Genomic DNA, 54,647 nt, shown 5'->3' with positions numbered 1-54,647 from the left:
GGAGACGCTCCCGGCGTAGCAGACCCCTTCCGGCATCAGGGCGCGCAGCGCGGGAACGGGCGCGCGGTCGTAGCGGTGTTCGGCGTCGTAGTCGTCCTCGATGACCAGGCCTCCCCCGGCCGCCCAGGCGAGCAGGTCCCGGCGGCGTTCGCCGTCGAGGACGACCCCGGTGGGGAACTGGTGCGCCGGGGTGAGCAGGACGGCCCCGGCCCCGCTCGCCCGCAGCCCCGCCACGTCCAGCCCGGACCCGTCCACGGCGACCGGGACCGTCTCCATCCGGCCGTACTCCAGCTGCTGGCGGGCGCCGAGCGAGCCGGGGTCCTCGACCGCGATGCGGTGCACGCCCTGCTCGCGCAGCACCTGCGCGAGCAGCCCCAGGGCCTGGGCGACGCCGGCGACGACCACGACCTCGTCCGGGTCGGCGCGGATCCCGCGGTTGCGGGCGAGCCAGCCGGCGACGGCCTCCCGCAGCGCGGGCGCGCCCTGCGGGTTGCCGTATCCGAAGTCGGCCGGGGTCAGCGCGGCGAGCACCCGGCGCTCGGCCTGGATCCAGGCCGTACGCGGAAAGGCGGTCAGGTCGGGGACGCCGGGCGAGAGGTCGATCCGGCAGGGCACCGCGCGCAGGGCGTCGACGAGGCCGCCGCGGTCCGGTGCGGGGGCCGCGGCGGCGGGGATGGACGAGGGCGGCGGGGCGGCGACGACCACGGTCCCGCCGCGGCCCCGGCCGGCCACCTGGCCGGTCTCCGCCAGCCGCTGGTAGGCCTCGGTGACCAGCCCGCGGGAGACGCGCAGCTCGGCGGCGAGGATCCGGCTGGCGGGGAGGCGGCTGCCGACGGGCAGGGTGCCGTCGGCGATGGCGGCGCGGAGCCGGCCGGCCAGCCACTCGGTGCGCCCGCCGGGCGGCGCCTGACCGATGTCGAGCTGGAGGAAGTCCGAGCCGCTCGGACTTTTGGACCCCTCCTCGGCACCTGCTTTGGACCTGCTCATGGGTCCATTGTGCGGACAGGCTGGACCCCATGCAGACCACCACCCCCGCCTCCCCTTCCGGCAGCCTGCGGGACCTGGCCCCCGGTGTCGCCGGGATGGCGCTCGTCGGCAGCAGCGTCTCCGTCTCCCACGCGCTCGTCGACGCCCCGCTGTTCGCCGTCCAGTCGGTGCGGTACGCGGCCGCCGCGCTGCTGCTGTTCGCGCTGGCCCGGGCCGCCCGGGTGCCGGTGCTGCGGCCGCGCGGCCGGGAGTGGCTGTGGCTGGGCGGGATCGCGGCGAGCGGCCTGGTGCTGTTCAACGTGGCGGTCGTCCGCGGGGTGGCGCACGCCGAACCGGCCGTCATCGCCGTGGCGGTGGCCTCCGTACCGGTGCTGCTGGGCGTGCTCGGGCCCTTCCTGGAGGGCCGGCGGCCCAGCCGCCGGGTGCTGCTCGCGGCTCCGGTGGTGGTGGCGGGCGCGGTGCTGGTCCAGGGCACGGGCCGGACCGATGCCGCGGGTGTGGCCTGGGCGGCGCTCGCGCTGGCCTGCGAGGCCGGCTTCACGCTGCTGGCCGTACCGGTGCTGCGCCGGCACGGGGCGTGGGGGGTGTCCGTCCACGCGGTGTGGCTGGGGGCGTTGATGCTGGCCGGGCTCACGGTGCTGTTCGAGCGGCCTTCGCAGCTGGGGTCCCTGCGGGCGGGCCAGTGGGTGGCGGCCGGATACCTCGCCGTGCTGGTCACGGCGGTGGCGTTCCTCCTCTGGTACCGGACGGTGGCCGCGGTGGGTGCGGGCCGGGCGGGGCTGCTGACCGGGGTCGCACCGCTGGCCGCGGCGGGCGCGGGGGTCCTCACGGGCGGGCCGGTCCCCGGCCCCGCGGTGTGGCTGGGCATGGCGGTGGTAGTCGCCGGCCTCGCGGCGGGGCTGCGTCCGGCCCGCGCCGCGGCGGTGCCCGCGCGGGCGCCGGCCACCGGCCGCGTGGCCGGCGACGACCGGGCACCCACGGCCCCGTGAGGGCTCTGCCGGCCCGCCCGCAGGTCCCTTCAGGGCCTGCGGGCGGGCCCGTTGAGGACCTGCGCCGGGCCTGTTCAGGGCCTGCGGCGGGCGTAGCAGAACAGGTGCTCCTCGGGGCCCGCCAGGTCGTCGGCGGGCTGGAACGTCGCGGTGTGGTGGTGCAGTACCTCCAGGCCCCGGTCGGCGAGCCTGGCCAGGTGGTCCTCCGTGGAGAGGCTGCTGACGGTGACCTCGTGGCCCATCCACTCGATGTCCAGGCCCCGGATGTCCCCCGGCACCGTGGCCATCACGAAGTACCCGCCGGGCGCGGTCCACGAGGCCATCCGGTCCAGGGCCGCCGCGACCTCCGGCTGGTCCATGACCAGCAGCGGGAAGAAGGAGCACACGGCGTCGAAGCCGCCGGCCGGCGGCGCGTAGGTGCGCACGTCGGCCTGCTCGAAGCGGGCTCCGGGGACCCGGGTGCGGGCGAGGTCGACCATGGCCGGCGAGACGTCGATGCCCGTGACGTCGCAGCCGGCGCGGACCAGTGTCTCGGCCGTGGGCCGTCCCGTGCCGCTGCCCACGTCCAGGACACGGGCTCCCGCCGGCAGCCGGGCGGTGAGCCAGTCGAGGGCCTCGATCTGGCCCGGTACCTGCCCGAACAGTTCCTCGTAACGCTCCCCCAGAGCGTCGAACACCTCTGCCGCTGACTTGCGCCGACTCATCGGGCCGCCCCCTTCGCCTCAAGGAGCAACCACCGTACAGGGACGGTCAGGTGGAGGCGGGGACGAGGACGACGGCCGTTCCGTAGGCGCAGACCTCCGTCCCGACGTCGGCGGCGTCGGTGACGTCGAAGCGCATCATCAGCACGGCGTTCGCGCCGCGCGCCTTCGCCTGCTCGACGAGCCGGTCCATGGCCTGGTTGCGGGTCTGCACCAGGGTCTTGGTGAGGCCCTTCAGCTCGCCGCCGATCATGGACTTGAGTCCGGCGCCGATCTGGCTGCCCAGGTGGCGGGAGCGCACGGTGAGGCCGAAGACCTCGCCGATGACGCGCTCGACCCGGTAGCCGGGGACGTCGTTGGTCGTCACGACGAGGACGCCGCTCTCGTGCGCGCCGGCTCCGCCGCCGTAGTCATCGATACCCATGGGACCCACTCTTGCGCCGCCGGCCCGCGACCGCAACGGGGCGGACACGGCTGCCGCACTCCAGTGGACAGATTGGTCATATCGGGCTAAAAGCCGGTGAGTCACCGGGGCTGCCGGTCCCCGCCTCGTCATAGTCGTCCGTGGCAACCGCCTGTTGCCATCCCGCGCCGCGTGCAGCGGCCGGTCGGACGTCTTCACAGAGGAGTCGGCTCATGCTGAAGCCCACCAGAACCATCCTCGCTCTCGCCGCAGGAAGCCTGGTTCTCGGTCTGGTCGGGGTGGGCGCCGCCGTCGCGGACGACGGCCCGCAGGAGATCATCGTCGGCGAGGTGCCCGCGTCCGCGCAGCCGGGCGAGTACCCGTACGACAAGTACGCGTTCGGCAAGGTCGTCTCCAAGGGACCGCTGAAGGTCCGCAGCAAGCCGACCACCGATTCCCGTGCGATCGGCTACGTCAAGCCGAACAGCAAGGTCGAGATCGAGTGCAAGAAGTACGGCCAGAAGGTCGACGGCAACCGCATCTGGTACCGCCTGCACGTCGAGCGCGAGGACTGGGAGAACGGCTCCGGCCGCGAGGACCGCGAGGAGCGCCAGGAGCCGAACCGCGCGAAGGCCTACGAGAAGGAGCAGTGGGTCTCCGCCCGCTACGTCAAGAACCTCTCCGAGGTGAAGTACTGCCGCTGACCCCTGGTCGGCACGGTCAGCCCGCCGGGCGTACGGAACGCGGCCCCACGCACCGCGCACCGTGCGCCCGGACCCGTTCGCGCAGTTCCCGGTCGGCGGTGACCACGACCACGGAGCATCCCTCCCGCGCACCGGCCGCGGCCAGCTCCACGATCAGGTCGTCACCGCTGCCCGGCGCCGCCTCGACCCGTACCCCGGGTACGGAGGCGACGCCGCGGGCGGCGCCCTCGACGACGAGCACGATCTCCTCGCCGTCGTCCCGGGCGGCCAGCCGGTCGCGCAGCCGCTCGGCCGCGCCGCGCCGGTCGCGCCACCAGCCGTCCGGCACCGAGCCGACGACGTTCGCGGCATCGACGATCAGGACGTTCCTCACCCGGGGAGTCTAGAAGTCGCCGTAGTTGACCTGCCACGTCGGCAGGCCCATGCGGCGCCAGATCGCGACGACCCGGTCGCGGTCGTCGAGCGAGACCCGCACCGCGTAGCGGTGGCGCACGTGTGCGTCGAACAGCTCCGCCTTGACCACGTCGTCGCGGCGCGTGTCGCCCTTCGCCCGCATCCACAGCTCGTCGTACGGCACGCGGTGCCGGCGCAGCCAGGACTCGGTCTGCTGCCGGAACTCCTCGCTGCGGCCCGACAGCAGCACGATGACGTCGCCGTCCGCGCGCCGGAAGGCGTCCAGGGCGTGCCGCACCGGCTCGTTGAGCAGGTCGAGCTCGCAGCGCGTGAAGTCGTACGGCCCCCGGTCGCCGGTGAGCGCGAGCGTGCCGTCGATGTCGCACATCACCGCCGCCGGCAGCGCCGGGTCGGGGACGTACGCCGTCACGGGCGGCGCGGCCACCGCGCCGGAGGCCCCGTTCATCCATTCCGTCGTCAGCCGCCAGCCGCCCTTGCGGGCGTTGCGGTGCTTCTCGTCCAGGATGCGGATGATCTCCTCGCCGACCTGGCGTTCGCGGGCGGCGTCGCGGCGCAGGCACTCCTCCAGCGGGACGTCGGTGAAGTCGTGCACGACGAAGGTCGCCAGACCGCCGACGGCCGCCTTCAGCCGCTTCGGGATGTTCTTGGTCAGGTGGGTGTTGTCGACGACCACGTCGAACCCGCCGTCCACGGCCGCGCGGACGGCCGCGTCCTGGACCGCCAGGACCGTCTGCTCGTGGGCGTAGCCGCGGCTGCGCCCGGGGTCCGGCAGGTCGAGCATGGCCCGCAGGTCGTCGAGGTTGACGCGGCGCATGCGGCCGCCGGACTCGGCCTGGAGGGCGCGCGCGGCCGTCGTCTTGCCGGAGGCGGGCAGACCCGTCATGACGTGGACGACGGGCAGCGGTGCCTCCCGCTCCGCGGGGCGGCCGGGCCGGTCCGCGGCGGGAACCGGCGCCGGGATCCGCGGCGCCGCCTGCGGGGCGCGGGCGGGCGCCGCGGCCGGCGACCGCTCGTCCGCCGGCGTCCGCTCGTCCGCGGGCGACCGCTCCTGCGCGGGCGCGGTGCGGTCCTCCTCCTGGGACACGGTCCTGTTCTCCTCGTCGGTGATGTACGGGTCGGCGGCGTCCGGCCGCACCTGGCGCCAGGTCGTGAGCTCGGTGGGCCGGCCGTCGAGCCGCATGAACATCGCGGGCCGAACGGCACGGTCGGGCAGCTGCGCGACCGCCCGGGCGAATGCGCCCCGGTCGGCGGCCAGGTGGACGAGGCCCGCGTAGGCCTCGTCGATCGCGCGCTCGTGGCGGGCCGCGGCCTCCTCCAGGCCGGCGATGACCCCGCGCACCCAGTGGTCGAACTCGTCCGGCACCTGCTCCAGCAGCGCGTCCAGGGGCTTCCCGCCCCAGGCCTCGACGTCGGCGACGGTGCAGTTCAGTCCCTGGGCGAGCTGCTTGGCGGGCAGGCCTCCGAAACGCTGGATGCCGTGGCCGCGCCAGATGTCCCGCGCCGTCACGCCGGTGAGCACCTTGTGGAGCCGTACGTACTCGGACAGCTTGGCCTTGGCGCGCACGCCGGAGGCGAAGCGCAGGACGAAGCCCTCCGCGTCCATGCCGCTCGCGGGGGACCCGCCGGGCAGGGTGTTGGACTCGGTGAGCGCGAGGAGTTCGTCGAGGGGCATGGCGGGCCACACCGTGACCACGGAACCGATGCCCTCCCAGTGGGTCGCGGCCTCGGCGAGCGGGACCTCGGTGCCGTCCGTGCGGAAGGCCGCGAGGAGGACGAGGTCGCGCCGGTCCCCGTAGTCGACGACGATGCGGTTCTGCGGGTACAGGATCTCCGCGAGGTAGGTGGTGCCCGGGTGCAGGGCCGCGGTGTCCGCGCCGTCGAGCCGGCCCTGCGCCCAGGTGGCCTGGGCGCTGGTGAAGGACCCCTTGGAGGCGACCCGCCAGCGGCCCGCGTAGTGGAAGACGATCGCGAGGCTGCCGTCGACCTTGTCGTACACCTCGAACGGCTCGTCGGGGAGGGCCGGGGCGTACGGCTGGCCGGACTCGTGCTCGCCGACGTTGAAGAACTTCGGCAGCGGCAGGGCGACGATCGCTCCGGTCTCGTCGTCGGCGACGAGACCGCGGCAGCGCGTGGTGACCTCGTCCCAGACGCGCTCGTACTGGGCCGTCCGCGTGTAGGTGTAGATGGACAGCGGCAGCTCGGGGTGCGCCTTGCGGGTCACGTACCCGGCGTCGATCGAGTCCGCCAGCGCCTGGGCGGGCAGCAGGTCATGCAGAGTCAGGGTCTCCTGGCTCATGGGGTCCTCCCGGTTTGAGATGGCTCATTCTCGCTTGCGGGAGGGTGTGCCCGGTACTCAATTACGCCTGGTCGGAGCGGTTCCCAGGCGGTTGATGTCCGCGGGCCGCAGGATGTGGCCGGGCACTTCGGTGCCGGGAGTGGCCACGGCGATCATGGCGCGGCCGAAGGCCTCGGAGGTGATGACGAGGTCCGGCGCGAACCGCCGCAGCAGCGGGACCAGCGGCGCGGTGACGGCGTAGAGGACGCGGTAGAGCCGGGTCCGGGACGGGACGCCGCGCGCCGGCTGGACGATGCCGGGGCGGAACATGTAGGCGCGGAAGGGGAGTTCCAGCAGGTCGTTCTCGGTCCTGCCCTTGACGCGGGCCCACATGGAGCGGGCCCGCCCGGTGCTGTCCGTGCCCTGCCCGGAGACGTACGCGAAGGTCATGCCCGGGTTGGCCGCGGCGAGCGGCCGGGCCACGGCGAGGGTCAGGTCGTGGGTGACGCGCCGGTAGTCCTCCTCCTTCATGCCGACGGAGGAGACGCCCAGGCAGAAGAAGCAGGCGTCGAGGGCGGCCGGGTCGACCCCGGCGGCGGACAGGTCGGACGGGTCGTCCTGCACCCGCTCGCGCAGCTTGGGATGGGTGACGCCGAGCGGGGACCGTCCGACGGCCAGGACGCTGTCGACCGAGTCGTCGCGCAGGCACTCGCGCAGGACGGCGCGGCCGAGCATCCCGGTCGCGCCGAAGAGGATGACGTTCACCCGTGGAAGCGTAGGCGCTGCCGGGCGGCGGCGCACGGGGGCGGGGCTTCGGGGGCCGGGTGCCTCGGGGGGGCGGCTGGGGGCGGCTCGGGGCGGCTCGGGGCGGCTGGGGGCGGATCAGTGGGAGACGCAGAACTCGTTGCCCTGGGGGTCGGCGAGGGTCGTCCACGTGCTGGGGCCCTGACGGCCCTCGTGGAGGTGCTTCGCCCCCTTGGCGACGAGGCGCTCGACCAGTTCCTTCGGGTCGTCGTCACCGGTGCGGACGTCGAGGTGCACCCGGTTCTTGACGGTCTTGGGCTCCGGGACGAACTGGAAGAGGATGCGCGGCGCGCCCTCCAGTCCCCCCGGGTGGCGAATCGCCGCGCCCGCCTTCCAGACGAGGACGCCGCGGTGGGTGGTGGTGTCGTCCTCGGTCGCGTGCCCCGCGGCGATCAGGCCGCGGATGAACGGCTCGTCGCTGGGCTCCACTTCCCAGCCGAGGGCGTCGGCCCACCAGTCGGCGAGCGGGTGCGGGTCGGGCGAGTCGATGGTCACCTGGAACGTGTACGCCATGCCGGGACCCTACTGACCGGGCGGGGGCGGCGCCACAGGAAGGGCGCCGTCACACCGGCGGGCCGCCCCGGCGGGGGGTGCGCCGAGCAGCGAGGTGGGAGGAGACGAGCACGCCGACGGTGACCAGCCAGGCCGCCACGGCGATCCAGAGCAGGACCTCCCCCAGCGGCAGCAGCAGGGCGACGCCGGCCGGTTCGGCGACGGAGAGGCAGGCGGTGGCCGTCATGCCGAGCGGGAAGACGGTGGCCCAGCGCCGGATGTCGTAGCGCGGCCGGGGGTGGCGCAGTTCGGCGGCGAGGAGGACGACGTACCAGACGAGGGACAGCGCGAGCGCCACGAGCGTGACGGTCCGCAGGGCCGTGTGCGCCGGACCCGACCACACGGGCGACGCGGTGAGCCTGGAGCCGGCCAGGGCGGAGATGGAGAGCGCCCCGCCCGCCACCCAGTGGTCGCCGGCGCCGCCCACCACCTCGCGCAGGTCGAACCGGACGAGGGTGGCCACGTAGAGCAGCAGCCCGAGGCAGAAGGCGGCCAGTGCCGCCCGGGCCAGCCAGTCCTGGTGGCCGGCGGCGGCGAGGACGGCCGCGAGGACGGCGAGCCCCTGCGTGGCCACGCAGCCGAGGAAGGCGTCTCCGGGCATGCGCCGGCGCCAGTGCCGCAGGACGTTGGACAGCAGAGCGGGCCAGAGCACGGCGGCCAGTGCGAGCAGGGCGGCGGCCACGGTCTGCCAGCCGAGGAGGGAGATGCGGGTACCGACGATGGTGGTCGCGGCGACGGCCGTCAGGGCGGCCGGGGTGTCGGCCTCGGCACGGAACCGCCCCCGGTCGCCGACGAGCCGGGCCGTGAAGTCGACGGCCAGTACGAGCCACAGGGCCACGGTGATGACCAGGGCGACCAGCGACGAGGTCTGGTGTCCCGTCATGTGCAGGGCGACGGAGATGATGCCCGTGGCCATGACGGCGGCTCCCGCCGCCGGCGGGAGCCCCGCCCACCAGCCGGGACCCGGGAGGATGCTCACGCCTCCAGCGGACCCCACGGGTCGGCGGGCCGCCAGCGGGCTGGGCCGACCGGCGCCCGGGCCGCGTCCGGCGCGGCTGGCCGGAACTCGCGCTTGTCACGCCGGTTAGGGCTACCTAACCTATGGCTCGCTTCGCTCGCTCGTTCTCGTCCCCATCCCGCTCGCCCGCTCTCGAGCACGTTCGGCACGACTTCGGGATCCGTCCCCGACCGAAGGAGCCTCCCCCCATGAACGCACGTCTCGACCACGCCCAGCCCTACGCCGTCGGCCTGTTCCGGATCGTCACGGGCCTGCTGTTCGCCTCGCACGGGGCCGCCTCCCTCTTCGGCGTCCTCGGCGGCGCCCACGGTGGCGGCACCGTCGCGGCCGGCACCTGGCCGGGCTGGTACGCCGCGGCCATCCAGCTGGTCGCCGGCGCCCTCGTCCTCCTGGGACTGGGCACCCGCACGGCCGCCTTCGCCGCCTCCGGATCCATGGCGTACGCGTACTTCACGGTGCATCAGCCCGACGCGCTCTGGCCGCTGCAGAACGGCGGCGAGGCCTCCGCGATGTTCTGCTGGGCCTTCCTGCTCCTGGTGTTCACCGGACCCGGCGCGCTCGCGCTGGACTCCCTGTTCGCGTCGCGCGCCTCGGCCTCCTCCGGGCACCGCGACGAGACCCGCCCCGAGACCGTCACCGCCTGAGGAATCGTTCCTGCGACCCCGATGGACGGCGGCTAGCCTGTCGCGCATGGACGAACTCAACGGGGTGGAGATCGTCGGCTTCGCGGACGCCGAGGCGTTCGAGAGCTGGCTCGCCGAGCACCACACGCGCCAGGAGGGGGTGTGGATCAAGCTCGCGAAGAAGAAGTCCGGCATCCCGTCGGTCACCGACGACGAGCTCGTCGACATCGGGCTCTGCTACGGCTGGGTCTCCGGGCAGCGGCGCTCCCTCGACGAGCTGCACTACCTGCAGAAGTACGTGCCGCGCCGGCCGAGGAGCCTGTGGTCCCAGGTGAACGTGGACAAGGTCGCGGCGCTGACCGCCGCGGGCCGGATGCGCGAGCCGGGGCTCGCCGAGGTGCGCAGGGCGCAGGCGGACGGCCGCTGGGTCGGCGCCTACGCCCCGCAGCGGACTGCGGGGGTGCCGGAGGACCTCGAAGCCGCACTCGACGCGCGCCCCGAGGCCCGCGCGGCCTTCGAGGCGCTGGACCGGACGGGGCGCTACCAGGTGGCCCTGCCCCTGCTCCAGGCGCTGACGCCGGAGACCAGGCGGGCCCGGCTGGAACGGGCCGTGCGCCTGCTGGCCGGTGACCCTCCGCGATAGACCGGCGCCCCGGTGGGTGCCCCGGGCGGTCCGGGCGGTCCCGCCGGTCCGGGCGCTCCCGGGCGGTCCGGGACAAGGCGTCGGGCCCCGGCCTCCCCTCGCGGGAGGGGGGAGGCCGGGGCCCGACGGGAATCCGGAGGATTCCGGGGACTGCGGACCGCTGCGGGTCAGGACTCCTGCTTGCGCGCCTTCTCGGCCCGCTCCGCGTTGCGCTCCTTGATCCGCACCGCTTCCTTGCGGACGTCGGCCTGGGTGGCCCGTTCCCGCTGGAGCCACTCGGGGGACTCCTGCTTCAGTGCTTCGATCTGTTCGGTGGTGAGGGGCTCGGTGACCCCGCCACGGGCGAGGCCCGCGATGGAGACGCCCAGCTTGGAGGCGACCACCGGGCGGGGGTGCGGGCCGTTGCGGCGCAGCTCCTGGAGCCACTGGGGCGGGTCGGCCTGGAGCGCACTCAATTCACTGCGCGAGACGACACCCTCCTGGAACTCTGCGGGGGTGGCCTCGAGGTACACGCCCAGCTTCTTCGCCGCGGTCGCGGGCTTCATCGTCTGGGTGTTCTGGTGCGACGTCATGAGGTCAAGGGTATCGAGCGTGTGCACGGGTTCCGACCACGCCCGGTAACCTTGCGGGGTGACAGGCTCGGAAGTACCCCATGCGTTCCGGCTCGCTTATGTCCCCGGCGTGACCCCTGCCAAGTGGGTACGGATCTGGAACGAGCGGCTGCCCGACGTCCCGCTGACCCTCGCCCAGGTCTCCTCCGCCGAGGTGTTCGGCGTACTGCGCTCCGGTGACGCCGACGCGGGGTTCGTCCGGCTCCCCGTCGACCGTACGGACCTCAGCGCGATCCCCCTCTACACCGAGACCACCGTGGTCGTCGTCCCCAAGGACCACCTCGTGGCGGCGGCCGAGGAGATCACCAGCGAGGACCTCGCCGACGAGGTCGTGTGGCACCCCCTCGACGACACCCTCGACTGGGAGAAGCTGCCGGGACAGCCCGCGATCGAACGGCCCGCCACGACGGCGGACGCCATCGAGCTGGTGGCGGCGGGGGTGGGCGTGCTCGTCGTCCCCCAGTCCCTGGCGCGTCTGCACCACCGCAGGGACCTCACCTACCGTCCGGTCTCGGACGCGCCCACGTCGCGGGTCGCGCTGTCGTGGCCGCAGGCGGAGCCCACGCCCGACCTGGTGGAGGAGTTCATCGGGATCGTCCGCGGTCGGACGGTGAACAGCACGCGGGGCCGTCAGCAGACGCCCGCGCAGCCGAAGGCGAAGCGCAAGCCGTCCGAGAGGGCCGGCGGTACGGGCAAGGGCGGCGGCGCGGGCGGCGGCGCCCGGCGCGGATCCGGCGCCGCGTCCGGGAAGTCGGCGGGCAAGAACCCGCGCGGTGGCTCCGGCGGGGCCAAGTCCGGCGGCGCCAAGGGAGCCAAGGGCGGCAAGCCCCGCCGTCGCCCCTAGCGCCCGGGGGACGCGATCGCGCTGAACCGTCGGTGGACCGGCCGGACCGCCGACGGCCTGGCTTCGGGGATCACGATCGCCTCCCGGTGTATGCAGGGGGGATGGATCTCCGGCCGCCGCTCACGCGTCACCACCGGTCCCGGCAGCTGAGCCACGCGCAGCTGGTGGCCCCGTTCGTCCTCATCGCCGTCGTGACGGTGGTCGACGTCCTCGCCCCGCCCGAGGTGCACCTCGGGCCGTTCCTGGCCGCCGCACCCGCCATGACGGCCTCCTTCGCGGGGCCCCGGATGACCGCCTTCGTGGGGCTGGTGGCCGTGCTGGCCCAGGTGGTCGTCGCGGCGACGCGCACCACCCTGACGGACCTGAACCACACCTTCCAGATCATCGCGCTCATCATGATCTCGGTTTTCGTGACCTTCTTCGCCCACCTGCGGGAGGTGCACGAGAAGGAGGTGGTGCAGCTGCGCACGGTGGCCGAGACCGCCCAGCAGGTGGTCCTGCGGCCGCTGCGCGACCGGATCGGCCCGCTGGGCGTCGCCTCGGTGTACCTGGCCGCGGCGGCGGAGGCCCGGATCGGCGGCGACCTGTACGCGGCCGCCCGCACCGCCACGGGGACCCGGCTGATCATCGGCGATGTCCGCGGCAAGGGCCTGGAGGCGGTCGGGGACGCCGCGCTCGTCCTCGGCGCCTTCCGGGCCTCCGCCCACCAGGAGGACGGGCTTCCCGGCCTGGTGGACTACCTGGAGGCCGCGGTCAGCGCGGACCTGGACGGCGGGGACGAGGGCGAGAGCTTCGTGACCGCGGCCGTGCTGGAGATCCCGGACGACGAGCCGGTGCTGCGCCTGGTCAGCTGCGGACACCCGCCGCCACTGGTGCTGCTCCGCGACGGCGAAACCGTCGGGCTCGACGTGGCCCGGCCCGCACCGCCCCTGGGTCTGGCCGGGCTCGTCGCCGGGACGGTCACCGCCGAGACCTTTCCCTTCGGGCCCGGTGACGTCCTGCTCCTGTACACGGACGGGGTCCTGGAGGCACGCGACCGGGCGGGCGCCTTCTACCCCCTCACGGAGCGCGTCGCCGCATGGGCCGGCATGCGCCCGCAGGCTCTGCTGGACCGCCTGTGCGCGGACCTGCTGGCGCACGCGGCCGGGAACAGGCTCGACGACGACGCCGCGATGGTGGCGGTCGAACGGCCGGCACCGCCCGCACGGCCCTGATCCCCCGGGGACGACCCGGCCGGCCCGGGTTTGCCAGAATCGGATCATGCTGACCATCGGGACGATCGTCATGGGCGCCGCGGACGTGCGGCGGGCCGCGGAATTCTGGTCCGGGGCGCTGGGTTACGTGCCGCGCGACGGCGAGGTGGACGAGGGCTGGACGGTCCTGGTCCCGGCCGACGGGGTGGGGCCCGGACTGGCGCTCGGGCGCAGCGTCACGCCCGTCCAGGAGCGCCCCCGCGTCCACCTCGACCTGTACGCGGCGGACGCGGCCGAGCAGGCGGCGGAGGTGGCACGGCTGGTGGCGCTCGGGGCCCGGCACGTGGAGTGGGACTCGTACCCGCAGGACCCGGACTTCGTGGTGCTGGCGGACCCGGAGGGCAACCGCTTCTGCGTGATCGACACGACCCACGGCTGAGCCGCCGGCCTGTGCGGGCACGCACGTGACGCGGTGCACGCCCCGCGCGGGAACGGCTGCGGCCAGGACCCCTGGGATGCACCCGCAATCAGTGCCCGGGGGCCTGCGGCACCCGGTCCCCGAGCAGCGGCGAGAGCGTCCGGCGCAGGTCGTCGACCCGGCGGTAGTGAAGGGCGCCCATGCCCAGGCCGCGGGCGGCGGTGACGTTGGCGGCGGTGTCGTCGACGAAGAGGCAGCGCTCGATCGCGACGCCGAGTCGCTCGGCGGCGATGCGGTAGACCCGCGGGTCGGGCTTGGCCACGCCGATGCGGGCGGTGTTGACGACGTGGTCGGCCAGACCGGTGAGCCCCTGTCGTTCGAGGTCCCGCTCCAGGCGTGTGGTCGCGTTGGAGACGAGCGCGACGGACGCCGTCCTCCGCACGGCCCGGAGCAGGGCGACCACTTCCCCGTCGACCACGGGGACGAGGTCCGACCACGCCCTGACCGCGGCAAGGGCCCGCTCGCGGGATCCACAGGCGTCGGCGAGGTCGGCCGCGACCGCGGTCCGCCACTGCGCGTCGCTGATCTCGCCGGTGACGGCGGGCTGCAGACGCTCCGGGGCGAAGGCGGCGGCCGCCAGCGCACCGGGGCGCAGGCCGCCGGCCCGCTCCAGCGCGTCGGCGGCGGGCCAGTGCCGGATGACGCCGTCGATGTCGCACAGGACGGCGTCGTAAGGGCGTGTGGTCACGATGAGAACTCCTCCCCCGCCCAGGGTATGCGACACCCGACAACGGCGCCGCTCTCGAACCGTGTTGACGATGGGGATCCGGCACGTGCCCGGCCACGCGAAGGAGTTGAGCGCAGCGCGGGGGTGTCGGGCGGGAGTTCGTCGGAGGGGCGGCCCGTCAGCGGGGTTCGTGGGCCGCGAGGCGGCAGGCGCCGCCCGCGGCGCCGCCCGCCACTCCGGCCTCGGTGAGACCGTTCACGCAGCCCTGGAGGTCTCCGGACACGCCGAGCCGACAGGCTGCCGTGACGGCGTCCGTGGTCGCCGTACCGGCCTGCGCGGCCATCCGCGTGCAGGTGGGGATGTCAGCCGTGGCGGTCGGGGCGGCGGCGACGATGCCGCCGAGCGTGAGGATCAGGCCGGTGAGGACACCGGCGGTTCGGATGGGCCTTCGCATGGAACACACCTCGCCCGCGGTCGTTGCCGTGCCCCCTTCCACCGTACGGCCGACGCCACCGCCCCACACCGCGAGCCGGCGGCCGGGCCGCTTCCTGATGTCCCGCTTTCCCCTTCCTTAAGCGGAACCTAAGACTCATCAGAGCCGCCCCGAAACGAACGAATGTCCGTTTCGGGGCGGCTAGCGTGCTGCCGCAACCCCAACTCCCCAGTAACACAGAGGCAGGCACGCGATGGGCAGCACAGTCGGTCACCGGCGCAGGACGAGTCGTACGGCGAGGGCCACGGGCGCGATCGTGGCGGCGGCGGTGATCGGCGGTGCGGCCTTCGCGCTCACCGGGACCGCCCACGCCGGCTCCGTCGGGGCCGTCTACACGAAGTCCAGCTCCTGGAGCGGCGGTTACACCGGCCAGTACGTCGTCACCAACAACACCGGCCAGGCTCAGTCGGGCTGGACGCTGGAGTTCGACCTGCCGGTGGGCACGAAGATCGACTCGCTGTGGAACGGCACGCACACCGTCGCCGGGCAGCACGTCACCGTGAAGCCCGCGGGCTGGAACGGGCAGCTGGCCGCCGGCGCCTCCGTCACCGTCGGCTTCGTCGCGAGCGGTTCCGGCGCGCCGGGCAATCCGACCGGCTGCCGCATCAACGGGGTGAAGTGCTCCGTGGACCAGGGCGCGACGGCCCGGCCGAGCGGGCGCCCCACCGCCCGCCCCACCGCCACCGCGGCCCCCACCACGGGCCCGACCGCGTCGGCCACCTCCGCCGCGCCCACCCGGACCGCGTCGCCCTCCCCCACGGCGACCGCCCCCGCCCCGGTCGGGGGCGGGGCGCGGTTCGCCCCGTACGTGGACACCTCGCTGTACCCCGCGTACGACCTGCTCGACACCGCCGCGCAGACCGGCGTGAAGGAGTTCCACCTGGCCTTCATCACCTCGGGTGGCGGCTGCGCACCGCTGTGGGGCGGCGTCACCGATCTCGCGAACGACAAGGTCGCCGCGCAGATCGGTGCGCTGCGTGCCAAGGGCGGCGACGTCCGGGTCTCCTTCGGCGGAGCAGCCGGCCACGAACTCGCCCTGAACTGCGCCACCGTGGACGACCTCGCCGCGGCCTACGGAAAGGTCGTCGACCACTACCGGCTCACCAAGGTCGACTTCGACATCGAGGGTGCGGCCCTGCCGGACACGGCCGCCAACGCGCGTCGCGCGCAGGCCATAGCCAAGCTGCAGAAGGCCCACCCGGGCCTTGACGTGGCCTTCACCCTGCCCGTGATGCCCGAGGGCCTGACCCAGCCGGGCGTGGCGCTGCTGGCCGATGCCCGCAAGAACGGCGTCCGCGTCGACGCCGTCAACATCATGGCGATGGACTACGGTCCCGCGTACAGCGGGGACATGGGGCAGTACGCGATCCAGGCCGCGACGGCCACACAGGCCCAGGTCAAGAGCGTCCTCGGGCTCTCCGACGCGGCGGCGTGGAAGGCCGTGGCGGTCACTCCGATGATCGGCGTCAACGACGTGACCAGCGAGGTCTTCACCGTCGCGGACGCGACGCAGCTCGTGGAGTTCGCGGCGTCGAAGGGCATCGGCAGGCTGGCGATGTGGTCCTCCACGCGCGACAAGCAGTGCGCGGCCGGGGCCGTCAACCACGCGGACGCCACGTGCAGTTCGATCCTGCAGCAGCCGCTGGCCTTCACCAGGGCGTTCGCCGGCCTCAAGTAGCGAAACGCCCGGGCCGGCCCCGGCCGGACGGACGGATCAGGCCAGGATGCCCGCGCGGCCGGCGATGTCGAGCGCCACGTCGACGCGCGGCGCGGGACGGCCCTCGATGCCGGGCGGCGCGGCCAGCAGGGCGGTGACCGCGTCGGCGTCGGCCTTCCCGTCCCGTACGAGCGCCGCGAACCGGTCGACGGTCTCGGTGAGGGCCCGCTCGTGCACGTGGGGGGCGTCGAAGGAGGAAGCCGCCAGCCCGAGGAACTCCTCGTGCGAGCCCACCCAGGGCGCGGCTCCCTCCAGCCCGTCCTCGCGCACCTCCTGCGGGTACGGGATGCGGTGCCAGGCGCCGTCCTCCCACCAGTAGACGAAGCCGAACATGTTGCCGGCGGCGTCGTCCCGCAGGAGCTCCCAGGGGAGCCAGTCGGGGCCGCCCGCCAGGAAGTCGATCTGCTCGCCGCCCACGTGGGTGTGGCTGCCGTCGGGGTCCTGGCCGCAGAACACCGCACGTCCTTCGTCGAACACGCTCAGGCGCCACCAGCCGTCGCCGCCCGTGCTGTGGCACCACAGGCCGTCCTCGTCGAGGGCGAACTCCGTGTGCGTGGAGCAGGCTGCGTCGACCATGGCCATGATCACGGCCCTGGCCCACAACCGGTCGGGGTGGTCGAGGTCTTCGGGCCGGCTCGGCGTGTGCATCGGTGGTCTCCTCCCGGGTCACGGGCAAGACTCGCACGCCGGTCCGCGCGCCTGTGCACGAGGGTCCGCCGCGGCGGCGGGGTCCCTGCGGCCCGTTCGTCCGGCCCGTTCGTTCGGCCGCGGACGGTCGGCCGAAATGCCGATGGTCACGCGGACCGGCCGGTGGAATCCTTGAAATCGGGCCGTTTCGTCCCGCTTCCTGCCTTTTCCACCTCCTGAGAAGGAGCTGCTCACATGCTGGTCCTCGACTCCTCCCGTTCGGACACCGTGCTGGTGCGCCGCGCCGTCGTGCGCTTCCTGCGGGCCAGGTGTCCGTGGGCCGACGCCAACGACGTCCTGCTCGTGGTCAGCGAGCTGCTGGGCAACGCCGTGCGGCACACGGAGGGCGGGTGGCTGCTGCGGATGGCCCGTCGGGAGGGGTCCCTCGTCGTCGAGGTCTACGACAGCAGCAGTTCCCGCCCGGTCCCGCGGTCCGGCGACCCGGAGAACGGGGGCGGCTTCGGCTGGGGCATCGTCGAGGAGCTGACCTCGTCCGTGACGGTCCGGTCGCACGCGGTGGGCAAGTCCGTACGGGCCGTCTGGCACCCGGCGCACGCCCGGGCCGCCTGACCGCCTGTTCGCCCGACCGGCCGCCGACAGCAGCCCGTCCCGGCCGGAGGTCCGGCCGGGACGGGCGCTGCGCTACGACCCTCAGGTGTTGATGCAGGTGTTGCCGGCGGCCGGGTTCAGCGCGCCGATCAGGTTGATGCTGTTTCCGCACACGTTGATCGGAATGTGGATCGGGATCTGGACGACGTTGCCCGAGAGGATGCCCGGCGAGCCGACGGCGTAGCCCTCCGCGACGGAGTCCGCCGAGGCGGAGGACGCACCGCCGATGACCGCCAGGCCCATCACCAGGGCGAGGCCCGCACTCTTCCAAACACGCGACACGTGGAATCTCCTTGTCGTGCACGACGGTGCCGGAGCACCGCACGGCCCCGAGGGGGGCCGCCCCTCCTTCATCGGCAGCCGACCGCTGCCGACCGAAGCCCCGACGGCCCTGTTCGCTCGAAGAGGTGTCCCCGCGGCCTCCGTATGGAGGTATCCGTGTCGACCGCACACCGCCACCCCGACTCGAATTCCCTGTTCGAACACACCAGTTCGGATCTCCACGCCGGAGAGCGGGGCGCACTGCCCCAACTCCCGCTACTCCCCGGCCCCTCCGGGCCGGCCGGGGCTTCGCGTCACCGCGCGCGGCGGCACCCGGTCCGCATCCGATCGGACCGGGTGCCGCCCGCCTTGCGCGTCACGCGGGCTTCTGCGACCAACTCGTGCACAGGGACCAGATGATGAACACGTCGATCGCGATGATGATGATCGACCACCACGGCTGGTACGGCAGCCACAGGAAGTTCACGATGATGCTGAGGCTGGCGAGGGCGATGCCCGCGCCCCTGGCGACGTTCGAGCCGAGGAACAGGCCCACTCCGGTCAGGACGACGACGAGTCCGACGATGAGGTGGATCCAGCCCCAGGCCGTCAGGTCGAATTCGAAGACGTAGCTGCCGAGGCGTGCGTACACGTCGTCCTCGGCGATGGCCGCGATGCCCTGGAAGATCGCGAGGCATCCGGTCACCACGAGGAGGACCGCGGCGAAGAACGTGCCGACCGCTCCTCCGGTTCCGTCGCCGCCGCTGGACAGCGGTGCGGTGCCCGGCGCGGGGCCGGTATTCCAATTTCCCCCGGTCGGTGTCGACTGGCCCATCGAACTCACCTCACAGTTGGCGGTACCGCGCCGGACACATCTCGCAGTGTCGTCCGGCCGACGGCTTCTCGTGATCACCCGAAGCGGGTGGTCCTCCCTTCCGGGTCGTGGAGCGGGTACGGCGTCAGGCGGGTACCTGGCGCATTTCGAGCACCCGCAGGCCCAGGGACTGGAAGCGCGTGAGGAGCCCGTACAGGTGTGCCTCGTCCGCCACGATGCCGAGGAGGAGCGTCTGCTCCCGGACCGGGATCCGGTCGAGCTCGGGGAAGTTCGCGGCGAGTGTGTCCGGCACGACGCCCGAGATGCGGAACTCGTAGCGCATGAGAGCACTCACTTCTCTCCGAAGGAAGACTTCAGGTGCCTTGCCCTGCCCTGCCATGGTCGGACCGGCCGCGCTGTCGGGCATCGCCCGGAACGGGCGAGAGGCGCGGCGGGCCGGTCCGGCACGATCCGAAAGGGGCGGCCTAGAGCAGGCCGAGGTCCTGGGCGCGGTGGACGGCGTCGCTGCGACGGGTGACGCAGAGCTTGCGGTAGATGCTCTTCAGGTGGGTCTTGACCGTGTTGGCCGAGAGGTACAGCTCGGCCGCGATCTCCTCGGTGGACAGCATCCGTGCCGCCTGGCGCAGCACCTCGGTCTCGCGGGCGCTGAGCGCCTCCACCACGGGCGGCGGCGCGTCCGGCCCGCCCGGCCCGCCCGGCCCGGTCCGCCCGCTCTGCGCGGTCCGCCCGGTCCGCCCGTCGGCCGTTCGGCCGGGACGCGGTGTCGGCCGGGAGGTCGCCCGCAGGTTCCGGCGTACCCAGGGCCCGCCGTCCGCGAACGGCCGGCGCAGTTCCTCCGGCCGGGCCAGTTCCACGGCCTCGGCCAGCTTCCGCTGCGCCTCGCCGGTGCGTCCGTCCGCCGCGGCGATCTCCGCCCCGAGCAGGCGCGCCCCCACCCGTACGGGCGCCGGGAGGCCGTCGTCCGCGGGCAGGCCCGCCAGCTCACGGGCCGCGGGCCCGGTGCGCCCGGCCGCCAGGAGGGCCCGGGCGCGGGCCAGCGCGTGCTCGGGCCGCCCGCAGGGCGCGGCATCGAGCACCCGCAGGGCCGCCTCGGCATCACCTCGGGCCAGGTGCACCGCCGATTCGGCCACGGCCAGCGCGTCCGCCGCCCACGCGGGCGGCTGCCCCGCCTGCGGCGCCGTCCCGGCCGGACGCAGGCGGGCGAGAACGGCGAGCGCGGCCTCGGCGTCGCCCTCGGCGGCTGCGATCCGGGCACCGACGACGGCCGCCTGGACCGCTGCCGCGGGTTCGGGTCGGGGGCCGGCGGCCGCGGTCGCGGTGGCCAGGTCCAGATGGGAGCGGGCGGCGGGCAGGTCGCCCCGCTCGAAGGCGACGCCCGCCAGGACGAGGTGCCCGGTCCCGGAGCGCCGCCCGGGCGGCAGCGCCGCCTGCTCGGCCACGACGAGGGACGCGCGGGCGTGCTCGGCGGCCCGGCCGAGCCGGCCCCGCAACAGCTCGACCAGCGCCAGCGAGCCGAGGGCGTCGCAGAGCGGGTACCGCGTTCCGGCCTCCGTTCCCGGCTCCGTCGCGGGCTCCGCGCAGGCGTCGACCGCGGCCGTGAGGGCGCTGCGGGCGCCGTCGAGCCGTCCGGCGCCGAGCCGCACCGCGCCGAGGGCCGCGAGGAGCAGGGCGCGGAGCTCGGGGTGCGCGGCGGCCGGCGGGGCCGGCAGCTCCCCGAGCACGCGTTCGGCGTCGGCCGCCGCCCCCTCGGTGGCCGCCGGGTCGCGGGCCGCGCGCCCGGCGAGCACCCCGAGGAAGGCCCGGCTGAGGCGGGCGGGCGCGCCGGAGTCCGGGCCCAGGAGGGAGTCCGCGCGGCGCACCGCCTCCTCGTAGCCGGGAAGGTCCTGTACGACGAGCCGGGCGGCCGCGCCGACCAGTGCGGGCGCCGCGCCCGGCGCGTCGGCCGGCAGGGCGGCGAACGCCCGGTTCAGCTGCTCCGCCTCCAGGCCGGTGAACAGCCGGCCGATCGCCAGGGCGTCGACCAGGCGGCCGGCGGCGAACGGCCAGTCGCCGGCGGCCGCTCCCTGGACGACGGCCTCGTTGAGCCGGCCGGTCCCGGCGAGCCAGCGCGCCGCCCGCCCGTGCAACTGCTGCTCAAGGCCCGGATGGCGCCTGCGCAGGTGGGCGCGCAGGACCTCGGCGAACAAGGGGTGCAGCCGGTACCAGGCGGAGGCGTCGACCTGCTCCAGGAAGGCGTTGTCGCGGGCCAGCCCGGCGAGGGTGCGGGCGCCGTCGTCACGGCCGGTCAGCGCGTCCGCGAGGTCGGGGTGGACTCGGTCGGTGACGCTGACGCGCAGCAGCAGGTCCTGGGTGGCCGGCGGCTGCGCGTCGAGGACCTCGGTGAGCAGGTAGTCGGCGATCGTGGTGCGGTCGGCCGCGAACTGGCGTACGAAGGCCTCCGGGTCGGGGCTGCGCTGCATCGCGAGGGCGCACAGCCGCACCCCCGCGGCCCATCCCTCGGTCCGTTCCACGAGCAGCCGGATGCCGGCCTGCGAGAGGTGCAGCCGGTGCTCGGCCAGCAGGGCTTCGGCGTCCGCGTGGGTGAACCTGAGGTCGGCGTGCCGGATCTCCGCGATCTCGCCGGCCGCCCGGTAGCGGTGCAGGGGCAGCAGGGAGTCCGTGCGGCTGGTGAGGACGATGCGCAGCCCGCCGGCGGCGTGCCGGAGTACGAAGTCCAGTCCTTCCGTCATGGCGGGCGGCTGGGCCGTGTCGAACTGGTCGAGGACGAGGACCACGGGCCGTGCCGACCCCGACTCGGCCAGTCCCGCCGCTAGACGTACCAGGAAGGACTGGGTCACGCCTTCGGCGCGGGTCGGGACGCCCACGGCGGCGGGCAGCTCGACCCCGCCCCGGTGCAGCGCCTCCAGGACGTACGCCCAGAAGACGCCGGGGGCGTCGTCGGGTTCCACGGTCAGCCACACGGGGGGCCGCGGTGCGCGTCCCCCGGCCGCCGCCCAGTGGGCCGTGAGCACGGTCTTGCCCGAGCCCGCCGGGCCGTTGATCAGGGTGAGCGGGCCCTGCACCCCGGCCGTGAGGCGTTCGAGCAGCTCGGGCCGGTGGACGAGCGTCTTCGGCACGGCCGGTGCGGTGAACCGGGCCGTGAGCATCGGGTCGCACTGCGGTCGGGCCACAGCCTCCACTGAAGCCGCGATCGGTCGTGATCACCACTTGTGTCCCCCGGAACGGGTGAAGCGCGACGGGTGAAGCGCGGTCGGGCCCGGCCGGGCGCGGTCGGGCGCGGTCGGACACGGCCGGGCGCGGTCGGCCGCGGTCGGACACGGTCCGGTGCGCTCCGGCGGTGTCGGGCCGCGGGCTCACTGCGGCGCGGTGGCGGCGGCCGGGTCCTGCGGGTCGTCGGCGGTGCCCAGGCGGTGCGCCAGCAGGTGCTCGTGGGCCAGTACGTATCCCAGGGCGACGCCCATGGTGACCACGACGAAGAACATGATCAGCCAGGACAGGAGGACGAAGACCAGCCCGAGGGCACCGAACTGCTGGAGGCTGTGGTTCAGCGCCCGGGGCATGTAGAACCGGGAGCCCCAGCTGATGAGGCTCGCCCCCACCGCGACCAGGACCGCGCCGGGCAGCAGGGGCAGCCACGCCACCCGCCCGCCGAGCAGCAGGTGCTGGGTCCACCACCACAGCAGGATGCCGCTGATCAGGGAGATGACGGCGCCGAGTACCCGGCCGGCGCCGAAGGCCTGCTGGATGGGCCCCTGGAACAGCAGCGCCGTCAGCCAGACCAGCAGCCAGGCCACCCAGCGCCAGGCCGCGAGCCGGGCGCCCGCCTTCGGCAGGTGCCACGCGCGCTCGCAGGTCCGCTGGAGGGCGCGGCTGCAGGCCGTCGCGGACAGCAGCGTGACGACGACGCCCACCACTCCGGTGCTCGCGATGGTCGCCGTGTCCTCGCCGCTGTTGTGCACGACCGAGCGGACCTGGTCCAGTGCCGGGCCGGTGAGGCCGAGGGTCCCGCTGATGGTGGAGACGAGCTGTTTGCGCATCCAGTCGGGCGCGAGGGCCCCGATGACGAAGATGGCGGGGATCGCTCCGAGGAAGGCCTGGGCGGCCAGGCGGGTGGCGCAGTCCAGCAGGTTGACGCGGGCGAACTGTTCGAGGATCCGGCCCAGGAACGGCGTGTACTTGCGCATCCAGGCCGGCACGGTGAAGCGGGGCGGCTTGTCGCGCGGTTCCGACACGGTGACGGCTCCTTCCGCGGACGGCGTCTGTCGGCTGCGATGGCCCTCCCTGAGCAGGATGGGGCAGCCCAGGACGTCCGGCACGTCGGGAGGGCCGCCACCGCTCCGGAAAAGGGAGCGCGGACGCGGGGTTCCGCGCCTACGCTCCGGGCTGGGCCCCTTGAGAGAAGGAACGATGGACATCGTCTTCCGAAAGCTTCCGGACGACCGGCACGATCTGGAGGTGCGTGACCGGCGGGGACCGGACGTGCGGCAGATGTCCCGGGCGACCGGTCCGACCATGCCCCACGACCTCGTGCACGCGGCGGTCGAGAGCGCGCTCGGGATCACCGACGGGTTCTGGGGGGCCATGGCGCGGGGCGCCACCTTCGAGGGATTCGAGACGACGGCCCCCACCCGCCACCGCCGGTCGGGGATGAAGGTCCTGCGGCGCGGTGGCGAGGCGGTGATGCGGGCCGAGCTCTGCGTCAACTGGACCTACCGCGTCTGGTCCGGTCTGAGCACCGCGGGCCGGGGCGTGGGCCGCAGCCCGCTCGACGAAGGGCAGGTGGCGCTGGCGTGCGCGGCGCTCGACCGTGCCGCCGAACGCTGGGCGGAGGTGGCGGAGGGCGGAACCCTCACCTGGCGCTGGTGAGGGCCGGGGCGGTGCCGGGCCGCGGCGCGGTCGCGCCCCGGTACCGCCCGCCGCGCCCGCCGCATCCGCCGCTTCAGCCAGCTCCTCTCTACCGCGGCCGGGGTCCGTCCAGGAGCGTGATCTCGTATTCCAGCGGGCCGAGTTCGGTCCGGTGGCCGGTGTCCAGGGCGGCTATCTCCTCCTGCACGGCGTCGAGTTCCTCCTGGCGCCCCATGACGCCCAACTGCAGCCCGTAGGCCCTGAGCACGACGACGAGCAGCTGCAGCCTTCCGGCCTCCAGGGAGTACATCCGGCGTGCGGCCCCGACCGCCTCGGCCCGCAGGGCGAGGGCCGTGCCGGGCTGGTCGGCGAACTCCTGGCGGCTGTAGGCGCACAGCGCCCGGGCCAGCAGGGGCAGGTACGCGAGCGGGCTCACGCGGGCGAGCACGCGGTATGCGGCGACCTCCTGTCGGACCGTCAGGGCCTGGGAACCGAGGAGGGCGACCCGGGCTCGGAGTACCGCGTCGTGACTGATGTGCGCCGTGTGATTCATGACGCTGATTCTGAAAGCCGCACAGGGCCCCAAACAAGGGCAATCGACTGTGCCCTTGATCCTACGAAAACCGGCTCTGACCTGTCATGATGGATACGTCTTCACCCCTGCGCCCGCTCGGCGACCGAGTCAGCCGGCGAGGAAGGTCAGACGGACCTGGCGGCGGGGGTTGTCCCGGTTGGTGTCCACCAGGGTGACGGACTGCCAGGTTCCGAGTTCCAGCGCTCCGTCGATCACCGGAAGCGTCGCGTGGGGCGGGACGATCGCGGGCAGGACGTGGTCGCGTCCGTGGCCCGGGGAGCCGTGCCGGTGCCGCCACCGCTCGTCGGCGGGCAACAGGGACTTGAGGGCCGTCAGCAGGTCGTCGTCGCTCCCCGCTCCGGTCTCGATGACGGCGAGCCCGGCGGTCGCGTGCGGCGTGAAGACGTTGAGCAGGCCGCTCCGGCCGCGGGCCACCTCCCCGAGGAAGGCCGCGCAGGCGGAGGTCAGGTCGTGGACGGTCTCCCGGTCCCCGGTCGTCACGTCGATGGTGCGCGATGCGAAGGTGTCTGCCATGGCGCCATCCTCCCGCCGCCCGGGCGCGCCACGGTGCAGCCCCGCCGCGCCGCCGTCGCCGGTCGCTGCCGGCTGCTGCCAGTCGTTGGCGGCCGCTGCCGGTCGCTGCGGACCACCTTCACGATCTTGAGACCGGGAGCGGCCCGTGGCAGGCTCGTGCCGCATGATCGAGGAATTCGCGAAGGACAACCTGCACGGGAGACTGCGGCGGGACCGCGGGGCGCTGCTCTGGAAGCTCGACGGCCTGTCCGAATACGACGCCCGCCGGCCTCTGACGGCGACCGGAACCAACCTTCTCGGCCTGGTCAAACACGTGGCCACCGTCGAGGCCAGGTACTTCGGCGAGGTTTTCGACCGCCCTTCGCCGGAGCCTCTGTGCCGGTGGCAGGACTCCGACGGCAGCGATCAGTGGGCGTCCGAGGACGAGACCCGCGATCAGATCATCGGGTTCTACCGGCGCACGTGGGAACACTCCGACGCGACGATCGACGAGCTTGCCCTCGACGCCCCCGGCCACGTGCCGTGGTGGCCGGAGCGCTCCCCGAACACGAACCTGTTCGCCGTCCTGGTCCACGTCCTCGGCGAGACCAACCGGCACGCCGGGCACGCCGACATCCTGCGCGAGGGCCTCGACGGCCGGACCGGGATGCGCCCGGAGCACGAGGGGCGGACCGACGCGGAGGCCCGTGCGGCCCACTGGGCGAGGATCGAGCAGGCCGCCAGGTCGGCCGCGCCCCTCACTGCGCAGGCGTAGGTGTAGGCGCGGGCGCGGGCGTAGGCGTGGGGACCGGGTCGAGCTCCTGGGCCGGCGACGCGTACTCCATGCAGACCAGGTCCTCGCGCGGGTCCCACGAGCCGGTCGTACGGAAGCCCGACCGCTCGTACAGGGCGATCGCGGGGGTGCGCCAACTCCACACGGACAGGCGGACGGTGGCGACGCCGCTCGCGGCGGCGTGGGCGGTCGCCGCCCGGAGCAGGACGGAGGCGAGGCCCCGTCCGCGACGGGCGGGGTCCGTCCAGACCCGCTTGATCTCCGCGGTCCCCGCATCCGGCGCGGTCAGTACGAGACAGCCCGCCGGCACGCCCTCGTCGACGGCCAGGAACACGGTGTCGTCCGCGAAGGCGGCCCGCGGGTCCCGGATCTCCGCCCGGTAGCGCGCGGGCAGCTGGGTCGCGTCCGCGACGGGCAGCCCCTTCTCCGCCTCCGTGCTCAGGTGGTAGTCCGTCAACAGGGCCGTCAGCGCGGCGGGGTCGCCCAGCAGGGCACCCGGGGTGCGGACGACGGCCGCCGGGGTGTGCACGTTCATGACGCGATCATGGCATCCCCGACGGAGGCCGGGAAGGTCCGCTCACTGCACGCTGAAGTGGTGGGGGTGGGCCGGATCCCGTCGGCAGGCGAAGACGTTGAGCTTGCCGAAGTTGCCCACGGCCACCCCAGTCGGCCGGTTCGTGTCGGCGCCGGCGTCGGTGGGCAGGGGGCGCCAGCTCTCGCTGTCGGAGCGCCACTCGTACGAGTCGATGGTCAGCAGCAGCCGCATCGCGTGGCCGCAGTCGCTGCAGTCCGCGCTTCCCGGCCCGGTGACGTTCCACGCCGCGTGCCCGCCGGCCTTCCAGCCGGGCGCGACCGACAGGTCGCCCTGATAGGTCGGCGGGGCAGCGGCCTCCCCGTCTCCGTCCTCGTACGCGGCCTCGTCCACGTACGCGTCCTCGTCCTCGTCTTCGTACGCGGCCTCCTCCTGGGCGTCCTCCCACTCCGCGACGCGCTCGCCGAGTTCGCCCGTCAGCAGTTCGATGTACGGGTACTCGGTGACCCGCTCCGGATGCAGCAGGCACGGCTCGGGCACGTAGCCGTCGAACCCGACGCGCCCGGGCGGCGGCTGCGGCGCCGCCACCTCGCGCACCTCGGCCGACCGCCGCCACCTCAGCCTCACGTGCATGCCGTACCCCGTGGGCCCGTGGAGGTCGAAGGGGCACCAGAAGACCTGGAGCAGATCGCAGCCGTCGGGCCCGGGAGCCAGGTCCGGGACGTCCCGGGCGTACAGCTGGGCCACCGCGAGCAACGGCCCGCCGTACCGGTGCGGCTCGTCGCATTCGGGCCACGGCTCACCGGCCGGCCACAGCAGCGGACCGCCGACGTGGCTGTCACGCACCGTCGGGCGTCCGGCGCGGGGGTGCAGCCTGGTCGCCGTCGCACGGTGGGCGGCCAGTCCGGGGAAGAGCGCCTCGGCATCCAGCGGCCGCGGCGGGGTGGTGAAGGTAATGCGGGCGAACCTACAAGCCGGCGGCACGGGGTGCGTTCTGCGGGTGTGGAAAGGCAACTGGAGCGGGAATACCTTTCATACTTCCCCACACCGCGCGTGCAGCCTTCGGTTGAAAGGATGATCGGTGACCTCTCAAAGCATTCATCAGTCCTCTGATGAGCATGTACCGGTGCTCCGTGGCGAGGCGACGGTGGAGTGGGCGACGGGCATGGTGATGGCCCTGGCCCCCTGCGGGACCCGTGAGGCGAGGCTCGTGCTGGCGGCAGCCGCCGAGCTGGCGCGGGTACCGGTGGCGGACTTCGCGGCCGCCGTGGTGGCGGGGGCGCACGGGGAACCCGTACCCGCCCGGTGGGACCGGGCGCTGCGGCGGGCGGTCGAGGCGCTGCTGGGCCCCCGGTCCGGTCCGGAGGGCGGGCGGGGCGTGGGGCTGCTGCCCAGCCGGGCCCGGACCAAGGACGTCCTGGCCCGGTTCCGGGCGGCCCGGGAGCGGCTCGCCGGGGCACCCGGCGACGGGGCGGCCCGCAGCGCCATGGACGACGCGGCCTACACCCTGTGCGTGCTGATGGGCCGCTCGACCGTCCACGAGGCCGTCCTGGCGGCCGAGCGGCACCTGGCGGGACCGGGACCGGGACCGGGTCCGGGACCGGGACCGGGACCGGACTGACCGCCGCGGGCGGAGGCGGCCGTCTGCGCGGCCGGTCGCCTGCGGGGCCCGTCGCCCGGGGGCGGCCGTGTGCCGTGCCGCGCCCCGGGTAGGCGCCCGGACGTACCGCACGCGTCCGCGCACCAGCAAGGGAGTCGTCATGCCTCGCGGTTCCAGCCCCAAGCGGGAACGACAGTACGAGCACATCAAGGAGAGCGCCGAGGAGCGCGGCGAGAGCCCGGAGAGGGCGAAGGAGATCGCCGCGCGGACGGTGAACAAGGAACGGGCCAGGGCCGGCGAGTCCGAAACGGCGAGCAGGACGTCGCTGGAGGACATCTCCTCCGGCCGGCGCGGCGGCCTGCGCTCCCACACCGGGGCCCAGGGCCCCACCTACGACCAGCTCTACGCGGAGGCCCGGCGCAGGAACCTCCACGGCCGTTCCTCGATGGACAAGGCGGAACTGAAGCGGAGGCTGGGCCACTGATGCCGGCCCGTGAGCGGCCGGACACCGCCTGCGCCGACCGGCGTAGGCGGCGGATGATCAGGGCGGTCCCGGGGTAACCGCACCGGGTGATCACATTCGGCGTCGAAGAGGAATACCTCCTGGTGGACCCGGTGACGGTGCTGCCGGTCCCCGGGGCCGATGACGTGCGCAGGGCCGCGGGTCTCGGGCCGATCGCCGACGACGGCGAGGTCCAGGACGAACTGCTGCAGGCGCAGGTCGAGGTCGCAACGCCCGTCTGCACGGAGCTGGAGGAGGTGGGCGGGCACCTGCTGCGGCTGCGGCACGCGGTCGCGTCCGCCGCCGAGGAGCACGGCTGCCGGGTCGCCATGGCCGCGGCCGCACCGCTGCGGAACGCCTCCGCGGTGCCGGTCACCCGCAAGCCGAGGTACCTGCGGATGGAGGGCCAGGCCCGGCAGCTGGTGGACGAGCAGCTGATCAACGGCATGCACGTCCATGTGGGGGTGCCCGATCCGGCGACCGGTGTCGCGGTGCTGAACCGCATCCGGGTCTGGCTCCCGACGCTGCTGGCCATGTCGGCGAACTCCCCCGTGTGGGACGGCAAGGACACCGGCTTCGCGAGCTGGCGCACGATCGTCTTCGGCCGCTGGCCGGTCAGCGGTCCGCCCCCGTACTTCGACGGCCTGGCCGACTACGAGCAGCGCATCGACGCCCTGGTCGCCTCGGGGGTGATCGCCGACCGGGGCCAGCTGTACTGGCAGGCTCGGCTCTCCGACCGTTTCCCGACCGTGGAGGTGCGGTGCCTGGACGTCCAGTTGCGGGCGGACGACGCCGTCATGCTGGCCGGCCTGGTCCGGGCGCTGGTCGCGGTCGCCCTCGCCGAGGAGAAGGCCGGGGCCGCCCCGGCCCGGTGCCGGCCGGAGCTGCTGCAGGCCGCCAACTGGCACGCGGCCCGGCACGGCCTGAACTCGACGCTGGTCGATCCCGACGGGCGCTGCCGCAGCAGCGGTGACGTGCTGTCCTCCCTGCTCGCCCACGTCGCTCCGGCGCTGGCGGAGTCCGGGGACGAACGCGAGGTGGCGTCGCTCGTGCACCGGCTCCTCCAGGAGGGGACGCCGGCCGACCGGCAGCGCCGCGCCCTGCGGGAGGGCGGCATGCCGGCCCTGCGGAACCTGATCGTGGGCGACTCCCCGTCGGGCTGAGCCGCGGAGCGGGTGGGGCGGGCGGACCGGACCGGCGGACCGGACCGGCGCACGGGGCGGGGCGGATGCGGCCGAAGCCCGGGACGGCCGTTCGCACCGTGCGATGCTGGTGCGCATGACGCTGGAAGACCTGGTGAGGCTGCGCCGTGCCCGCGACGTGATCGACCGCGACTACGCGGAGCCCCTGGACGTTCCGGCGCTCGCGAAGGTCGCCCTGATGTCCCCGGGGCACTTCTCCCGCAGCTTCCGCGCCGCCTTCGGGGAGACCCCGTACAGCTATCTGATGACCCGCCGCGTCGAGCGCGCGAAGGCGCTGCTGCGCAGGGGCGACATGAGCGTGACGGAGGTCTGCTTCGCCGTCGGGAGCACGTCGCTGGGTTCCTTCAGCTCGCGCTTCACCGAGCTGGTCGGCGAGAGTCCCAGCGCGTACCGGGCCCGCGCGCACGAGGCGGGCGAGGCCATCCCGGCGTGCGTCGCCAAGTACATGACGCGACCGGTCAGGGGCGCCGAACCGAAGCGGGCCGGCGGACCGGCGGACCGGTAGGGGATCCGGTCAGGAATGGAGAAGCGAAATCGGCGGGCGCCTCGTAGCGTCGGAGCCATGAACATCAACCTCTCGCAGTGCTTCATCGCAGTCGACGACCACGACAAGGCGATCGCGTTCTACCGCGACGTCCTCGGCCTGGAGGTGCGCAACGACGTCGGGTTCGAGGGCATGCGCTGGGTGACCGTCGGTTCGCCCACGCAGGACGTCGAGATCGTCCTCGAACCGCCGCTCGCCGACCCCGGCGCGCCCGCCGCGGACCGGCAGGCGATGGCGGAGCTGCTGGCCAAGGGCATGCTGCGCGGCGTGATCTTCTCCACCGACGACGTCGACGCCACCTTCGAGCGGATCCGGGCGGCCGGCGGGGAGGTCATGCAGGAGCCCATCGACCAGCCGTACGGCGTCCGCGACTGCGCCTTCCGCGACCCGGCCGGCAACATGCTCCGCTTCAACCAGCCCCGCAAGCAGTAGGAACCCCTCCCCCGCGGTCCCGCCGGTCGCGTTCGCGTCACCGGCGGGGCCGCGGACCGGCCCGCCCCATGGATGGAGAGACGTCAAGCATGGCCACGAGGAAGAACACGCAGCCCCCCGGCCGGCACGCCGCCGACAGTCACGACCTGATCCGCGTGCACGGCGCCCGCGTGAACAACCTCAAGGACGTGAGCATCGAGATCCCCAAGCGCCGGCTGACGGTGTTCACCGGGGTCTCCGGCTCGGGCAAGAGCTCACTGGTCTTCGACACCATCGCCGCGGAGTCGCAGCGGCTGATCAACGAGACGTACAGCGCCTTCGTACAGGGCTTCATGCCGACGCTGGCGCGCCCCGAGGTCGACGTGCTGGACGGGCTGACCACGGCGATCATCGTCGACCAGCAGCGGATGGGCGGCGACCCCCGCTCGACGGTCGGCACCGCGACCGACGCCAACGCGATGCTGCGCATCCTGTTCAGCCGGCTCGGCAAGCCCTACATCGGCTCGCCCAAGGCCTTCTCCTTCAACGTCGCCTCCATCAGCGGCGCGGGGGCGGTCACCGTGGAGCGCGGCGGCCAGACCGTCAAGGAGCGCCGCTCCTTCAGCATCACCGGCGGCATGTGTCCGCGCTGCGAGGGCCGGGGCTCGGTCACCGACCTCGACCTCACCCAGCTCTACGACGACTCCAAGTCCCTGAACGACGGGGCCCTCACCGTCCCCGGCTACAAGCCGGGCGGCTGGAGCTACCGGCTCTACAGCGAGTCGGGCCTCTACGACGCCGACAAGCCGATCCGCAAGTACACCAAGCGGGAGCTGCACGACTTCCTCCACCGCGAGCCGGTCAGGATGAAGATCGCGGGCATCAACATGACCTACGAGGGGCTCATCCCCCGGATCCAGAAGTCGATGCTCGCCAAGGACCGCGAGTCGATGCAGCCGCACATCCGCGAGTTCGTGGACCGGGCGGTCACCTTCACCACCTGCCCCGACTGCGACGGGACCCGGCTCACCGAGGCGGCCCGCTCGTCGAAGATCAAGAAGGTGAGCATCGCCGACGCGTGTGCGATGCAGATCAGCGACCTGGCCGCCTGGGTCGACTCCCTCGACGAGCCCTCCGTGGCGCCGCTGCTCACCACGCTCCACCAGACCCTCGAATCGTTCGTCGAGATCGGGCTCGGCTACCTCTCCCTGGACCGCCCCGCCGGCACGCTCTCCGGCGGCGAGGCCCAGCGCGTCAAGATGATCCGCCACCTCGGGTCCTCCCTCACCGACACCACGTACGTCTTCGACGAGCCCACCACCGGCCTGCACCCGCACGACATCCAGCGCATGAACGGCCTGCTGCGGCGGCTGCGCGACAAGGGCAACACGGTGCTCGTGGTGGAGCACAAGCCGGAGACGATCGCGATCGCCGACCACGTCGTCGACCTCGGTCCGGGCGCCGGGACGGCGGGCGGCACCGTCTGCTTCGAGGGGACCGTCGACGGGCTGCGCAAGGGCGGCACCATCACCGGCCGGCACTTCGACGACCGGGCGGCGCTGAAGAAGACCGTCCGCGAGCCCACCGGCCGGCTGGAGATCCGCGGCGCCACGACGCACAACCTGCGCGACGTCGACGTGGACATCCCGCTGGGCGTCCTCACCGTCGTCACCGGCGTCGCCGGTTCCGGGAAGAGTTCGCTGATCCACGGCTCGATCCCGGCCGGCGAGGGCGTCGTCTCGATCGACCAGGGGGCGATCCGCGGGTCCCGGCGCAGCAACCCGGCGACGTACACCGGTCTGCTCGACCCGATCCGGAAGGCCTTCGCGAAGGCGCACGGCGTCAAGCCGGCACTGTTCAGCGCGAACTCGGAGGGCGCCTGCCCGACCTGCAACGGCGCGGGAGTCGTCTACACCGACCTGGCGATGATGGCCGGTGTCGCGACCACCTGCGAGGACTGTGAGGGCAAGCGGTTCCAGGCATCGGTGCTCGACTACCACCTGGGGGGCCGCGACATCAGCGAGGTGCTCGCGATGCCGGTGACCGAGGCCCTGGAGTTCTTCGGTTCCGGTGAGGCGGCGACGCCGGCCGCGCACCGGATCCTCGACCGGCTCTCCGACGTCGGGCTGGGCTACGTCAGCCTCGGCCAGCCCCTCACGACGCTGTCCGGCGGCGAGCGGCAGCGGCTCAAGCTGGCCACGCACATGTCCGACAAGGGCGGGGTCTACGTCCTCGACGAGCCGACCACGGGGCTCCACCTCGCCGACGTCGAGCAGCTCCTCGGCCTGCTCGACCGGCTCGTCGACTCGGGCAAGTCGGTCATCGTCATCGAGCACCACCAGGCGGTGATGGCGCACGCCGACTGGATCGTCGACCTCGGCCCCGGCGCCGGCCACGACGGCGGCCGGATCGTCTTCGAGGGCACCCCCGCCGATCTCGTGGCCGACCGTTCCACCCTCACGGGGGAGCACCTCGCCGCCTACGTCGGCGCCTGACCGGCGGGCGGGCTCCGCCGCCCCGGCGGCCGCGGAGCCCGCGTCCGATCAGGCCGCGTCCGATCAGGTCGCGTACGGTGCGCACGCGCGCCGGACCGGGCGGTGCGCGGAAGGCTTGCCGGGTGACGGTGACGCCTCGCGGGCCCGCCCGCCCCTTCCTCGCCCGCCGGTCGCTCGTGGCGGCGGTGTGCGCCCTGGCGCCGGCCGTCGCGCTGTCCGCGACGCCGGGCTGCGCCGCTCGGCCGGGCACGGCCACGGCGCCGGTCGGCGAGACCGTGCGCACGGACGCCGGACCGGTGCGCGGGGAGCGGTCGGGCCCGCACCTGCTCTTCCGGGGGATCCCCTACGCGGGCGCCCCCGAGGGGCGCCACCGGTGGGCGCCACCGCGCCCCGTGGCGCCGTGGAAGGACGTGCGGGACGCCACCGCGCCGGGGCCGCTGTGCCCCCAGGTGCCCTCGCCGTACGCGCGGATCTCCAGTACGGAGGAGGACTGCCTGGTCCTGAACGTGACCACGCCGCCCGGCACGGACCGGCGGCGGGCCGCACCCGTACTGGTCTGGATCCACGGGGACGGCTCCGTGGGCGGCGGCTCCTTCTTCGACGGGCGCCGGCTGGCCGCGCGCGGCCTGGTGGTGGTCACGGTCAACTACCGGCTCGGCGTCTTCGGCGCTCTGGCCCTGCCGGGGCTGGCGGGCTCCGGCACCTTCGGCCTGCAGGACCAGCGGGCGGCCCTGGCCTGGGTACGCAGGAACGCGCGGGCCTTCGGCGGCGATCCGGGCAACGTCACCGTCGCGGGCGTCTCCTTCGGGGCGTCGGCCGTCGCCGCGCACCTGGTCTCGCCGGCTTCCGCGGGCCTGTTCGACCGGGCGGTCATGGCGAGCGGCGAGGGCATGATGGACATGCCGGCGGGCGCGATGGGGCCGAGTGTGCCGGGGTACCCGTGGTACGTCTGGCGGACCGGGCGGGAGATGGAGGACATCACCACGGCGACGACCTCGTCCCTGGGATGCGGCGACCCCCGTCCGGAGCGCGTCCTGGACTGCCTGCGCTCCCTGCCGGCCGGCAGGATCCTGGAGGTGCCGTACATCATGAACGCCTTCCAGGCGTTCGGCTACGGCAACGCCACCCTGCCCGAACTGCCGCCCGCCGCCCTGCGGGCCGGACGCTTCCACCGGGTGCCCGTCCTGTCGGGGGCCACCCGTGACGAGCACCGCACCTTCGTCGGGATGGCGTACGACGCGGCCGGCCGGCCCTTCACGGGGGCGGACTACGACCGTGCGCTGCGTACGGCGTTCGGTGCCGGGGGCGCGGCGCGGGTACGGGCCGCGTACCCGCCGGGCGCCTTCGCGTCCCCCGCGCTGGCGTGGGCGGCGGTGGTCACCGACCGGATGTGGGCGCGCGGCACGCAGGCCCAGCACGACGCGCTCGCCCCGCACGTGCCCGTGTACGCCTACGAGTTCGCCGACCGCGACGCGCCGATGTTCCTCCCGCTGCCGGGCCGCTTCGCCTTCGGGGCCTTCCACGCGGGTGACGTCCCGTACCTGTTCGAGGACGGGGCGGCCGAGGCCCGGTTCACCCCGGCGCAGCGCCGGCTGTCGGCCGCGATGACCGGCTACTGGGCCGCGTTCGCCCGTACCGGTGCGCCGGGGGCTGCCGGTCTGCCGGGGTGGCCGGCGCACCGCGTGGACCGGCCGTACACGCAGTCCCTGGCTCCGCGGCGGATCGGTCCCGTCGACTACCGGCGCGAGCACCGCCTCGACTTCTGGGACGGCCTTTCCTGACGCCTCCCGGCGCCCGCGGCGGGGCGGTCGCACGGGTTCCCGCCAACTCTCCCCATTCCCGGGCGGGTTGCGCGGGCGCTGACTATGTTCTTCGGGGCACATCAGTTCGCCCCAGGAGGTCAGATTGCAGTCCAGGCGCTCCTTCGCGCTCTCCCGCCTGTTACGCCGCTCCCACCTGCTCATAGCCTTCGCCCTCGGCTCCCTGCTGATCGGCCTGACGCCGTGGCTCGGGGTCACGAGCACGGCGGCGGCCGGCCGGGTCCCGGACCCGCGGGCCGCGCCGGTGCCCACCGACCAGCAGGCGGCGGTGCAGTCACCGCACCACGGCGTCGCGCCGGCGAACGCCATGGAGCCCGCGGCCCCCGCCCTGGACCGGGCCGGGTGGACGGCGACGGCCAGCGACGAGGAGACGGGCGGCGAGAACGGCCGCGCCGCCAACGTGCTCGACGGCGACAACAACACCCTCTGGCACAGCAAGTGGACCGCGCCCGCCGCTCCGCTGCCGCACAGCATCACCATCGACATGCATCGCACCGCGGTCGTCTCCGCCCTCGTCTACCGTCCCCGCAACAACGGGCCCAACGGGCGCGTCGGCGAGTACGCGCTCAGCGTCAGCGCGGACGGCCAGAACTGGGGCACCCCCGTGGCCACCGGCACGCTCGCCGACGACGCCACGGCCAAGACCCTCGGCTTCGCCCCGACGGGCGCCCGGTTCGTACGGCTGACGGCGGTCACCGAGGCCGGCAACCGGGGGCCCTGGTCCTCCGCCGCCGAGATCGACCTGCTCGGCGACCCCGGCACCCCCGCCGCGACCGTCGACCTGTCGCGGGCCGGGTGGACGGCCACGGCGAGCGACGAGGAGACCGGCAGCGAGAACGGGCGCGCCGCCAACGTGCTCGACGGCAACGCCAACACCCTCTGGCACAGCAAGTGGTCCGGCACCCCGGCTCCGCTGCCGCACAGCATCACCATCGACATGCACCGCACCGCGGTCGTCTCCGCCCTCGTCTACCATCCGCGCGGCGACGGACCCAACGGGCGTGCGGGCGCGTACACCGTCGCGACCAGCACCGACGGCATCTCCTTCGGCTCCGCGGTGGCGTCCGGCACCTGGCGGGACGACGACACCGCCAAGACCGCCACCTTCACCCGCGCCGAGCACGCCCGCTACATACGTCTCACCGTGACCAGTGAGGCCGGCGGCCGCGGTCCGTGGACCTCGGCGGGCGAGATACGCCTGAGCGGTCCGGCCAGCCCCGCCGTGCACGGGTCCTGGGGCCGGATCATCGGCTTCCCGCTGGTGCCGGTGGCCACCGCCGCCCTGCCCGGGGACAAGCTGCTGGCGTGGTCCGCGTACGCCGTCGACCGGTTCGGCGGCAGCAACGGCTACACGCAGACGGCGATCCTGGACCTGAAGACGGGCAAGGTCACCCAGCGCCGGATCGACAACACGGGCCACGACATGTTCTGCCCCGGCATCGCCATGCTGGCCGACGGCAGGGTGCTGGTGACCGGCGGCAGCAACGCGGAGAAGGCCAGCATCTACGACCCGGCCACCGACTCCTGGTCCGCGACCACCAGCATGAACATCGCCCGCGGCTACCAGGCCATGACGCTGCTCTCGACGGGCGAAGCCTTCGTCCTCGGCGGTTCGTGGAGCGGCAACGCGAGCACCGACAAGGCCGGCGAGGTCTGGTCGCCGGACACCCGCACCTGGCGCCGGCTCCCGGGCGTTCCCGCGTCCACGGCGCTGACGGCCGACCCGGCCGGCCCGTACCGCGCCGACAACCACATGTGGCTGCACGCCACTTCGGGCGGCAAGGTCCTCCAGCTGGGTCCGAGCAAGCAGATGAACTGGATCTCCACCAGCGGCCAGGGGTCCGTCACGCCGGCCGGCACCCGGGCCGACAGCCAGGACGCCATGACCGGAAACGCCGTGCCGTACGACATCGGCAAGCTGGTCACGCTGGGCGGCTCGCCGGCCTACCAGGACTCCCCCGCCACGCAGCGGGCGTACACCGTGGGCATCTCGGGCAGCCAGGTCCAGGCGGCCCGCACCGGGGACATGGAGCACCCCCGCGCCTTCAGCAACAGCGTCGTGCTGCCGGACGGCAAGGTGGCGGTCTTCGGCGGCCAGGCGTACCCGGTGCCGTTCAGCGACGCCACCTCGGTGCTCACGCCGGAGCTCTGGGACCCGGCGACCGGGAAGTTCACCCCGCTCGCCTCCATGGCCGTCCCGCGCAACTACCACAGCGTGGCCAACCTGTTGCCGGACGGCCGGGTCTTCTCCGGTGGCGGCGGCCTGTGCGGCGACTGCGCGACCAACCATCCCGACGGGGCGGTCTTCACTCCGCCCTACCTGCTCAACGCGGACGGTTCGCCCAAGCCGCGGCCCGTCATCACCGGGGGCGTGCCCCCGAGGGCGGCTCCCGGCACGCAGCTGACCGTGAGCACCGGGTCGTCGGTGGCGTCGTTCGTCCTGATGCGGGCGGCGGCCGCGACCCACTCCACCGACAACGACCAGCGGCGGGTGCCGCTCGTGTCCGCGCCCGCGGGAGGGGGCGCCTACACCGTGTCGATCCCCGCGGACACCGGTGTGGTGCTGCCGGGGACGTACATGCTCTTCGCCCTCGACGCCCAAGGGGTGCCGAGCATCGGGCAGTTCGTCACCGTCTCCTGACCCCCGGTGCGCCCACACGGCCCCGTGCCGGGGCGGGCGGGCGCACCGGACACCGAGGCCCCGGGACACCCGTCCCGGGGCCCCGGTACGTGGGTCAGGCCCGCGCCCGCGCGGCGAGCACGGCAGGCGACCGGCGCATCAGGAGCGCGTAGAGGGCGGCCGCCACGGTCATGCCGACGGGCAGGGAGAGGTCCACCCCGCCCAGTGCGGCGGCCACCGGGCCCGCGTAGAGCGTGTCGACGCAGAGGGCGGCAGCGGCCACGCCCGCCAGGGCGGCGACGGCACCGGCCCGGTTGACGCCGCCCGTGTACCAGTAGGGGCTTCCCGGGGTCTCGTCCGAGAGGGCGACGCCGTCGTAGCGGCCCCGGCGCAGCACGATGTCGACGGCGTACACGGCCATCAGGGGGCCGACGAGGACCACGGTCAGCTGCAGGGCGTTGCTGACGGTGTCCAGGAGGCCGGAGGCGAGCAGCCCGTACAGGGTCAGCGCGACGGAGACGGCTCCGTCGAGGAGCACGCTGACGGAACGGCGGATGCGGATGCCGACGGCCTGGAGGGCGAGTCCGGCGCTGTAGGCGGTCAGTGCGTTGATGGCGATGGTGCCGAGGACCAGGGCGAGCAGGAAGAGCGGGTAGAACCAGCCGGGCAGCAGGGCCTCCAGCCCGGTCTGCGGGTCGGTCATGTCCACGGCGGTGGCGGCGAAGGCGCCCAGGGAGCTGACGAGGACGCTGGGCAGGAAGGCTCCCCCTGCGGTCCAGCCGGCGATCGCCCTGCGGGAGGTGGTGCGGGGCAGGTAGCGGGAGAAGTCTGCGCTGGTGGTGTAGGAGAGCGGGCCCGCGGCGATCATGGTGGTGCCGGCGACGAGGACCGCCCAGAGGGCGGTGCCGGTCAGCGGCTCCGCGGGCCGGTAGGAGAAGTCGGTCCGCCCGACGACGGCGAAGGCCACGACGGCGAAGGCGGCGGCCAGCACCACCGTGATCGGCAGGTAGAGCTTCACGATCATCGCGTGGCCGTAGACGCTGATGGCCAGGGTGAGGGCGGCGATGAGCACGACGAGCAGGATCTTGACGCCGATGCCCGCCGCGATGCCGGCGCGCTCGGCGAGGGCGAAGGCGGCGGCGCCCGCGGCGGCCAGGTTGAGGGCGAAGTAGCAGACGGAGACCATCCAGCCGCCGATCGCCTGGTTCACGCGGTTGCCGACGACCCCGTACATGGCCCGCGTGATGACCTCGCTGGGTGCGCCGGCGGCCGGACCGGAGATGGCGAGCAGCCCCGGGAGCGCCCAGAAGAGGTTGCCCACCACGATCACGGCGAGGGACTGCCACAGGCTCAGGCCCGTCAGGACCAGCGCCCCGCCGATGACGAGGCTGAGGTAGTTCACGTTGGCCGCGGCCCAGACGGAGAACAGCTCGCGGGGGTGGCCGCGGCGCTCCCCGTCGGGAATGTGGTCGATGCCGTGGGCCTCGATGCGGCCCGCCCGTTCGGCGGCGGCCGGGACCGGGGGCCGGGCCGGGACCGGGTCGGGGAGCGTGGACGCCATGAGGTCCTCCGTGTGCTGGTCGTACCCACCTGCTTGCTTATTGGTCGCACACTCAATAGCATCCCCGGTATGTCGTCAAGCGTCGAGCGCAAACGAATCCGGAAGTCTCCCGAAGCCCGTCGGGCGGAGATCGTCGACGCCGCGACCGCGGTGGCCCTGGCCGAGGGACTGGAGTGCGTCACGCTGCGCCGGATCGCCGACGACCTGACGGTCCGGCCGGGTCTGATCAGCCACTACTTCCCCGCGGTGGAGGATCTGGTGGCGGAGGCCTTCGGCAGCGCCGCGGGGCGTGAGCTGGACGCCCTGCTGCCGGCCGAACGGCCCGGCGGCACCCCCACGGAGCACCTGGCGCGCTTCTTCTCCCGTACCTCGGGCGAGGACTACGACGCCATCAGCCGGCTGTGGATCAACGCACGCCACCTCAGCCGCTACCGGCCCGTGCTGCGCGACCGGGTCACCGCGCAGGAGGCGGCCTGGCGCGGCCGGCTGGAGGGCCTGCTGCGCGAGGGCGTCGAGCGCGGTGAGTTCCGTACGCAGGACCCGTCCGTGACCACGGTCCAGATCCTCGTCGTCCTCGACGGCCTCGGCGCGCACGCCAACACCGGTACGGGTGGCCACCCCGCAGCGGTGGCCCGCATGGCCGTCACCACCGCGGAGCACGCCCTCGGCCTCGCGAGCGGCGCCCTCGCCCCCGGCGGGCCCGCGTCCGACACCCCCAACTGACCGTCCCGTTCACCCTGGAGCCGCCGTGCACACCCGTCTCGCCCTGCTGTCCGCCCGCATCCTGGACCCGGTCAGCGGGACCTTCCTGCCGCAAACGGCGATGGCCGTGTCCGACGGCCGGATCTCGGCGCTGGGCGACGACCGCCTGATCCGCGCGGGCGCGGACGCCGCCACGACGGTGATCGACCTCAAGGGGGCCGTGGTCACCCCCGGCCTGGTCGACGGCCACTCCCACCCCGTCTCCGGAGCCGAACTGACCCACGGCCTCGACCTCTCGGGGTGCTCCGACCTCGGGCAGGTGCGCGAGACCCTCGCCCGCGGCGTACGGGAACTCGCGCCGGGCGCCTGGCTGCACGGCTGGGGCCTGGACCCCAACGCCTTCGGGGACCGGCCCGTCGACAGCGCGCCCTTCGACGCCGTGCTCGACGGCGTTCCCGCCCTCCTGCTGCTCTTCGACGCGCACTCCATGGTCGCCAGCCGGCGCGCGCTGGAGCTGGCCGGGGTGGACGGGCCCCGGACCTTCGACCAGGCCTCGGCCGAGGTGGTCTGCGACGCCGCGGGCCGCCCCACCGGCCTGCTCCTGGAGGACGCCGCCTGCGAACTCGTCGAGCGCGTCGCCCCGCAGCCCACCCGCGGGGAGCGCCGCGACCGCCTCGCCGCCGCGCTGCGCGCCATGGCAGCCTCCGGGCTCACCGGCGCCCACGTCATGGACGCGAACGGCGACAGCCTCGCCTTCCTCGCCGAACTCGACGCGGCCGGGGAGCTGCCGCTGCGGCTGCGCGTCGCCCCCTGGTGCCAGCCCGGCACCGACGCCGACGGGGTGCGCGCGCTCATCGAACAGCAGGGCGCCGGCGGCGCGTTGTGGCGGACCGACGGCGTCAAGATCTTCATGGACGGCACCATCGACAACGGAACCGCCTGGCTGGAACGCCCGGACTGCCACGGGGAGTCCACGCACGCCTTCTGGCCGGACCCCTCGGTCTACACCCGCATCATCGGCGAGTTCCACCGGGCCGGGGTGCCCACCGCCACCCACGCCATCGGTGACGCGGCCGTCCGCCACGTCCTCGACGCCGTCGAGAAGGCCCGGAGCGGGTCCGGGACGGGGCGCGGGGTGCGCCACCGGGTCGAGCACATCGAGACCGTGCCCGACGACACCCTGCGCCGCTTCGGCGAGCTCGACGTGATCGCGTCGATGCAGCCGACCCACTGCTGCGACTTCACCCGGGCCGACCACACCGACAACTGGTCGCGCCGCCTCGGTGAGGAACGTGCCGCACGCGCCTGGCGCTGCCGCGACCTGTGGGACGCGGGCGCCACCGTCGTCCTCGGCTCCGACTGGCCCATCGCCCCCTTCCCGCCGCTCGGTGTCATGGCCGGTGCCCGTCACCGCCGGCCCAGCCGGGACCTCACGCAGCCCCCGCACGGCCCCGAGCAGGCGCTCACGGCGCTGGAGGCCCTCCAGGGCATGACCGTGAACGCGGCCCGCGCGACCGGCGAGGAGGCGGTGGCCGGCCGGATCGCCGTGGGCCACCGCGCCGACCTCACGGTGCTGGCCGACGACCCGCTCAGCACGGCCGCGACCGACCTGCCCGGACTGCCCGTACTGCTCACCGTCGTCGACGGGCGCCCGGCGCACCGCGACCCGGGCATCTGACCGGTACCGGCCTTCCCCGGTCGCGTCGTGGCCGGATCACGGCGGGTGGCACGGGTGTTCGGGCGACCGGGCTCCCCGCGCGGCCGTCCGCGGGTACGGTTCCGGCATGGACGCCTCCCCGAGGAACCCGAGCGACGACGTCGCGGCACTGGCCGCGGCGGTCAAGGCAACCGCACGCCGACATCTGCTGAAAGCGGGGGCGTCGGGGCTGTCCCTCGACGCGGTGGCCCGCGACGGCGGTCTGGCCGCCACCGCCGTCGAGGCCGCCTTCCCGCACCGGGACGACCTGCTGACCGCGCTGGTCGTCGATGCCTACGACGCCTCCGGTGCGGCGATGGAGCGGGCCGACCGGGCCGCGGCGGACGCCGGTGCGCCGGCGGGCGCCCGGCTCCTCGCGGCGGCCCGGGCCCTGCGGGAGTGGTCCTTCGCCCACCCGGCCGAATTCACCCTGATCTACGGATCGCCCGTCCCCGGCTACCACGCCCCGCAGGACACCGTCCCGCCCGCCTCGCGCACCCCCGCGGTCCTCGCCGGGATCCTGCGCTCGGCGCTGGAGTCCGGCGAACTCACCCCTCCCCGGCGGACGTTGCCCGGCGGGTTGCTGCGGCCCGAGGCCCTGGAGCTCTTCGGCGGCGCGCCCGGGGCCCCCTTCTCGGACATCGTCGAACGCGGCATCGCCCTGTGGAGCAGCCTGATCGGGCTGCTGGTGTTCCAGGTCTTCAGCCGGACGCACGACAGCGTCCTGGACGAGGCCGCCTACTTCGACGCCGCCGTCGCCGTGGCGGCCGAGACCGTCGGCCTCGACGTCCCGCTGGGCGAGGGCGGGCGCTGACGTGACCGCCATCAGGACGCTCTGCTTCGCGATCGCGGCGCTCTCCTCCTACGCCGCGCTCCTCTACCGCCTCTCCCAGGCCCGGCGCAGCTGGCGTGACGGCGCCTACCGCGCGCTGATCGCCACCCTGCTGCTCCAGTGCCTCACCTTCACCATGGGCGCCGTCGCCATGGGCGGCGGAAGCCTCCTGGGCGTGGGCAACCTGGCCATCCTCATCATGCACCTGGCCGCCGTGGCCTTCTGCGTCGCGGCGCAGATCATCCTGCTGCGATGGGCGGCCACGGACGAGGCCGCGGCCCGCGGGACCCGGTACTGGCTGATCACCGGCATCACCCTCGACGTGGTCCTGACGGTCCTGTTCTTCCTCGCGGACGGACCCGGCCGGCCCGGCTCCGACTTCGACGGCACCAGCAGCCCGCTGCTGCTCACCTACCTCCTGGTCTTCATCGTGTCCCAGGCGGTGCCGTGCGTGACGATCTACCGCCAGTGCGGCCCGTACGCCCGGATGACGGACAACGCCTCGCTGCGCCAGGCCCTGCGGATGCTGTCCGTCGCCGCGGTGGTGCTGTTCCTCTACTGCACGGCCCGTACGGTCAACATCCTGACCGCGGCGGCCGGCGTGGACATCGGCGCCTGGAAGCTCGCCTCGAACCTCTTCAGCGCCTCGGGGATCGTGATCCTCTCCCTCGCCCTGATCAACTCCCTCTGGGGGCCGCCCGTCGCGCGGCTCACGGAGTGGGCCGGCAGCTACCGCTCCTACCGGGCGCTGCACCCGCTGTGGCGGGACCTGTACGAGGCCTCGCCGGACATCGCGCTGGAGCCCCCGGGGTCCTCGGTGTCCGACCTCAACTACCGTCTGCACCGCCGGGTGGTCGAAATCCGGGACGGGTGGCGGGACTTGCGTCCCTACATCGACCGCGAGGCGAACGCTGCCGACTCCGTCGGCGGGCGCACGGACGGCGGGGCGAACGGGGACGCGGGCGAGGAGCTGCGGCAGGCCTTCGCGGAAGCGGCGCAGATCAGACAGGCCCTCGAGGCGAAGCGGACCGGCATCGTCCCCGACCACAGCAAGGACGCGGGCGATTTCGACGACCGCGACACGGACAACTTCGTGGCGGAAGTTGCCTGGCTCACCCAGGTTGCCGCCGCCTACAGTAAGCTCAGCAAAGCGAGTTGAGAGCTCCCGCCCGGTTTGCATCCCCCGTCAAACCGGGCGGGCACTCCCGTTCCCCCGTGTTTCATCGGGCCGGACGGGTGGCTTCCGCCCGGACTGGCCCGGCCCATCCCCCGAGGGCCGGGCCAGTCCGATTTTCTGCAGCAACCCGACCCCGTTTCCCCCGTGAGTCGCGTTAGCTGACAGCTATCGGCGAGACCCAACGTTGGCGGAGTCCAGGCCAATTGTCAACTGACCGCTATTCTGGGAAACTGACGTATAGCCAAGGGCTATGCCGAGGAGGTGACGGGAGGAAGGTTCACCATGACGGAGACCGAGACCGGGGGCGATGACCGGCCCCTGCTCGCAGTGCGCCTCGACGACCTGTTCAAGACGGTTCGTCCGAAGGGCAAGCACTGGACCAACGCCGAGGTGGCGGAGGAGTTGAAGCGAGCCAGCCCCGAACTCAAGGTCGGGGGTGTGTACTTGTCGCAGCTGCGGACGGGCAAGCGCTCCAATCCCTCACCCGATCTCCTCGCCGCCCTCGCCCGCTTCTTCGGGGTCTCCGTCGCGTACTTCTTCGACGACAAGGTCGCCGAGTCGGTCCTCAGCGAGATCGCCGCCGTCGAGGCGCTGCGGCAGTCCGGGGTCCGCGCCGTGGCGATGCGTGCGGCCGGGATGAAGAAGGAGAACCTCCAGGCCATCACGGCCATCATGGACCAGTACCGGCAGTTGCAGGGCCTCCCGCCGGTGAGCGATCCCTCCGGCCCCGAATGAGGGGCGCCAAGAAGGAGCGGTCGGCGGGCCAGGAGCGCCGCAGCCAGCTCAAGAGGCTCCGGAAGGACGGTGCTCAGCGGATCGCCGAGCTCGACCTGCCGAGGGCGACCGACGTGGCCGAACTGTGCCGCCACCTCGGAGAGGCGCGGGGCCGCCCCATCCTGCTGGTCCCGATGCAGATGCCCTCGTCCCACCCGTGCGGCATGTGGGTCGCCGCCCGCGACGAGGACCTCATCTTCTACGACGCCAACACCACCAGCGCGCATCAGGAGCACATCATCTTGCACGAGCTGGGCCACATCATCTGCTGCCATCGCGGGGCCGGCGGGCTGGACGAGACGGCCGCCCGTCTGCTCTTCCCCAACCTCGACCCCGAACTCGTCCGCGACATGCTCCTGCGCGCGGCCTACGACGACGTACAGGAGCAGGAGGCGGAGATCATCGCCTACCTGCTCTCCCAGCGGATGGCCGGAGCGGGCGAGGGGCGGGACGGCGCGGCCCCCTCGGGGGAGCCGGGAGCCGCCGGTGATCCCGGGACGAGCGCCATGCTCAGCCGCATCGAACGCACGCTGTTCTGACGTGGCCCGCTCAGGCTCCGCCGGTCGCGGCCACCTCCTCGGCCAGAACGGCGACGGCCCGGCGGACGTCCTCCGCGCGGTGTTCGCTCGTGAGGAAGAACCGCAGCCTCGACAGGCCTTCGTCCACGGCGGGGTGGAAGATCGGATCGGCGACGATCCCGCGCGCGAACAGCCGGTCGGCGACGTGCAGGGTGCGCACCGAGTCGCCGAGGACGACCGGCACGATGGGGGTGCCGGCGCTGGAGCCGGTCGGCAGGCCGGCCGCCGCGGCGAGGCCCAGGAACAGTTCGGCGTTGCTCCGCAGCGCGCGCACCCGGTGGGGTTCCGCGGTGATCAGCTCGGTGGCGGCCAGGGCGGCGGCCGCGTTGGCCGGGGTCAGTCCCACGCTGTAGACGAAGCCGGGGAGGGTGTGCCGCAGCCAGCGCACCGTGCGGGCCGAGCCGCCGAGGTAGCCCCCGCAACTGGCGAAGGACTTGGAGAGGGTGCCCATCCACAGGTCCACGTCGGACCGGTCGACCCCGAAGAACTCGCCCACGCCCCGGCCGTGTTCGCCGACCGTGCCGATGCTGTGCGCCTCGTCGACCATCAGCAGGGCGCCGTACCGCCGCTTCAGCCCGATCACGGCGGGCAGGTCGACCAGGTCGCCGTCCATGCTGTAGGCGCCCTCGACGACGATCAGCACGCGGCGGAAGCGGGACCGGTTGATCCGCAGCAGGTGTTCCAGGTCGCCGGGGTCGTTGTGGGCGAAGGGTCTGCGCGCCGCCCCGGACAGGGCGCAGCCCTGCAGGATGCTGTCGTGGGCCAGCGCGTCGTGCAGGACGAGGTCCCCCGCGCCGACCAGGTGCCCGATCGCGGTGACGTTGGTGGCATGGCCGCTGACCAGGGTGAGGCAGTCCCCCACGCCGAGGAAGCCGGCCAGGGCGCGTTCGAGACGGACCGTCAGGTCGCGTTCGCCCGAGAGGACGCGGCTGGCCGAGACCGAGCTCCCGTAGCGTTCCACGGCCCGGTGCACGGCCTCGTTGACCACCGGATGGCCGGACATGCCCAGGTAGTTGTAGCTGCCGAAGGACAGGTACGAGCGGTCGCCGATCACCGTGGTGTCGCGGACGGTGCCCTCGTGGACCCGGAAGTAGGGGAAGTCGGCGCCGCCGGCGGTGACCGCGGCCAGGCGCTCCTCGAAGAGGGCGACCTCCGGGAAGGCGTCGACGGCCGCGGCGTCGGTGCTCCACTCGGCCTCCCGCACCGGGCGGGAGGCCGGCCGGCCGGGTGCCGCGGGCCGGGTGCGGTCCGGATCGACCAGGGCGATCAGCCCGCCGACGGTGAGTCCGGGCGTGAACAGGTCCTCGGAGCGGAACCGGGGCGCGCGCTTGCCGATGTTGACCGCCAGTTCCTGGAGCATGAGGGAGTCGAAGCCGAGTCCGGCCACCAGCGTCATGCCCTCGGCGAGGTCCGCGAGGGGGAACACCCCGGTCCGGGAAACCTCTTCGAGCACGAGGGACGCGGCGTCCTCACCGGGCGCGGCATGCGGTGCGGCAGGCGTGGGCGCGGCCGGACGAGCGGGAACGGCCGGGGCGGGCGCGGCCGCCCGGCCCCCCGCCGGGCCCCCCGCGCGACCCGTCGGCGGGCCGGGGCGGGCCGGCTCCGCCGCCTCGCGTGCCGCGTCGTCCACGACCCAGTGGCGGCGCGGGGCGAGCGGGCTCGGCGGCAGGGTGCACGGGGGTGTGCGTCCCGCCGCGGCGGACGGCCCGGCGGGGACCGGCGCCGATTCGACGGCCCGCCCGGCCTCCAGCGCCTCGGCCGCCCGGGTCAGCCGGGCGGCGGCTTCTGCTGCGTCGTTCGCCACCAGGGCGAGGCGCTCCGGCAGGGGGGCCCGGCGGGCCAGGGTGTCCGCCACCCGGGCGGGCGACAGCCCGTCCTCGGTGATGGTCCGCGCCACGTCCCGGGCGTACCGGGCCAGCCCGGCCCGGTCGCGCGCGGTGAGGACCAGCTCGTGGGGCCCCCGGGCCGGTGCCGGGAGGGCCGGTGGCGCGGTGTGCTCCTCCACGACGAGGTGGACGCCGGTACCGCCGAAGCCGAAGGCGCTCACCCCGGCGCGGCGGGGCGAGCCGCCCGTGGGCCACGCGACCGGTGTCGTCGCGACGGTCAGGCGCGCGGCCTGAAGGGCCGCGGTGTCGGCGAGGCCGAAGTCCGGCTGCGGCGGGATCACCCCCCGTTGCACGGCCAGGACCGACTTGACGAGTCCGGCAAGCCCCGCGGAGTTGAGCGAGTGGCCGACGACCGCCTTGACCGCGCCCAGGTGGGCGGGTGCGGCGTCCGCACCGCGCAGTTCGCGCAGGACCGCGAGCTCGACGGGATCGCCGACGGCGGTTCCGGTGCCGTGCGCCTCCAGGTAGCCCACCGCGCCCGGGGGCAGGCCCGCGTCGCGGTAGGCCCGGCGCAGGGCCCTGAGCTGGCCGCCCGCCCGGGGGTGCATGCCGCCCTGCACGGTCCCGTCGTTGGCGGCGCCCACACCGCGGATCACGGCGTAGACGCGGTCGCCGGACGCCCGGGCGTCGGCCAGGGGCCGCAGCACCAGCACCGCGGCGCCCTCCCCCAGGACGAAACCGTCGGCCTCCGCTCCGAAGGGCAGGCACCTGCCGCTGCGCGAGACGGCGCCGATCCGGCAGAGCCCCACCAGGAGGTCCGGGGCGAGGATCAGCTGGGCGCCGCCGGCGATCGCGATGCGGGAGCGGCCCGCGCGCAGCGCGTGGACCGCGTTGGCGACGGCCATGAGCCCACCGGAGCACGCGGAGTCCAGGGCGTAGCTCTCTCCGTGCAGGTCGAAGACCGAACTGATCGTGTTGGGACCCATGTTGAGGAGCAGACCGGCCACGGACGTGCCGTGCAGTCCTTGGACGGCCCGTACGGTCTCCTGCCAGCCGGGGTCCGTCGCCGGGGTGCCGAACTCGCCGCCGGCCAGTTGGCGCATCCGTATCCGCATGGTGCTGAGCTCGCGGTAGCCGCTCTCGGTGAGGGCCGTGATCACCGAGGTCTCTTCGCGGTCGAAGCCGTCGGCCTCCCACCCCGTGTCCTGGATCGCCTCGCGGGTCAGGTCGATCAGCAGCCGGTGCTGGGGGTCCATCGCGGCGGCCCGGCGCGGCGGTATGCCGTAGTGCGCCGCGTCGAAGTGGCCCACGTCCGGCAGCAGCGCCATGGTGTCGGTGTACGTCGACGAGGTGTCGCGGAAGTCGCCGGTGAGGAACGCGGCGCTGCGCCAGCGCGTGTCGGGGACCGTGGAGAACTGCGGCCGCGGGGCCGTCAGGAGCCGCCAGTACTCGTTCGGGTTGCGGGCTCCGGGGAACCGGCAGGCCATTCCCACCACCGCTATCGGCTCGCGCCCCTCCCCCGGGCTCCGCGCCCCTGTCACGGAGTTCACCGTGCGGTGGGTCGCGCACGCCACCAGTCGAGGGTGGCCTTGACCTGTTCGTCGACGGGAGTGGGGCGCACCGCGAAGGCCGCCTCGAAGGCGCTCGAATCGACGACGAAGGGGCGGTCGAACTGGTACCGGATCTCATTCAGTTCGCGCAGCAGCGGCGAGAACAGCCCCGCGAGGCCCAGTACGGCCGGAGGGATCCTGCGCACCACCGCGGGCCCGGTCCCCGCCTCCGCGGCGAGCCGGTCGGCCATCTCCCGCACGGACAGCGCGGGTTCGGTCGGGACGTGCCAGGCACGTCCCCAGGCCCGCTCCTCCCCCGCCGCCTCGGCCATCGCCGCGGCCACGTCGGGGAGGTAGGTCCAGCTGTGCGGGACGTCGGGGTCCCCCAGCGCGGAGACGGGTCTGCCGCGCAGCAGCGCCGGTACGACCCGTCCGGCCAGGTGGCCGCCGTCGGTGACGCCCGGGCCGAAGAAGTCCGAGGCGCGCACCTCGACCGCCTTGATGCGGCCCTGCTCGTGCAGCGTCCGCACCCGCTCCCAGGCAGCCGCGCGGACACGGCCCTTGGGGCCGGTCGCCGCGAGCGGCAGCTCCTCGGTCAGGGGGCCTTCCACGGGCCCGTAGCCGTAGAGGTTGCCCAGCATGACCAGGACGGCTCCGGTGTCCTCCGCCGCGGCGCAGACCGAGGCGACGAGCGGGGGCCACTCGCGCACCCAGCGGTGGTAGGGCGGCGCGGCGCAGTGGTGGATCGCCGCCGCGCCCTGCGCGACGGCGGTCAGTTGCGGAAGGTCCGTGGCGTCGAGGGCGAGGTGCTCGATCCCCGGTTCCGGGCTTCTGCCCGCCCTGGTGACGACCCGTACGGAATGTCCCTGCTCTGCCAGCAAACGGGCGGTGGCGGCGCCTGCGGGTCCAAAACCCACGACCACATGAAGACTCACGGGCGCACAGTAGCGCGCGAGCGGATCGATCACCTGCCTGTTTGGCCGGTACAGGACAATCGCGTACCGGGATCGGCCCGGTGATCGTCAAGGCCCCCGCCGCGGACGGGTCGGCGGGGGCCGGAATGAGCCGCGGCCGCTTTGGCCAGGACCCGCCCCGCGCGCACGCCCGGAGGCCGGGCCCGTGGTCACGGGCCCGGCCTCCTCGCCCCGGCGTCAGACGCGGTCGGCGGCGATCAGGACGTACTGGAAGGAGCCGTCCTTGTAGGAGTTGATGAACGCCTCCTCGATGCCCGTGACGAGGGAGGACGTGGCACGCAGCTCCCAGTAGGGCAGGGTGTCGGGGGTCAGGTCGATCACGGCCTGCGGCACGAGGCGGTTGTCGGCCATGGCCCGCATGTACTCCCGGCGGGAGTGGATGTTGCACTCGAAGTGCGCGTTGATCTGGGAGACCCACTTCGAGGGCTGGCCGTAACGCGGGTTCCAGCAACCGGTGATGGTCACGTAGCGGCCGCCGACCGCGAGCACGCGGGAGTGCTCGGCGAACAGGTCGTGCAGGTCGACGTACATGCTCGACTCGTTGTTCCAGGAGGCGGCGGCCTGCCCGGTCTCGAACGGCGTGTTGAGCATGTTGCAGACGCGGGCGCGGACCGAGTCCTCGATGCCCAGCTCGCGGGCGCGCTGGTTGGCGAAGTCGGCCTGCTTGGCCGACAGGGTGACGCCCTCGACCTTGCATCCGAACCGCTGGTGGGCCATGACCATCGAGCCGCCTCGGCCGCAGCCGGCGTCCACGAGGGTGTCGTCGCGCCCGATGGCGCCGAGGTGGTTCAGCAGGACGTCCGCCTGCGCGGACTCCAGGCGGTGCAGCTCGGCGATCAGCTTCTTCTCGTAGGCGCTGTCCTGGGTGTCCCCGAGGGCCGCGTGGTCGATGTCACCAATGCCGTAGTGGTGGTGGTACAGGCCGTCGACGTCGCCGAGGCGCAGGTTCACCGGCCGGGCCTCGTGGTCCCAGTAGCGGGCGATGTCGCCCTGGTAGGGCGTCGCCGGGGCGGGGATGAAGGCGGAAGTGGGGGCGGCAACGGTGAAATCGGTGCTGGTCACGAATAAGTCCATCCTTACCAGAAGTCGGGCAGGCTGTAGCGGTAGGTGTTGCTCTGGTGCCAGTAGTGGTTCCCGTCGACCCAGACGGCCACGCCCCGCAGGAAGCGCACCACGCGCGGGTCGGGGCAGGACACGGCCAGTTCGGCGGCCGCGGCCTCGAAGGCGTGCATGAGGTCGTTGTGGATCTCGACCGCCTTCAGGTAGGCCTCCTTGTGGGAGAGGCCCTCACGTACTGCGATGACCACCGGCAGGTTCAGGTGCAGGCCGGGGCCGTCGAGTTCCTTGGTGTAGGAGTAGAGGTCGTTGGCGATGGTGGTGGCGTTGCCGGCGAGCGCGATGACCCGTTGCATGGCGGGCATCGCGTGCAGATCGGCCGGGAGTTCGTAGCCGCCCACGGTGTCGGTGATGGTGGGGCAGGGGCGGAAGTTGTTGAACTGGCGCATCGCCAGGTACTCGGACACTGACGGGACGTACTCGGTCTCGGCCCAGGCGGCTTCGGCGAGGTAGCCCATGTGCAGCCGGGCCATGTCGTGCCGGTACCGGTCGGCCTGGGACGGGGTCGCCGCCCGGGTGAAGTACTCCATGGCCGAGCGGTAGGAGCGCCGCGGCGCGTCCGAGAGGAGCGACTGCGCCCACTCCGCCTGGTACTCCGCGGTCGTGTGGACCGGGTCCAGTGCGGTGTACGCCAGCAGAAGCCTTCCTCCTAGTCCGACCGGCGAGCCGCCGTGGTCCTCGCAGTAGCAGTCGTCGACGACGTTCTCGGCGACCATCAGCCGGGTGGCGATCATGAGGTGGTCGACGGTCGGGGCGTCCGGGTGGCAGGCGACCATGTAGCGGCCCACGGAGAAGCCGTCGAACTGGTCCTCCCACTCCGGCGGGTACGCCTCCACCTCGTCCACCGCCCAGCGCTTGATCCGGCGGCTGACCTCCTCCACGCGGACCGGGTCGGGCTCCGGGACGGGGTGGTGGTAGAGGCCCGGGATCGGCCTGCCCTTGGCGGCGGGCGGGGGCGCGGGTGCGTCCGCCGCCGGTGCGGGGACCGGTGGCGCGGGTGTCGGGGGCGCGGCGGGCGGTGCCGGGCGCGGGGTGAAGTACAGCCCCTCCGTGCCCACGCCGCTGGGGCCGCGCATGATCCGCTCCAGTGCGGGGTTCGGTGTCGCCGCTGCGGCGGCCGCCTTCCGCACCGGCTCGGCGACCGCGTCGCCGCCCGCTCCCGCGCCGGGCACGGGGGCGGGGTGGGAGGGCCGGGCCGCGGGCCCGAAGGGCAGCGCCGGCCCGGTCGGCAGGGCGGGCTTGCCTGCGGAGACCGTGGCGGTGGCGGTGACGGTGTCGGCGCCGCGGGCGTGACCGTGGGTCCCGAGGCGGGCCGCGGCGGCAGGCAGGCTCGACTGCGCAGGGGAAGGCCCGGGAACGGGCATCCGTGGCTCCTAGGTGATGGGGGTGTGCTGTGCCGGACCCTCCCGGGCGCGTTCGGCCGGCCCGGGAGGGTCCGGGCTGATGACGGCCGGGCCGTCAGTCGCGCCGGCGGCCGATCTGGACGTTCTCCATCACGCCGAGCGCGTCGGGCACCAGGATGGCGGCGGAGTAGTAGGTGGTGACCAGGTACGAGATGATCGCCTGCTCGCTGATGCCCATGAAGCGCACCGACAGGCCGGGCTCGTACTCCTCCGGCAGCCCGGTCTGGTGCAGGCCGATGACACCCTGGTTGTCCTCGCCCGTACGCATGGCGAGGATGGAGCTGGTGTTCTCCTTGCTGATGGGGATCTTGCTGCAGGGCAGGATCGGGACCCCGCGCCAGGCCGGCACCTGCTGGCCCCCGAGGTCGACGTGGTCCGGGTAGAGCCCGCGGGCGTTGAACTCGCGCCCGATCGCCGCGATGGTCTTGGGGTGGGCGAAGAAGAACTTGGTGCCGCGGCGGCGGCAGAGCAGTTCGTCCATGTCGTCCGGGGTGGGCGGGCCGGAGTGGGTCTGGATGCGCTGCTTGAAGTCGGCGTTGTGGAGGAGGCCGAACTCCCGGTTGTTGACGAGCTCGTACTCCTGGCGCTCGCGCAGCGCCTCGATGGTGAGCCTGAGCTGCTCCTCGGTCTGGTTGTGCGGCCCGTTGTAGAGGTCGGCGACGCGCGTGTGGACGCGCAGCACGGTCTGGGCGATGGAGAGTTCGTACTCGCGCGGCTTGAGGTCGTAGTCGACGAAGGTGCCGGGGATCGCGGCCTCGCCGGTGTGGCCGGCGGACATGGCGATTTCCGCCTCGCCGTGCTTGTTCTGCCGCTGGTGCGGGAGGGAGCCGAACTGCTCGACGTGGGCCCGGAGGTTCGGTGCCGCGTCGAGGACGGCGGCGAAGTCGGCGCGGGAGAGGGTCAGCAGGGTGCCGGAGGTCTCGGCGGTGGCCGTGCAGTCGGCGGTCGCGTCGGCGTCGAGCAGCGCGTTCTCGCCGAACCGGTCGCCGTCGGCCAGTACCGCGACGGCGATCGCGTCACCGTACTTGCCGACGGATGTCTGGCTGATGCGGCCGTGGGCGATCAGGTGGATCCGGTCGGCGGCGGCCCCGCGCTCGACGAGCACCTCACCGGCGCGGAAGTCGCGCTGGACGCACCGGTCGGCGAGCGCGACCAGCACCTGCTCGTCCTCGAAGCCGCGCAGCAGGGCGAGTTCGCCGAGTTCGCGCGGGATCACGCGGACGTCGGATCCGTCCTGGATGAACTCGATGCGGCCGTCACCGACGGTGTAGGTGAGGCGGCGGTTGACACGGTAGGTGCCGCCCTTGGTCTCCACCCAGGGGAGCGTCCTCAGCAGCCACCGGGAGGTGATCTCCTGCATCTGCGGGGCGGACTTGGTCGTGGTGGCAAGGTTGCGGGCGGCCGCCGTGCCCAGACTGGTCTGCTGGGTCGGCTCCAGCTGCGCCTCTGGGCTGGTGTCCACGGTCATCGCGCAGGGCTCTCCTTCGTGCGGGCGGTGATCGGCGCATGCGTGTGCACGTCACCAGTGAAAGAAGAAAAATAGGGTGAATACCCGGGCAATCCCTCTAGATCCGGAAGCACACTAACCGCCCGCGAACCGGTTCCCCCATCGGAAGGCAGAGGGATTACCTCGATTCGGTGATCTTGACCTGCGGCGCGTTTGATCACGGTCCGGGTGGTTCCGGACACACATGCCGTGCAGTTTCCGCCACAGCCCTTGCGGACCGTCAACTTCCGCACGCTCGGGGCGGGTTGCGACGGCGCCGCCGAAGCGGCGGCCACGGGGGGGCTGCGCGCCGGGGCCTGCCGGGAAAACCCCGTGACCGCGGACCCCGGGGCGGGGCAGGATCCGGTGCATGAACAACAAGATCACCGCGCGGCTCGACGAAGCGATGTCGGCGGGCGTTCCGGTCCGTGTGCACCGGTCCTCGATCCGCGGCGCGGACCGGATCGACGGCTTCGTGGTCGGCGTGGGCGCCGAGTGGACGGTGATCGCCGTGTGCACGGACCTGCGGCTCGACGGCTGGGAGGCGGTCCGCACCGCCGACGTCACCAAGGTCCGCCCGCGCGGCGACGAGGACTGCCTGACCGTACGGGTGCTGCGCCGGCGCGGCCGGTGGCCGGTCCGGGCGCCCGAACCGGCGCTCCCGCTGGACGCCCTGCCCGCCCTGGCGCAGGCCGCCTCCCGCGCCTTCGGCCTGGTCGCCCTGCACGTCGAGCGGCACGCGCCGGACGCCTGCTGGATCGGGGAGGTGGCCGGGGTGCGGCCGAAGTCGCTGCGGCTGCGCGAGGTCGACCCGGAGGCCCGGTGGCGGACGGCCCCGTCGAACTTCCCGTTCGAGGACGTCACGCGGGTGGGCTTCGGCGGCCGGTACGAGCGGACCCTGCTGGAGTTCGCCGGCCGGAAGGACTGACGGCGGGTGTGCGGTGTCAGGCGGTCCGGGGCGCGGTGATCCGGCGTACGGACTCCACCACGGCCGCCCGGTGGTCGGCGAGGCGCCCGGCGGCCCAGCCGGCGCCCTCTCCCCCGGCCGCCGGGCCGCCCACCGCCGCGAACCAGGCCTGCGACAGGCCGATGACCAGCGTCAGCAGGTCCACCGGGTCGATGCCCGGGTCGATCCGGCCCGTTTCCTGCGCCTGCCGCACGGCCGCGATCTTGCCCGCGTAGGACTCGGCCTCCGCCCCGGTGGATCCGGGGCGCTCCAGCTGCTTCCACAGCACCAGGCGCATCAGCTCGGGCCGCTCGACGAGGTGGTCGAAGACGGCGCCCGCGTAGCCGGGCAGGTCGTCGGCGTCGAAGGGGACGACTTCCGAGCCGGTCTCCAGGGCCCGCTGGAGCACGGCGTCGAAGAGCTGCTCCTTGTTGCCGTAGTAGACGTAGATGAGCCGCTTGTTCGCCTGCGCGGTCTCGGCGATGCGGTCGACGCGCGCACCGGCGATGCCGTACGCCGCGAACTCGGAGAAGGCCGCGTCGAGCAGGCGCGCCTTGGTCGCGTGGGAATCCCGTGCCATGGCCCGCAGCCTAGCAAGTAACTATCTGGTTATTGACAACGGACGCCGACTCGTCGCAGACTCTATCTATCCAGTTAGTTACTTTCTTTCGAGGAGCACACCATGGAGATGCGCGCACTGGGCCGCCAGGGACTCGAGGTCGGGGCCGAGGGCCTCGGGCTGATGGGGATGAGCGCCCACTACGGCGCCACCGACGAGACCGAGTCCCTCGCCACGATCGACCGCGCCCTGGAGCTCGGCGTCACCCTGCTCGACACCGCCGAGGGCTACGGCCCCTTCCGCAACGAGCAGCTGCTCGGCAAGGCCCTCGCCGGGCGCCGCGAGGCGGCCGTCGTGGCCACGAAGACCGGTATCGCGTTCAGCGACGAGGGCGCCCTCCTCGGCCACGACGGGAGCCCCGAGTACATCCGCCGGTCGGCCGACCGCTCCCTGCGCCACCTGGGCACCGACCACATCGACCTCTACTACCTGCACCGCGTCGACCCGA

Annotated in this window: 55 protein-coding genes (2 of these 55 running past the window's edge); 27 read left to right on the top strand and 28 right to left on the bottom strand. The window is 73.7% G+C overall.

What is annotated here, in order from left to right; genetic code table 11:
• Nucleotides 1-987: the 5' portion of a MocR-like pyridoxine biosynthesis transcription factor PdxR gene (gene pdxR, locus AB0O53_RS02935; protein ID WP_365192908.1), read on the bottom strand. The gene continues 540 nt to the left of window position 1, outside the view; 987 of the gene's 1,527 nt are visible here — the first part of the coding sequence; it begins with the start codon at nucleotides 985-987; the stop codon falls past the left edge of the window.
• Between the two features lie 29 nt (nucleotides 988-1,016).
• Between pdxR and AB0O53_RS02930 the strand changes: the two genes are divergently transcribed.
• Complete coding sequence (locus AB0O53_RS02930) at nucleotides 1,017-1,976, top strand: EamA family transporter (protein ID WP_365192906.1); 960 nt, start codon at nucleotides 1,017-1,019, stop codon at nucleotides 1,974-1,976.
• 74 nt (nucleotides 1,977-2,050) lie between these two features.
• Here the strand turns inward: AB0O53_RS02930 and AB0O53_RS02925 are convergent, their stop codons facing one another.
• Entirely contained in the window at nucleotides 2,051-2,680 is a 630-nt protein-coding gene (locus AB0O53_RS02925) for a class I SAM-dependent methyltransferase (protein ID WP_350989260.1), read from the bottom strand.
• A gap of 46 nt (nucleotides 2,681-2,726) precedes the next feature.
• Nucleotides 2,727-3,101 carry a YbjQ family protein gene (locus tag AB0O53_RS02920; protein WP_030843377.1) on the bottom strand — a complete coding sequence of 125 codons (375 nt, stop codon included), beginning with the start codon at nucleotides 3,099-3,101 and terminating at the stop codon, nucleotides 2,727-2,729.
• A gap of 212 nt (nucleotides 3,102-3,313) precedes the next feature.
• Between AB0O53_RS02920 and AB0O53_RS02915 the strand changes: the two genes are divergently transcribed.
• A complete protein-coding gene (locus AB0O53_RS02915; RefSeq protein ID WP_350989257.1) occupies nucleotides 3,314-3,784 on the top strand; it encodes an SH3 domain-containing protein in 471 nt (156 codons plus the stop codon).
• 16 nt (nucleotides 3,785-3,800) lie between these two features.
• Here AB0O53_RS02915 and AB0O53_RS02910 read toward each other — a convergent pair whose 3' ends face one another.
• From AB0O53_RS02910 to AB0O53_RS02890, 5 genes are all read right to left on the bottom strand, one after another.
• Nucleotides 3,801-4,157 carry a PIN domain-containing protein gene (locus tag AB0O53_RS02910; RefSeq protein WP_365192904.1) on the bottom strand — a complete coding sequence of 119 codons (357 nt, stop codon included), beginning with the start codon at nucleotides 4,155-4,157 and terminating at the stop codon, nucleotides 3,801-3,803.
• A 9-nt stretch (nucleotides 4,158-4,166) separates the two neighbouring features.
• On the bottom strand, nucleotides 4,167-6,494 hold the full coding sequence (locus AB0O53_RS02905) for a phosphatase domain-containing protein (protein WP_350989253.1): 2,328 nt from the start codon (nucleotides 6,492-6,494) through the stop codon (nucleotides 4,167-4,169).
• Nucleotides 6,495-6,551: 57 nt separating this feature from the next.
• On the bottom strand, nucleotides 6,552-7,238 hold the full coding sequence (locus AB0O53_RS02900; RefSeq protein WP_365192902.1) for a Rossmann-fold NAD(P)-binding domain-containing protein: 687 nt from the start codon (nucleotides 7,236-7,238) through the stop codon (nucleotides 6,552-6,554).
• Between the two features lie 117 nt (nucleotides 7,239-7,355).
• Nucleotides 7,356-7,790 carry a VOC family protein gene (locus AB0O53_RS02895; protein WP_350989249.1) on the bottom strand — a complete coding sequence of 145 codons (435 nt, stop codon included), beginning with the start codon at nucleotides 7,788-7,790 and terminating at the stop codon, nucleotides 7,356-7,358.
• Nucleotides 7,791-7,839: 49 nt separating this feature from the next.
• The gene (locus AB0O53_RS02890) at nucleotides 7,840-8,808 is read right to left on the bottom strand and encodes a tellurite resistance/C4-dicarboxylate transporter family protein (protein WP_365192900.1); all 969 of its coding nucleotides are present in this window, start codon (nucleotides 8,806-8,808) and stop codon (nucleotides 7,840-7,842) included.
• A 227-nt stretch (nucleotides 8,809-9,035) separates the two neighbouring features.
• Between AB0O53_RS02890 and AB0O53_RS02885 the strand changes: the two genes are divergently transcribed.
• Both AB0O53_RS02885 and AB0O53_RS02880 read left to right on the top strand, forming a co-directional pair.
• Nucleotides 9,036-9,491, top strand: coding sequence for a DoxX family protein (locus AB0O53_RS02885; RefSeq protein ID WP_350989245.1), 456 nt, complete (start codon nucleotides 9,036-9,038; stop codon nucleotides 9,489-9,491).
• A gap of 46 nt (nucleotides 9,492-9,537) precedes the next feature.
• Nucleotides 9,538-10,113, top strand: coding sequence for a YdeI/OmpD-associated family protein (locus tag AB0O53_RS02880; protein ID WP_365192898.1), 576 nt, complete (start codon nucleotides 9,538-9,540; stop codon nucleotides 10,111-10,113).
• 167 nt (nucleotides 10,114-10,280) lie between these two features.
• Here AB0O53_RS02880 and AB0O53_RS02875 read toward each other — a convergent pair whose 3' ends face one another.
• Complete coding sequence (locus tag AB0O53_RS02875) at nucleotides 10,281-10,685, bottom strand: DUF5997 family protein (RefSeq protein WP_350989241.1); 405 nt, start codon at nucleotides 10,683-10,685, stop codon at nucleotides 10,281-10,283.
• A gap of 58 nt (nucleotides 10,686-10,743) precedes the next feature.
• Between AB0O53_RS02875 and AB0O53_RS02870 the strand changes: the two genes are divergently transcribed.
• From AB0O53_RS02870 to AB0O53_RS02860, 3 genes are all read left to right on the top strand, one after another.
• On the top strand, nucleotides 10,744-11,568 hold the full coding sequence (locus AB0O53_RS02870; RefSeq protein ID WP_350989240.1) for a LysR family transcriptional regulator substrate-binding protein: 825 nt from the start codon (nucleotides 10,744-10,746) through the stop codon (nucleotides 11,566-11,568).
• Nucleotides 11,569-11,669: 101 nt separating this feature from the next.
• Nucleotides 11,670-12,782 carry a PP2C family protein-serine/threonine phosphatase gene (locus AB0O53_RS02865; protein WP_350989239.1) on the top strand — a complete coding sequence of 371 codons (1,113 nt, stop codon included), beginning with the start codon at nucleotides 11,670-11,672 and terminating at the stop codon, nucleotides 12,780-12,782.
• A gap of 46 nt (nucleotides 12,783-12,828) precedes the next feature.
• Complete coding sequence (locus tag AB0O53_RS02860; protein WP_350989238.1) at nucleotides 12,829-13,200, top strand: VOC family protein; 372 nt, start codon at nucleotides 12,829-12,831, stop codon at nucleotides 13,198-13,200.
• A gap of 88 nt (nucleotides 13,201-13,288) precedes the next feature.
• Here the strand turns inward: AB0O53_RS02860 and AB0O53_RS02855 are convergent, their stop codons facing one another.
• Together AB0O53_RS02855 and AB0O53_RS02850 are read right to left on the bottom strand one after the other, a co-directional pair.
• Complete coding sequence (locus AB0O53_RS02855) at nucleotides 13,289-13,927, bottom strand: HAD-IA family hydrolase (protein WP_350989236.1); 639 nt, start codon at nucleotides 13,925-13,927, stop codon at nucleotides 13,289-13,291.
• Between the two features lie 157 nt (nucleotides 13,928-14,084).
• Nucleotides 14,085-14,360: a hypothetical protein gene (locus AB0O53_RS02850; protein WP_365192895.1), complete on the bottom strand. Its 276-nt coding sequence runs from the start codon at nucleotides 14,358-14,360 to the stop codon at nucleotides 14,085-14,087.
• A 232-nt stretch (nucleotides 14,361-14,592) separates the two neighbouring features.
• Between AB0O53_RS02850 and AB0O53_RS02845 the strand changes: the two genes are divergently transcribed.
• Nucleotides 14,593-16,077, top strand: a complete 1,485-nt coding sequence (locus AB0O53_RS02845; protein ID WP_365192893.1) for a cellulose binding domain-containing protein — start codon at nucleotides 14,593-14,595, stop codon at nucleotides 16,075-16,077.
• 36 nt (nucleotides 16,078-16,113) lie between these two features.
• Here the strand turns inward: AB0O53_RS02845 and AB0O53_RS02840 are convergent, their stop codons facing one another.
• Nucleotides 16,114-16,764 carry a hypothetical protein gene (locus AB0O53_RS02840; RefSeq protein WP_365192891.1) on the bottom strand — a complete coding sequence of 217 codons (651 nt, stop codon included), beginning with the start codon at nucleotides 16,762-16,764 and terminating at the stop codon, nucleotides 16,114-16,116.
• Nucleotides 16,765-16,998: 234 nt separating this feature from the next.
• Between AB0O53_RS02840 and AB0O53_RS02835 the strand changes: the two genes are divergently transcribed.
• On the top strand, nucleotides 16,999-17,373 hold the full coding sequence (locus tag AB0O53_RS02835) for an ATP-binding protein (protein WP_365192889.1): 375 nt from the start codon (nucleotides 16,999-17,001) through the stop codon (nucleotides 17,371-17,373).
• 81 nt (nucleotides 17,374-17,454) lie between these two features.
• On the opposite strand, the gene AB0O53_RS02830 is transcribed toward AB0O53_RS02835, so the two are convergent.
• The 5 genes from AB0O53_RS02830 to AB0O53_RS02810 form a co-directional block, all read right to left on the bottom strand.
• The gene (locus tag AB0O53_RS02830) at nucleotides 17,455-17,694 is read right to left on the bottom strand and encodes a chaplin (protein WP_350989226.1); all 240 of its coding nucleotides are present in this window, start codon (nucleotides 17,692-17,694) and stop codon (nucleotides 17,455-17,457) included.
• Nucleotides 17,695-18,049: 355 nt separating this feature from the next.
• Nucleotides 18,050-18,508: a DUF7144 family membrane protein gene (locus AB0O53_RS02825; protein WP_136228109.1), complete on the bottom strand. Its 459-nt coding sequence runs from the start codon at nucleotides 18,506-18,508 to the stop codon at nucleotides 18,050-18,052.
• A gap of 124 nt (nucleotides 18,509-18,632) precedes the next feature.
• Nucleotides 18,633-18,830, bottom strand: a complete 198-nt coding sequence (locus AB0O53_RS02820; protein ID WP_030662027.1) for a DUF8691 family protein — start codon at nucleotides 18,828-18,830, stop codon at nucleotides 18,633-18,635.
• 142 nt (nucleotides 18,831-18,972) lie between these two features.
• Nucleotides 18,973-21,678 carry a winged helix-turn-helix domain-containing protein gene (locus tag AB0O53_RS02815; protein ID WP_365192886.1) on the bottom strand — a complete coding sequence of 902 codons (2,706 nt, stop codon included), beginning with the start codon at nucleotides 21,676-21,678 and terminating at the stop codon, nucleotides 18,973-18,975.
• A 183-nt stretch (nucleotides 21,679-21,861) separates the two neighbouring features.
• Nucleotides 21,862-22,740 carry a YhjD/YihY/BrkB family envelope integrity protein gene (locus tag AB0O53_RS02810; RefSeq protein WP_350989221.1) on the bottom strand — a complete coding sequence of 293 codons (879 nt, stop codon included), beginning with the start codon at nucleotides 22,738-22,740 and terminating at the stop codon, nucleotides 21,862-21,864.
• A gap of 175 nt (nucleotides 22,741-22,915) precedes the next feature.
• Here AB0O53_RS02810 and AB0O53_RS02805 point away from each other — a divergent pair, with 175 nt between their 5' ends.
• Complete coding sequence (locus tag AB0O53_RS02805) at nucleotides 22,916-23,374, top strand: hypothetical protein (protein ID WP_350989219.1); 459 nt, start codon at nucleotides 22,916-22,918, stop codon at nucleotides 23,372-23,374.
• An 88-nt stretch (nucleotides 23,375-23,462) separates the two neighbouring features.
• Here AB0O53_RS02805 and AB0O53_RS02800 read toward each other — a convergent pair whose 3' ends face one another.
• Together AB0O53_RS02800 and AB0O53_RS02795 are read right to left on the bottom strand one after the other, a co-directional pair.
• Complete coding sequence (locus AB0O53_RS02800; RefSeq protein ID WP_350989217.1) at nucleotides 23,463-23,906, bottom strand: hypothetical protein; 444 nt, start codon at nucleotides 23,904-23,906, stop codon at nucleotides 23,463-23,465.
• Nucleotides 23,907-24,035: 129 nt separating this feature from the next.
• Nucleotides 24,036-24,461 (bottom strand): secondary thiamine-phosphate synthase enzyme YjbQ, encoded by a 426-nt coding sequence (locus tag AB0O53_RS02795; RefSeq protein WP_350989215.1) that lies wholly within the window; start codon nucleotides 24,459-24,461, stop codon nucleotides 24,036-24,038.
• Nucleotides 24,462-24,624: 163 nt separating this feature from the next.
• On the opposite strand from AB0O53_RS02795, the gene AB0O53_RS02790 reads away from it, so the two are divergent.
• A complete protein-coding gene (locus AB0O53_RS02790) occupies nucleotides 24,625-25,215 on the top strand; it encodes a DinB family protein (RefSeq protein WP_350989213.1) in 591 nt (196 codons plus the stop codon).
• On the opposite strand, the gene AB0O53_RS02785 is transcribed toward AB0O53_RS02790, so the two are convergent.
• The gene (locus AB0O53_RS02785; RefSeq protein WP_365192882.1) at nucleotides 25,199-25,768 is read right to left on the bottom strand and encodes a GNAT family N-acetyltransferase; all 570 of its coding nucleotides are present in this window, start codon (nucleotides 25,766-25,768) and stop codon (nucleotides 25,199-25,201) included. The two genes, AB0O53_RS02790 and AB0O53_RS02785, sit on opposite strands and share 17 nt — an antisense overlap.
• A 42-nt stretch (nucleotides 25,769-25,810) precedes the next feature.
• Nucleotides 25,811-26,722, bottom strand: a complete 912-nt coding sequence (locus AB0O53_RS02780; protein WP_435886585.1) for a YwqG family protein — start codon at nucleotides 26,720-26,722, stop codon at nucleotides 25,811-25,813.
• Nucleotides 26,723-26,891: 169 nt separating this feature from the next.
• Here AB0O53_RS02780 and AB0O53_RS02775 point away from each other — a divergent pair, with 169 nt between their 5' ends.
• The 8 genes from AB0O53_RS02775 to AB0O53_RS02740 all read left to right on the top strand — a co-directional run bounded on the left by AB0O53_RS02775 (nucleotide 26,892) and on the right by AB0O53_RS02740 (nucleotide 36,980).
• On the top strand, nucleotides 26,892-27,386 hold the full coding sequence (locus AB0O53_RS02775; RefSeq protein ID WP_365192878.1) for a DUF5133 domain-containing protein: 495 nt from the start codon (nucleotides 26,892-26,894) through the stop codon (nucleotides 27,384-27,386).
• A 139-nt stretch (nucleotides 27,387-27,525) separates the two neighbouring features.
• Nucleotides 27,526-27,849 carry a plasmid stabilization protein gene (locus AB0O53_RS02770; RefSeq protein ID WP_350989205.1) on the top strand — a complete coding sequence of 108 codons (324 nt, stop codon included), beginning with the start codon at nucleotides 27,526-27,528 and terminating at the stop codon, nucleotides 27,847-27,849.
• A gap of 86 nt (nucleotides 27,850-27,935) precedes the next feature.
• A complete protein-coding gene (locus AB0O53_RS02765) occupies nucleotides 27,936-29,030 on the top strand; it encodes a carboxylate-amine ligase (protein ID WP_365192876.1) in 1,095 nt (364 codons plus the stop codon).
• Between the two features lie 115 nt (nucleotides 29,031-29,145).
• On the top strand, nucleotides 29,146-29,574 hold the full coding sequence (locus AB0O53_RS02760; RefSeq protein WP_350989201.1) for a helix-turn-helix domain-containing protein: 429 nt from the start codon (nucleotides 29,146-29,148) through the stop codon (nucleotides 29,572-29,574).
• Between the two features lie 57 nt (nucleotides 29,575-29,631).
• Nucleotides 29,632-30,045: a VOC family protein gene (locus AB0O53_RS02755; protein ID WP_350989199.1), complete on the top strand. Its 414-nt coding sequence runs from the start codon at nucleotides 29,632-29,634 to the stop codon at nucleotides 30,043-30,045.
• An 89-nt stretch (nucleotides 30,046-30,134) separates the two neighbouring features.
• Nucleotides 30,135-32,519 carry an ATP-binding cassette domain-containing protein gene (locus AB0O53_RS02750; protein WP_365192874.1) on the top strand — a complete coding sequence of 795 codons (2,385 nt, stop codon included), beginning with the start codon at nucleotides 30,135-30,137 and terminating at the stop codon, nucleotides 32,517-32,519.
• A 122-nt stretch (nucleotides 32,520-32,641) separates the two neighbouring features.
• Entirely contained in the window at nucleotides 32,642-34,300 is a 1,659-nt protein-coding gene (locus tag AB0O53_RS02745; protein ID WP_365192872.1) for a carboxylesterase/lipase family protein, read from the top strand.
• Nucleotides 34,301-34,424: 124 nt separating this feature from the next.
• Complete coding sequence (locus AB0O53_RS02740) at nucleotides 34,425-36,980, top strand: galactose oxidase family protein (protein WP_365192870.1); 2,556 nt, start codon at nucleotides 34,425-34,427, stop codon at nucleotides 36,978-36,980.
• Nucleotides 36,981-37,074: 94 nt separating this feature from the next.
• Here AB0O53_RS02740 and AB0O53_RS02735 read toward each other — a convergent pair whose 3' ends face one another.
• The gene (locus AB0O53_RS02735; RefSeq protein WP_365192868.1) at nucleotides 37,075-38,520 is read right to left on the bottom strand and encodes a purine-cytosine permease family protein; all 1,446 of its coding nucleotides are present in this window, start codon (nucleotides 38,518-38,520) and stop codon (nucleotides 37,075-37,077) included.
• Nucleotides 38,521-38,589: 69 nt separating this feature from the next.
• On the opposite strand from AB0O53_RS02735, the gene AB0O53_RS02730 reads away from it, so the two are divergent.
• The 6 genes from AB0O53_RS02730 to AB0O53_RS02705 all read left to right on the top strand — a co-directional run bounded on the left by AB0O53_RS02730 (nucleotide 38,590) and on the right by AB0O53_RS02705 (nucleotide 44,240).
• On the top strand, nucleotides 38,590-39,243 hold the full coding sequence (locus AB0O53_RS02730; protein WP_350989189.1) for a TetR/AcrR family transcriptional regulator: 654 nt from the start codon (nucleotides 38,590-38,592) through the stop codon (nucleotides 39,241-39,243).
• A gap of 25 nt (nucleotides 39,244-39,268) precedes the next feature.
• Nucleotides 39,269-40,900 (top strand): amidohydrolase, encoded by a 1,632-nt coding sequence (locus AB0O53_RS02725; RefSeq protein ID WP_350989187.1) that lies wholly within the window; start codon nucleotides 39,269-39,271, stop codon nucleotides 40,898-40,900.
• A 106-nt stretch (nucleotides 40,901-41,006) separates the two neighbouring features.
• Nucleotides 41,007-41,732 carry a TetR-like C-terminal domain-containing protein gene (locus AB0O53_RS02720; protein WP_365192865.1) on the top strand — a complete coding sequence of 242 codons (726 nt, stop codon included), beginning with the start codon at nucleotides 41,007-41,009 and terminating at the stop codon, nucleotides 41,730-41,732.
• A gap of 1 nt (nucleotide 41,733) precedes the next feature.
• Nucleotides 41,734-42,909 carry an MAB_1171c family putative transporter gene (locus AB0O53_RS02715; RefSeq protein ID WP_365192863.1) on the top strand — a complete coding sequence of 392 codons (1,176 nt, stop codon included), beginning with the start codon at nucleotides 41,734-41,736 and terminating at the stop codon, nucleotides 42,907-42,909.
• Nucleotides 42,910-43,209: 300 nt separating this feature from the next.
• A complete protein-coding gene (locus tag AB0O53_RS02710) occupies nucleotides 43,210-43,662 on the top strand; it encodes a helix-turn-helix domain-containing protein (protein WP_365192862.1) in 453 nt (150 codons plus the stop codon).
• Entirely contained in the window at nucleotides 43,659-44,240 is a 582-nt protein-coding gene (locus tag AB0O53_RS02705) for a toxin (protein ID WP_365192860.1), read from the top strand. The genes AB0O53_RS02710 and AB0O53_RS02705 overlap by 4 nt, the downstream gene beginning before the upstream one ends.
• A 10-nt stretch (nucleotides 44,241-44,250) precedes the next feature.
• On the opposite strand, the gene AB0O53_RS02700 is transcribed toward AB0O53_RS02705, so the two are convergent.
• The 5 genes from AB0O53_RS02700 to AB0O53_RS02680 all read right to left on the bottom strand — a co-directional run bounded on the left by AB0O53_RS02700 (nucleotide 44,251) and on the right by AB0O53_RS02680 (nucleotide 52,616).
• On the bottom strand, nucleotides 44,251-47,646 hold the full coding sequence (locus AB0O53_RS02700; RefSeq protein WP_365192858.1) for an aminotransferase class I/II-fold pyridoxal phosphate-dependent enzyme: 3,396 nt from the start codon (nucleotides 47,644-47,646) through the stop codon (nucleotides 44,251-44,253).
• 5 nt (nucleotides 47,647-47,651) lie between these two features.
• Nucleotides 47,652-48,590, bottom strand: a complete 939-nt coding sequence (locus AB0O53_RS02695; RefSeq protein WP_365192856.1) for an NAD-dependent epimerase/dehydratase family protein — start codon at nucleotides 48,588-48,590, stop codon at nucleotides 47,652-47,654.
• A gap of 216 nt (nucleotides 48,591-48,806) precedes the next feature.
• Nucleotides 48,807-49,703, bottom strand: a complete 897-nt coding sequence (locus AB0O53_RS02690; protein ID WP_350989173.1) for a geranyl diphosphate 2-C-methyltransferase — start codon at nucleotides 49,701-49,703, stop codon at nucleotides 48,807-48,809.
• A gap of 2 nt (nucleotides 49,704-49,705) precedes the next feature.
• A complete protein-coding gene (locus AB0O53_RS02685) occupies nucleotides 49,706-51,109 on the bottom strand; it encodes a family 2 encapsulin nanocompartment cargo protein terpene cyclase (protein ID WP_365192853.1) in 1,404 nt (467 codons plus the stop codon).
• Between the two features lie 94 nt (nucleotides 51,110-51,203).
• Nucleotides 51,204-52,616, bottom strand: coding sequence for a family 2B encapsulin nanocompartment shell protein (locus tag AB0O53_RS02680; RefSeq protein WP_350989169.1), 1,413 nt, complete (start codon nucleotides 52,614-52,616; stop codon nucleotides 51,204-51,206).
• A gap of 388 nt (nucleotides 52,617-53,004) precedes the next feature.
• Here AB0O53_RS02680 and AB0O53_RS02675 point away from each other — a divergent pair, with 388 nt between their 5' ends.
• The gene (locus AB0O53_RS02675) at nucleotides 53,005-53,562 is read left to right on the top strand and encodes a hypothetical protein (protein ID WP_365192851.1); all 558 of its coding nucleotides are present in this window, start codon (nucleotides 53,005-53,007) and stop codon (nucleotides 53,560-53,562) included.
• A 16-nt stretch (nucleotides 53,563-53,578) separates the two neighbouring features.
• Here the strand turns inward: AB0O53_RS02675 and AB0O53_RS02670 are convergent, their stop codons facing one another.
• Nucleotides 53,579-54,160, bottom strand: a complete 582-nt coding sequence (locus AB0O53_RS02670; protein ID WP_350989165.1) for a TetR/AcrR family transcriptional regulator — start codon at nucleotides 54,158-54,160, stop codon at nucleotides 53,579-53,581.
• Nucleotides 54,161-54,262: 102 nt separating this feature from the next.
• On the opposite strand from AB0O53_RS02670, the gene AB0O53_RS02665 reads away from it, so the two are divergent.
• Nucleotides 54,263-54,647, top strand: the beginning of a protein-coding gene (locus AB0O53_RS02665; RefSeq protein WP_350989163.1) for an aldo/keto reductase. It continues 599 nt past the right edge of the window; only the first 385 of its 984 coding nucleotides appear in the window; it begins with the start codon at nucleotides 54,263-54,265; its stop codon lies off the right edge, out of view.

The sequence above is a fragment of the Streptomyces erythrochromogenes genome (assembly GCF_040684695.1).
Lineage (GTDB): Bacteria > Actinomycetota > Actinomycetes > Streptomycetales > Streptomycetaceae > Streptomyces > Streptomyces erythrochromogenes_C.
This window is presented reverse-complemented; position numbering and strand designations above follow the sequence as displayed.

Excerpts from the sequence above, each read along its gene's own strand:
- AB0O53_RS02690 (WP_350989173.1), bottom strand. The coding sequence starts at position 49,703 with ATGGACTTATTCGTGACCAGCACCGATTTCACCGTTGCCGCCCCCACT.
- AB0O53_RS02915 (WP_350989257.1), top strand. The coding sequence starts at position 3,314 with ATGCTGAAGCCCACCAGAACCATCCTCGCTCTCGCCGCAGGAAGCCTG.
- AB0O53_RS02880 (WP_365192898.1), top strand. The coding sequence starts at position 9,538 with ATGGACGAACTCAACGGGGTGGAGATCGTCGGCTTCGCGGACGCCGAG.
- AB0O53_RS02760 (WP_350989201.1), top strand. The coding sequence starts at position 29,146 with ATGACGCTGGAAGACCTGGTGAGGCTGCGCCGTGCCCGCGACGTGATC.
- AB0O53_RS02885 (WP_350989245.1), top strand. The coding sequence starts at position 9,036 with ATGAACGCACGTCTCGACCACGCCCAGCCCTACGCCGTCGGCCTGTTC.
- AB0O53_RS02800 (WP_350989217.1), bottom strand. The coding sequence starts at position 23,906 with ATGAATCACACGGCGCACATCAGTCACGACGCGGTACTCCGAGCCCGG.
- AB0O53_RS02680 (WP_350989169.1), bottom strand. The coding sequence starts at position 52,616 with ATGACCGTGGACACCAGCCCAGAGGCGCAGCTGGAGCCGACCCAGCAG.
- AB0O53_RS02925 (WP_350989260.1), bottom strand. The coding sequence starts at position 2,680 with ATGAGTCGGCGCAAGTCAGCGGCAGAGGTGTTCGACGCTCTGGGGGAG.
- AB0O53_RS02865 (WP_350989239.1), top strand. The coding sequence starts at position 11,670 with ATGGATCTCCGGCCGCCGCTCACGCGTCACCACCGGTCCCGGCAGCTG.
- AB0O53_RS02705 (WP_365192860.1), top strand. The coding sequence starts at position 43,659 with ATGAGGGGCGCCAAGAAGGAGCGGTCGGCGGGCCAGGAGCGCCGCAGC.
- AB0O53_RS02795 (WP_350989215.1), bottom strand. The coding sequence starts at position 24,461 with ATGGCAGACACCTTCGCATCGCGCACCATCGACGTGACGACCGGGGAC.
- AB0O53_RS02735 (WP_365192868.1), bottom strand. The coding sequence starts at position 38,520 with ATGGCGTCCACGCTCCCCGACCCGGTCCCGGCCCGGCCCCCGGTCCCG.
- AB0O53_RS02675 (WP_365192851.1), top strand. The coding sequence starts at position 53,005 with ATGAACAACAAGATCACCGCGCGGCTCGACGAAGCGATGTCGGCGGGC.
- AB0O53_RS02670 (WP_350989165.1), bottom strand. The coding sequence starts at position 54,160 with ATGGCACGGGATTCCCACGCGACCAAGGCGCGCCTGCTCGACGCGGCC.
- AB0O53_RS02790 (WP_350989213.1), top strand. The coding sequence starts at position 24,625 with ATGATCGAGGAATTCGCGAAGGACAACCTGCACGGGAGACTGCGGCGG.
- AB0O53_RS02720 (WP_365192865.1), top strand. The coding sequence starts at position 41,007 with ATGGACGCCTCCCCGAGGAACCCGAGCGACGACGTCGCGGCACTGGCC.
- AB0O53_RS02750 (WP_365192874.1), top strand. The coding sequence starts at position 30,135 with ATGGCCACGAGGAAGAACACGCAGCCCCCCGGCCGGCACGCCGCCGAC.
- AB0O53_RS02825 (WP_136228109.1), bottom strand. The coding sequence starts at position 18,508 with ATGGGCCAGTCGACACCGACCGGGGGAAATTGGAATACCGGCCCCGCG.
- AB0O53_RS02835 (WP_365192889.1), top strand. The coding sequence starts at position 16,999 with ATGCTGGTCCTCGACTCCTCCCGTTCGGACACCGTGCTGGTGCGCCGC.
- AB0O53_RS02875 (WP_350989241.1), bottom strand. The coding sequence starts at position 10,685 with ATGACGTCGCACCAGAACACCCAGACGATGAAGCCCGCGACCGCGGCG.
- AB0O53_RS02840 (WP_365192891.1), bottom strand. The coding sequence starts at position 16,764 with ATGCACACGCCGAGCCGGCCCGAAGACCTCGACCACCCCGACCGGTTG.
- AB0O53_RS02860 (WP_350989238.1), top strand. The coding sequence starts at position 12,829 with ATGCTGACCATCGGGACGATCGTCATGGGCGCCGCGGACGTGCGGCGG.
- AB0O53_RS02755 (WP_350989199.1), top strand. The coding sequence starts at position 29,632 with ATGAACATCAACCTCTCGCAGTGCTTCATCGCAGTCGACGACCACGAC.
- AB0O53_RS02785 (WP_365192882.1), bottom strand. The coding sequence starts at position 25,768 with ATGAACGTGCACACCCCGGCGGCCGTCGTCCGCACCCCGGGTGCCCTG.
- AB0O53_RS02905 (WP_350989253.1), bottom strand. The coding sequence starts at position 6,494 with ATGAGCCAGGAGACCCTGACTCTGCATGACCTGCTGCCCGCCCAGGCG.
- AB0O53_RS02930 (WP_365192906.1), top strand. The coding sequence starts at position 1,017 with ATGCAGACCACCACCCCCGCCTCCCCTTCCGGCAGCCTGCGGGACCTG.
- AB0O53_RS02805 (WP_350989219.1), top strand. The coding sequence starts at position 22,916 with ATGGACATCGTCTTCCGAAAGCTTCCGGACGACCGGCACGATCTGGAG.
- AB0O53_RS02850 (WP_365192895.1), bottom strand. The coding sequence starts at position 14,360 with ATGCGAAGGCCCATCCGAACCGCCGGTGTCCTCACCGGCCTGATCCTC.
- AB0O53_RS02920 (WP_030843377.1), bottom strand. The coding sequence starts at position 3,101 with ATGGGTATCGATGACTACGGCGGCGGAGCCGGCGCGCACGAGAGCGGC.
- AB0O53_RS02820 (WP_030662027.1), bottom strand. The coding sequence starts at position 18,830 with ATGCGCTACGAGTTCCGCATCTCGGGCGTCGTGCCGGACACACTCGCC.
- AB0O53_RS02845 (WP_365192893.1), top strand. The coding sequence starts at position 14,593 with ATGGGCAGCACAGTCGGTCACCGGCGCAGGACGAGTCGTACGGCGAGG.
- AB0O53_RS02710 (WP_365192862.1), top strand. The coding sequence starts at position 43,210 with ATGACGGAGACCGAGACCGGGGGCGATGACCGGCCCCTGCTCGCAGTG.
- AB0O53_RS02685 (WP_365192853.1), bottom strand. The coding sequence starts at position 51,109 with ATGCCCGTTCCCGGGCCTTCCCCTGCGCAGTCGAGCCTGCCTGCCGCC.
- AB0O53_RS02895 (WP_350989249.1), bottom strand. The coding sequence starts at position 7,790 with ATGGCGTACACGTTCCAGGTGACCATCGACTCGCCCGACCCGCACCCG.
- AB0O53_RS02730 (WP_350989189.1), top strand. The coding sequence starts at position 38,590 with ATGTCGTCAAGCGTCGAGCGCAAACGAATCCGGAAGTCTCCCGAAGCC.
- AB0O53_RS02770 (WP_350989205.1), top strand. The coding sequence starts at position 27,526 with ATGCCTCGCGGTTCCAGCCCCAAGCGGGAACGACAGTACGAGCACATC.